The organism is Heyndrickxia vini (assembly GCF_016772275.1).
Taxonomy (GTDB): domain Bacteria; phylum Bacillota; class Bacilli; order Bacillales; family Bacillaceae_C; genus Heyndrickxia; species Heyndrickxia vini.
Genome location: NZ_CP065425.1, coordinates 575964 through 633634 on the forward strand (window position 1 = coordinate 575964; position 57671 = coordinate 633634).

General features: G+C 37.6%; 52 protein-coding genes (2 of these 52 cut by a window edge). 24 read left to right on the plus strand and 28 right to left on the minus strand.

From position 1 onward, the window contains the following. The 5 genes from I5776_RS03125 to I5776_RS03145 form a co-directional block, all read right to left on the minus strand. Positions 1-80, minus strand: the 5' end (the start) of a protein-coding gene (locus I5776_RS03125) for an ABC transporter permease (protein ID WP_202778928.1). Its footprint begins 991 nt before the window's first position; 80 of the gene's 1071 nt are visible here — the first part of the coding sequence; it begins with the start codon at positions 78-80; the stop codon falls past the left edge of the window. Between the two features lie 73 nt (positions 81-153). Further along, positions 154-1533 (minus strand): sensor histidine kinase, encoded by a 1380-nt coding sequence (locus tag I5776_RS03130; protein ID WP_202778929.1) that lies wholly within the window; start codon positions 1531-1533, stop codon positions 154-156. Continuing rightward, positions 1530-2207 (minus strand): response regulator transcription factor, encoded by a 678-nt coding sequence (locus tag I5776_RS03135; protein WP_202778930.1) that lies wholly within the window; start codon positions 2205-2207, stop codon positions 1530-1532. Before I5776_RS03135 ends, I5776_RS03130 begins: the two co-directional genes overlap by 4 nt. Before the next feature lie 113 nt (positions 2208-2320). Further along, the gene (locus I5776_RS03140; RefSeq protein ID WP_202778931.1) at positions 2321-3775 is read right to left on the minus strand and encodes an alanine/glycine:cation symporter family protein; all 1455 of its coding nucleotides are present in this window, start codon (positions 3773-3775) and stop codon (positions 2321-2323) included. Between the two features lie 1175 nt (positions 3776-4950). Further along, positions 4951-5139 carry a hypothetical protein gene (locus I5776_RS03145; protein ID WP_202778932.1) on the minus strand — a complete coding sequence of 63 codons (189 nt, stop codon included), beginning with the start codon at positions 5137-5139 and terminating at the stop codon, positions 4951-4953. A gap of 111 nt (positions 5140-5250) precedes the next feature. Between I5776_RS03145 and I5776_RS03150 the strand changes: the two genes are divergently transcribed. Further along, positions 5251-6387 carry a zinc-dependent alcohol dehydrogenase gene (locus I5776_RS03150; RefSeq protein ID WP_202780650.1) on the plus strand — a complete coding sequence of 379 codons (1137 nt, stop codon included), beginning with the start codon at positions 5251-5253 and terminating at the stop codon, positions 6385-6387. A gap of 200 nt (positions 6388-6587) precedes the next feature. Next, the gene (locus I5776_RS03155; RefSeq protein ID WP_246483893.1) at positions 6588-6788 is read left to right on the plus strand and encodes a PspC domain-containing protein; all 201 of its coding nucleotides are present in this window, start codon (positions 6588-6590) and stop codon (positions 6786-6788) included. 49 nt (positions 6789-6837) lie between these two features. Here the strand turns inward: I5776_RS03155 and I5776_RS03160 are convergent, their stop codons facing one another. Beyond that, positions 6838-7317: a hypothetical protein gene (locus I5776_RS03160; protein ID WP_202778933.1), complete on the minus strand. Its 480-nt coding sequence runs from the start codon at positions 7315-7317 to the stop codon at positions 6838-6840. A gap of 225 nt (positions 7318-7542) precedes the next feature. On the opposite strand from I5776_RS03160, the gene I5776_RS03165 reads away from it, so the two are divergent. After that, positions 7543-8052, plus strand: coding sequence for a DUF1697 domain-containing protein (locus tag I5776_RS03165; protein WP_246483894.1), 510 nt, complete (start codon positions 7543-7545; stop codon positions 8050-8052). Positions 8053-8199: 147 nt separating this feature from the next. Here the strand turns inward: I5776_RS03165 and tagU (I5776_RS03170) are convergent, their stop codons facing one another. After that, the gene (tagU, locus tag I5776_RS03170) at positions 8200-9123 is read right to left on the minus strand and encodes a polyisoprenyl-teichoic acid--peptidoglycan teichoic acid transferase TagU (protein ID WP_281397287.1); all 924 of its coding nucleotides are present in this window, start codon (positions 9121-9123) and stop codon (positions 8200-8202) included. A 343-nt stretch (positions 9124-9466) separates the two neighbouring features. Between tagU (I5776_RS03170) and nagA the strand changes: the two genes are divergently transcribed. From nagA to I5776_RS03190, 4 genes are read left to right on the plus strand one after another with little or no spacing between them, the layout of a single operon-like run. Beyond that, positions 9467-10621, plus strand: a complete 1155-nt coding sequence (nagA, locus tag I5776_RS03175; protein WP_202778934.1) for an N-acetylglucosamine-6-phosphate deacetylase — start codon at positions 9467-9469, stop codon at positions 10619-10621. Between the two features lie 2 nt (positions 10622-10623). After that, a complete protein-coding gene (gene nagB, locus I5776_RS03180; protein ID WP_202778935.1) occupies positions 10624-11349 on the plus strand; it encodes a glucosamine-6-phosphate deaminase in 726 nt (241 codons plus the stop codon). Beyond that, the gene (locus I5776_RS03185) at positions 11342-12052 is read left to right on the plus strand and encodes a GntR family transcriptional regulator (protein ID WP_202778936.1); all 711 of its coding nucleotides are present in this window, start codon (positions 11342-11344) and stop codon (positions 12050-12052) included. The genes nagB and I5776_RS03185 overlap by 8 nt, the downstream gene beginning before the upstream one ends. 41 nt (positions 12053-12093) lie before the next feature. Then, positions 12094-12285, plus strand: coding sequence for a hypothetical protein (locus tag I5776_RS03190; RefSeq protein WP_202778937.1), 192 nt, complete (start codon positions 12094-12096; stop codon positions 12283-12285). A 170-nt stretch (positions 12286-12455) separates the two neighbouring features. Here I5776_RS03190 and I5776_RS03195 read toward each other — a convergent pair whose 3' ends face one another. Genes I5776_RS03195 through I5776_RS03210 form a run of 4 tightly spaced genes read right to left on the minus strand, consistent with a single transcriptional unit; the run spans position 12456 to position 14940 of the window. Beyond that, complete coding sequence (locus tag I5776_RS03195; protein WP_202778938.1) at positions 12456-12866, minus strand: hypothetical protein; 411 nt, start codon at positions 12864-12866, stop codon at positions 12456-12458. Between the two features lie 9 nt (positions 12867-12875). Further along, complete coding sequence (locus tag I5776_RS03200; protein WP_202778939.1) at positions 12876-13676, minus strand: DUF2785 domain-containing protein; 801 nt, start codon at positions 13674-13676, stop codon at positions 12876-12878. A gap of 15 nt (positions 13677-13691) precedes the next feature. Next, on the minus strand, positions 13692-14492 hold the full coding sequence (locus I5776_RS03205) for a PP2C family serine/threonine-protein phosphatase (protein ID WP_202778940.1): 801 nt from the start codon (positions 14490-14492) through the stop codon (positions 13692-13694). Then, on the minus strand, positions 14479-14940 hold the full coding sequence (locus I5776_RS03210; RefSeq protein WP_202778941.1) for an HIT family protein: 462 nt from the start codon (positions 14938-14940) through the stop codon (positions 14479-14481). The genes I5776_RS03205 and I5776_RS03210 overlap by 14 nt, the downstream gene beginning before the upstream one ends. Before the next feature lie 348 nt (positions 14941-15288). Between I5776_RS03210 and pxpB the strand changes: the two genes are divergently transcribed. From pxpB to I5776_RS03230, 4 genes are read left to right on the plus strand one after another with little or no spacing between them, the layout of a single operon-like run. After that, entirely contained in the window at positions 15289-15984 is a 696-nt protein-coding gene (gene pxpB / locus I5776_RS03215) for a 5-oxoprolinase subunit PxpB (protein ID WP_246483895.1), read from the plus strand. After that, a complete protein-coding gene (locus tag I5776_RS03220; RefSeq protein WP_202778943.1) occupies positions 15969-16883 on the plus strand; it encodes a 5-oxoprolinase subunit C family protein in 915 nt (304 codons plus the stop codon). The genes pxpB and I5776_RS03220 overlap by 16 nt, the downstream gene beginning before the upstream one ends. Before the next feature lie 5 nt (positions 16884-16888). Further along, positions 16889-17647 (plus strand): LamB/YcsF family protein, encoded by a 759-nt coding sequence (locus I5776_RS03225; RefSeq protein WP_202778944.1) that lies wholly within the window; start codon positions 16889-16891, stop codon positions 17645-17647. 51 nt (positions 17648-17698) lie between these two features. Next, entirely contained in the window at positions 17699-18202 is a 504-nt protein-coding gene (locus I5776_RS03230) for a DinB family protein (protein ID WP_246483896.1), read from the plus strand. A 919-nt stretch (positions 18203-19121) separates the two neighbouring features. Here the strand turns inward: I5776_RS03230 and I5776_RS03235 are convergent. Beyond that, positions 19122-20195 (minus strand): C40 family peptidase, encoded by a 1074-nt coding sequence (locus I5776_RS03235; RefSeq protein WP_246483897.1) that lies wholly within the window; start codon positions 20193-20195, stop codon positions 19122-19124. Between the two features lie 257 nt (positions 20196-20452). Between I5776_RS03235 and I5776_RS03240 the strand changes: the two genes are divergently transcribed. Beyond that, the gene (locus tag I5776_RS03240; RefSeq protein WP_202778945.1) at positions 20453-22456 is read left to right on the plus strand and encodes a penicillin-binding transpeptidase domain-containing protein; all 2004 of its coding nucleotides are present in this window, start codon (positions 20453-20455) and stop codon (positions 22454-22456) included. A gap of 441 nt (positions 22457-22897) precedes the next feature. After that, positions 22898-24595: a serine hydrolase gene (locus I5776_RS03245; RefSeq protein ID WP_202778946.1), complete on the plus strand. Its 1698-nt coding sequence runs from the start codon at positions 22898-22900 to the stop codon at positions 24593-24595. Between the two features lie 65 nt (positions 24596-24660). Here the strand turns inward: I5776_RS03245 and tagU (I5776_RS03250) are convergent, their stop codons facing one another. Both tagU (I5776_RS03250) and I5776_RS03255 read right to left on the minus strand, forming a co-directional pair. Beyond that, positions 24661-25635 (minus strand): polyisoprenyl-teichoic acid--peptidoglycan teichoic acid transferase TagU, encoded by a 975-nt coding sequence (gene tagU / locus I5776_RS03250; protein WP_202778947.1) that lies wholly within the window; start codon positions 25633-25635, stop codon positions 24661-24663. A gap of 134 nt (positions 25636-25769) precedes the next feature. Next, positions 25770-26807 carry a M14 family metallopeptidase gene (locus I5776_RS03255; RefSeq protein WP_202778948.1) on the minus strand — a complete coding sequence of 346 codons (1038 nt, stop codon included), beginning with the start codon at positions 26805-26807 and terminating at the stop codon, positions 25770-25772. A 168-nt stretch (positions 26808-26975) separates the two neighbouring features. Here I5776_RS03255 and I5776_RS03260 point away from each other — a divergent pair, with 168 nt between their 5' ends. From I5776_RS03260 to I5776_RS03275, 4 genes are all read left to right on the plus strand, one after another. Continuing rightward, a complete protein-coding gene (locus tag I5776_RS03260; RefSeq protein ID WP_202778949.1) occupies positions 26976-28079 on the plus strand; it encodes a polysaccharide deacetylase family protein in 1104 nt (367 codons plus the stop codon). 808 nt (positions 28080-28887) lie between these two features. Continuing rightward, positions 28888-30390 (plus strand): N-acetylmuramoyl-L-alanine amidase family protein, encoded by a 1503-nt coding sequence (locus tag I5776_RS03265; protein WP_246483983.1) that lies wholly within the window; start codon positions 28888-28890, stop codon positions 30388-30390. 577 nt (positions 30391-30967) lie between these two features. Then, positions 30968-33862 carry a hypothetical protein gene (locus tag I5776_RS03270; protein ID WP_202778951.1) on the plus strand — a complete coding sequence of 965 codons (2895 nt, stop codon included), beginning with the start codon at positions 30968-30970 and terminating at the stop codon, positions 33860-33862. 1142 nt (positions 33863-35004) lie between these two features. After that, on the plus strand, positions 35005-35184 hold the full coding sequence (locus I5776_RS03275) for a hypothetical protein (protein WP_202778952.1): 180 nt from the start codon (positions 35005-35007) through the stop codon (positions 35182-35184). A 489-nt stretch (positions 35185-35673) separates the two neighbouring features. Here I5776_RS03275 and I5776_RS03280 read toward each other — a convergent pair whose 3' ends face one another. From I5776_RS03280 to I5776_RS03300, 5 genes are all read right to left on the minus strand, one after another. Further along, positions 35674-36072: a hypothetical protein gene (locus tag I5776_RS03280; RefSeq protein ID WP_202778953.1), complete on the minus strand. Its 399-nt coding sequence runs from the start codon at positions 36070-36072 to the stop codon at positions 35674-35676. Positions 36073-36477: 405 nt separating this feature from the next. Further along, a complete protein-coding gene (locus I5776_RS03285) occupies positions 36478-36777 on the minus strand; it encodes a hypothetical protein (RefSeq protein WP_202778954.1) in 300 nt (99 codons plus the stop codon). Positions 36778-37154: 377 nt separating this feature from the next. Continuing rightward, positions 37155-37544 (minus strand): hypothetical protein, encoded by a 390-nt coding sequence (locus I5776_RS03290; RefSeq protein ID WP_202778955.1) that lies wholly within the window; start codon positions 37542-37544, stop codon positions 37155-37157. Between the two features lie 364 nt (positions 37545-37908). Continuing rightward, positions 37909-38097, minus strand: coding sequence for a hypothetical protein (locus I5776_RS03295; RefSeq protein WP_202778956.1), 189 nt, complete (start codon positions 38095-38097; stop codon positions 37909-37911). Between the two features lie 904 nt (positions 38098-39001). Further along, positions 39002-39148: a hypothetical protein gene (locus I5776_RS03300; protein WP_202778957.1), complete on the minus strand. Its 147-nt coding sequence runs from the start codon at positions 39146-39148 to the stop codon at positions 39002-39004. A 612-nt stretch (positions 39149-39760) separates the two neighbouring features. On the opposite strand from I5776_RS03300, the gene I5776_RS03305 reads away from it, so the two are divergent. The 3 genes from I5776_RS03305 (at position 39761) to I5776_RS03315 (ending at position 42461) form a co-directional block, all read left to right on the plus strand. Beyond that, a complete protein-coding gene (locus tag I5776_RS03305; protein ID WP_202778958.1) occupies positions 39761-39979 on the plus strand; it encodes a hypothetical protein in 219 nt (72 codons plus the stop codon). A 97-nt stretch (positions 39980-40076) separates the two neighbouring features. After that, positions 40077-40814: an SH3 domain-containing protein gene (locus tag I5776_RS03310; protein WP_202778959.1), complete on the plus strand. Its 738-nt coding sequence runs from the start codon at positions 40077-40079 to the stop codon at positions 40812-40814. 462 nt (positions 40815-41276) lie between these two features. Then, positions 41277-42461: a MalY/PatB family protein gene (locus I5776_RS03315; RefSeq protein ID WP_202778960.1), complete on the plus strand. Its 1185-nt coding sequence runs from the start codon at positions 41277-41279 to the stop codon at positions 42459-42461. An 84-nt stretch (positions 42462-42545) separates the two neighbouring features. Here the strand turns inward: I5776_RS03315 and I5776_RS03320 are convergent, their stop codons facing one another. From I5776_RS03320 to I5776_RS03330, 3 genes are all read right to left on the minus strand, one after another. Beyond that, the gene (locus tag I5776_RS03320; RefSeq protein ID WP_202780656.1) at positions 42546-43043 is read right to left on the minus strand and encodes a DUF2798 domain-containing protein; all 498 of its coding nucleotides are present in this window, start codon (positions 43041-43043) and stop codon (positions 42546-42548) included. 850 nt (positions 43044-43893) lie between these two features. Then, a complete protein-coding gene (locus tag I5776_RS03325; protein WP_202778961.1) occupies positions 43894-44328 on the minus strand; it encodes a hypothetical protein in 435 nt (144 codons plus the stop codon). A gap of 497 nt (positions 44329-44825) precedes the next feature. Continuing rightward, entirely contained in the window at positions 44826-45725 is a 900-nt protein-coding gene (locus I5776_RS03330; RefSeq protein ID WP_202778962.1) for a LysR family transcriptional regulator, read from the minus strand. A gap of 145 nt (positions 45726-45870) precedes the next feature. On the opposite strand from I5776_RS03330, the gene I5776_RS03335 reads away from it, so the two are divergent. Then, entirely contained in the window at positions 45871-46890 is a 1020-nt protein-coding gene (locus I5776_RS03335) for an alpha/beta fold hydrolase (RefSeq protein ID WP_202778963.1), read from the plus strand. A 184-nt stretch (positions 46891-47074) separates the two neighbouring features. Here the strand turns inward: I5776_RS03335 and I5776_RS03340 are convergent, their stop codons facing one another. Beyond that, positions 47075-47944 carry a hypothetical protein gene (locus I5776_RS03340; protein WP_202778964.1) on the minus strand — a complete coding sequence of 290 codons (870 nt, stop codon included), beginning with the start codon at positions 47942-47944 and terminating at the stop codon, positions 47075-47077. 33 nt (positions 47945-47977) lie between these two features. Further along, complete coding sequence (locus tag I5776_RS03345; RefSeq protein WP_202778965.1) at positions 47978-48520, minus strand: hypothetical protein; 543 nt, start codon at positions 48518-48520, stop codon at positions 47978-47980. Between the two features lie 241 nt (positions 48521-48761). Here I5776_RS03345 and I5776_RS03350 point away from each other — a divergent pair, with 241 nt between their 5' ends. Then, entirely contained in the window at positions 48762-49970 is a 1209-nt protein-coding gene (locus I5776_RS03350) for a right-handed parallel beta-helix repeat-containing protein (RefSeq protein WP_202778966.1), read from the plus strand. A gap of 41 nt (positions 49971-50011) precedes the next feature. On the opposite strand, the gene I5776_RS03355 is transcribed toward I5776_RS03350, so the two are convergent. The 3 genes from I5776_RS03355 to I5776_RS03365 all read right to left on the minus strand — a co-directional run bounded on the left by I5776_RS03355 (position 50012) and on the right by I5776_RS03365 (position 54520). Next, positions 50012-51784, minus strand: a complete 1773-nt coding sequence (locus I5776_RS03355; RefSeq protein ID WP_202778967.1) for a pre-peptidase C-terminal domain-containing protein — start codon at positions 51782-51784, stop codon at positions 50012-50014. A 175-nt stretch (positions 51785-51959) separates the two neighbouring features. After that, a complete protein-coding gene (locus tag I5776_RS21345; RefSeq protein WP_246483898.1) occupies positions 51960-52472 on the minus strand; it encodes a hypothetical protein in 513 nt (170 codons plus the stop codon). A gap of 452 nt (positions 52473-52924) precedes the next feature. Beyond that, complete coding sequence (locus I5776_RS03365) at positions 52925-54520, minus strand: WG repeat-containing protein (protein WP_202778968.1); 1596 nt, start codon at positions 54518-54520, stop codon at positions 52925-52927. A 253-nt stretch (positions 54521-54773) separates the two neighbouring features. On the opposite strand from I5776_RS03365, the gene I5776_RS03370 reads away from it, so the two are divergent. Then, on the plus strand, positions 54774-54923 hold the full coding sequence (locus tag I5776_RS03370; RefSeq protein WP_202778969.1) for a hypothetical protein: 150 nt from the start codon (positions 54774-54776) through the stop codon (positions 54921-54923). A 130-nt stretch (positions 54924-55053) separates the two neighbouring features. Here the strand turns inward: I5776_RS03370 and I5776_RS03375 are convergent, their stop codons facing one another. After that, positions 55054-56604, minus strand: a complete 1551-nt coding sequence (locus I5776_RS03375) for a multicopper oxidase family protein (protein WP_246483899.1) — start codon at positions 56602-56604, stop codon at positions 55054-55056. Between the two features lie 168 nt (positions 56605-56772). Here I5776_RS03375 and I5776_RS03380 point away from each other — a divergent pair, with 168 nt between their 5' ends. Continuing rightward, positions 56773-57671: the 5' portion of an RpnC/YadD family protein gene (locus I5776_RS03380; RefSeq protein ID WP_202778971.1), read on the plus strand. It continues 82 nt past the right edge of the window; the window shows 899 of its 981 coding nt (coding positions 1-899); the start codon lies at positions 56773-56775; its stop codon lies beyond the right edge, outside the window.

Here is a 57671-nt window from a genome sequence, read left to right on the forward strand (position 1 = left end):
AACGAAATCAACACCATAATAAATCCAATTAATAAATAGCGCATTTTCGCATATTTCAATTCCCTTAACGCAAGAAACATCTTCTATTCATCTCCATTCCTTTAACTTACGTTAAGTATAGGAAGGGAATATGAACGGAAGATGAACAAGGGATTACACATTTGGTAATGTGATTATAAACGTCGTTCCTCTGCCTAATTGGCTATCAACTTGAATCTTTCCACCATGAAGCTCGATAATCTTTTGGGTAATCGCAAGTCCTAGACCACTGCTGCCTTCTTTGCGATTCCTTGCCTTATCGACTTTGTAAAAACGTTGAAAAATCCGGGATAAATCCTCTTCAGCGATGCCGATTCCGGTATCTTGTATTTTGACGATGCATGTTTCAGCATTTGCGTGAACCTCAAGTGAAATGGCTCCGCCTGGTTCTGTGTATTTTATGCTGTTCGTAATCAAATTTGTCCAAACTTGGTGAAGGAGTTTTTTGTCCGCTTCGATATAAGTGGAGGGAAGCTCCATATCAATCGCGATGTCTTTATCACGCCAACTCCATTCGGTCATAAATAGTACCTGTTTCACTTGATCAGCTACATCAAACCGCTCTTTTTCTAAAATTCCTTCCTCTTTATCTAAGGAGGCGAGTGTCAGTAATTGTTTGCTGAGCTGTGACATGCGTCTGCTTTCGTCCTCAATAATCGATAAATATTTTTCCTGTTGTTCGTCGGATAGCTTTTTAGAACGCAATGTTTGTGAAAATCCTTGAATCGATGCAAGCGGTGATTGTATTTCGTGTGATACGTTCGAAACGAATTCCTGTCGCATTTCTTCAAGCTGTTTTAAGCTTTTCGTCATCTCGGAAAAATGACTGGCTAACTGACCGATTTCATCCTTTCGTTTGACGTTTAATTGAATATTGTAATTTCCTTTTGTCAGTTTTTTCGTTGCATCTGTTAGTTTTACAATCGGTTTGACGATATAGCGGGTACTAATAATAACGAACACAATGCTTAATAAAATGGTAAAAACGAGGAGGACAGCAAAAAAGATGCGCATCTCTCCAAATTGAGCTTCAAGATTGGGCCTCATGAAAAGGGCGTGTGGCGTTCCTTTAATCGTAATCGGAACACCAATTGTATTTTTAACCGAGTTATCAAAGAAACCAGTCACAAATAATCGGGAGGGGAATTCCTTAATTCCATGATAGACATTTCCTTGTAGAACGTTTTGAATGACCGTTGGACTCAGTTTTTTTTCACGAAAATCTCCCCCGTAAAATTTCCCTTTCCCATTCGTATCAACAATATATAATTGATACCCAAGCCTTCCGACGTAATCAAGATAGGTATCCGAATCGGAGGAGGAATGTTTTTCAAAAAAGACGAGAACATCCTCTACCATATTCGTGACCTTTTGATCATTATGTGATTTTAAAAAATAATGGTAATACAAATTGGATATAAAAAAGGACAGCAAGGCACTAAATAGCATGACAAAGATTGTTGTCCAAACGATTCGTACATAAAGCGTCTTCACTTTTTCGTTACCTCCAGCTTATAGCCGACACCACGGACAGTACTAATGTGGAAATCATCAGTCCGTTTCGTAAAACGCTCCCGTAATCGTTTAATATGGACGTCCACCGTACGATCATCACCGTTAAAATCCGGACCCCAAATGAGTTGAATTAATTCTTCCCGGCTAAAAATCCGATCCGGATAACTGGCCAACTGTGCGAGCAGTTCAAATTCTTTCATCGGTAGCATGAGGAGTTTTCCGTTGCAATGAACTTCATAGCTTTTTCGATCAATAATGGTATCATTCAATGTCAGCTTTTCAGAATTGACCATTTGATAACGACGGAACAATGCTTTCATACGAAAAAGCAATTCCTGCGGCTCAAACGGCTTCGTTAAATAATCGTCTGTCCCGACAGAAAATCCTTTTTCTTTATCTGCGAGTTGATCTTTCGCAGTTAATAAAATTACAGGAAAGTCGTAGTACTTTCGAATTTCCTCACAAAGCTGCAGTCCATCCATGTTCGGCATCATGACATCAACAATGGCTAGATGGATTTGTTGTTTTGTAAGAAGTTCTGATGCCTCTTTGCCATCAGCAGCCTCGAATACGAGATAGCCATTTGCTTGCAGCGTATGTCTCAAAAGTTCTCGAATATGCGGGTCGTCGTCAGCAATTAATATATGTAGCATGAAATTTCACCTTCTATTTGCTAAATTCGTATCTTTATTGTGGCTTAATCGACCTGGAAATTCAAATAGAAAAGGCCCGCCCCTTTAGGGCAGACCTTTATGAGTCAAACTCGTTAACTAACTTCCTTTTTATCTCCCTTTTTCGCTTCCACCCAGTAGTCTGCATTTTTAATGCCAAGTGCTTCTGGGTCAAAAACAGGGTCGATTCCCGCTTTTTTCTGTCGCTCGTAATCTTTTAAGGCAACGAGGGCTGGTTTCATGAGAATCACGACGGCGATAATATTTAACCATACCATGATACCAAGTCCTGTATCACCGAAGGCCCACGCTACTTTGGAAGTTTTAACACATCCGTAGAAAACAGCGGCAATACTAACAACTTTGATTAGTAGAATTGCCCAACGATTATTTTTTCCACGTGTTAAATAAGCGACATTTGTTTCAGACATGTAGTAATAAGCCATGATTGTTGTGAAGGCGAAGAAGAATAAGGATATTGCGACGAATCCAGCTCCGAAACCAGGAAATACATGTTCAACCGCTGCCTGTGTATACTGTGGACCAGGTTCGTCAGTTCCCATGTTTTTAAATAAATATTCCCCAGCAGGAGTTTTTGTACTATACATTTTAGTGAAAAGAATCATAAATGCAGTGGCTGTACAAACGAACCATGTATCAATATAAACAGAGAATGCCTGCACTAAACCTTGTTTAGCAGGGTGTGATACTTCAGCGGCACCGGCTGCATGTGCACCAGTCCCTTGACCAGCTTCATTGGAGTAGATTCCGCGTTTTACCCCCCAAGCGATAGCGGAACCAACTAAGCCACCAAACGTTGCTTCTGCACCGAAGGCACTTTTAAAAATAAGAGCAAATACTGCAGGGACTTGATCGATATTTATAAAGACGATAATTAATGCAACAATAATGTAACCAAGTGCCATGAAAGGTACAACGAATTGGGCAACACCGGCAATTCTTTTTACCCCACCAAAAATAATAATTCCTAGTAAAACAGCAATGATTGCGGCCGTAAGCATTTTGTGCATTCCGAAGGCATTATCTAAACCTTCAGCAATCGCATTTGCCTGCACACCAGGCATAAGGAAAGTAAGGGAAATAATTGTGGCAATGGCAAAGACAATACCATACCATCTCATTCCAGTCCCTTTTTCAATGTAGTACGCAGGTCCCCCGCGGTACTCTCCGTCTTGCTTCACTTTGTAAATCTGTGCCAAAGTCGATTCAACATAAGCAGTTGCTGCACCAACGAAGGCGATGAGCCACATCCAGAAAACTGCTCCAGGTCCCCCTAAACCAATAGCAGTTGCAACCCCGGCAATATTTCCTGTTCCCACACGTCCTGATAAAGCGACTGATAATGCTTGGAACGAAGAAATCCCTGCGTCAGAGCTCTTTCCTTTAAACATTTGTGCAATCATGTCCTTAACGAGCCGTACTTGTAAAAAGCGAGTCGAAAGTGAGAAAAACAACCCGACTAAGATACAAATAATGATGAGCGGTGGACTCCATAGGACATCATTTAACCAACCGACAAACTTATCCATCCTTTACCCCCTGAAAGATTTGTAGGTGAAAAATTTCTCCCCTCGCCTAAATTATAGAATATTTCAAAAAATAGAACAATCCTAAAATTTAAATAATTTGTCACAAACGAAAAAGGTTTCGAGGAATAAAAACGGGAGATTCTTGGTGGGTAATCCGATTTTATTCTACTTTTTTACTGCCATTTCAAGTTTCATAGCCAGTCGAAGCGGCAAGACCGGTTTGGAAATTTGATTCAGATTTCCTACAAATTATAAATCCTTTTGCGGGTAGTAAAAGGCAAATGAGCCAGTTGAACCGGTATAGAAGGTCCCATGGAACAGGAAAGCGTGAGGCTATGGGTTCGGAAAGAAGAGAGGAGGTCCGATGGATCAAGAACGTGTGAAGTCATGGGTCCGGAAAGAAGAGAGGAGGTTCGATGGAACAGGAAAGCGTGAGGCTATGGGTCCGAAAAGAAGAGAGGAGGTGCGATGGAACAGGAAAGCGTGAGGCTATGGGTCCGGAAAGAAGAGAGGAGGTCCGATGGATTGGGAACACGTGAGGCTATGGGTCCGGAAAGAAGAGAGGAGGTCTGATGGATCAAGAACGTGTGAGGTCATGGGTCCGGAAAGAAGAGAGGAGGTCCGATAGATCAGGAACGTGTGAGGCTATGGGTCCGGAAAGAGGAGAGGAGGTCCGATAGATCAAGAATGCGTGAGGCTATGGGTCCGGAAAGAAGAAAGGAGGTGCGATGGAACAGGAAAGCGTGAGGCTATGGGTCCGGAAAGAAGAGAGGAGGTCCGATGGATAGGGAACGCGTGAGGCTATGGGTCCGGAAAGAAGAGAGGAGGTCCGATGGAACAGGAAAGCGTGAGGTCATGGGTCCGGAAAGAAGAGAGGAGGTCCGATGGATCAAGAAAGCGTGAGGCTATGAGTCCGGAAAGAAGAGAGGAGGTCCGATGGATCAAGAAAGCGTGAGGCCATGGGTCCGGAAAGAAGAGAGGAGGTCCGATGGAACAAGAACGCGTGAGGCTATGAGTCCGGAAAGAAGAGAGGAGGTTCGATGGATCAAGAACGTGTGAGGCTATGGGTCCTGAAAAAAGAGATCGTGTTCCTTTATCTCAGTCAAAGTCTTTCCAGTTTTTACGTCGATGAGCAAGGCCTTGGCTTTGTATTGAATAGTTGAAAAGTCATCCATTTAGAAATTATGCGGGTTTTTTACTTTGATGGAAGAGATTTCGCCGCAATTTTTGCAAAAGGTAAAAATAAGTGGAGAGCTTTTACCCAATATTTTATCTACTTCGGTTAAACTGGAATATCCATTCCCTAATTTACCTTGTACGAACTCTGTTTTTCCGCATGTTTTGCATGGTTGTTGGTTTTCCATTTTCCTCACCTCTTTGTTTATTTCCCTTTTATACGTTCCATTTTGAGAGAAGGTTTCATTCGTTTTTTGGGGCATGCTAACAATAAAAATTGCGAAGGGATGTTGATGCTTGTGAAAGCAGTGACGTATCAAGGAATTAAAGATGTAAAGGTAAAAGATGTGCCGGAGCCGACCATACATAAGGAAGATGATCTGATTGTGAAGATTACGAGTACCGCTATTTGCGGGTCCGATCTGCATCTTGTGCATGGAATGATTCCGAATTTGCCACATAATTATATTATTGGGCATGAGCCGATGGGAATTGTAGAAGAAGTGGGTCCAGGTGTGACAAATGTGAAGAAAGGGGATCGGGTCATTGTTCCGTTTACCGTTTCTTGCGGTCAATGCTGGTTTTGTCAGCATGAGTTAGAAAGTCAATGTGATCAATCGAATCCGCATGGGGAGGCCGGGGCTTATTTCGGGTATTCGGAAACTTTTGGCGGGTATCCAGGTGGGCAAGCGGAATATTTGCGCGTTCCATTTGGCAATTTCACACCTTTCGTCGTGCCGGAGAATTGCGAGTTAGAAGATGAGAAAATTCTGTTCCTTTCCGATATTATTCCAACTGCTTATTGGGGTGTTGATAATGCTGGGGTGAAGGAAGGCGATACAGTCATTGTTCTTGGCTGTGGACCTGTTGGACTTTTAACTCAAAAGTTTGCGTGGATGAAGGGTGCTAAACACGTGATTGCTGTGGACTATATTGGGTATCGTTTGGAACATGCGAAGAAAACCAATCATGTGGAGGTCGTGGATTTTAGTAAAATCGACCATACAGGTGACTATTTAAAGGAGCTTACAAAAGGCGGGGCAGATGTTGTCATTGATTGTGTCGGGTTAGATGGGAAAAAGTCAGCGATGGAAATGATTGGATCAGCATTGAAGCTTCATGGTGGAACGATGAGTGCGATTGTTATGGCTGCGCAATGTGTTAGAAAGGGTGGAACGATTCAACTAGTCGGTGTATATGGGGCGAGATATAATCAGTTCCCGCTAGGTGACTTATTCTCACGAAATATCACACTGAAAATGGGGCAAGCACCTGTCATCCATTATATCCCAGAGCTATACAAACAAATAATCGATGGCCGATTTGACCCAACCGACATCATCACCCATCACCTCCCACTCGACCAAGCCGAATACGGCTACTCCGTATTCGACGAAAAACAAGACAACTGCATCAAAGTCATCCTCAAACCTTAAAAAGGTGTCACATAAAGCGGTGCCAGGCACCATTTATGCAAAAAACAACATAAATATGCAAAAAAATGAATAAATGGTGCCTGGCACCATTTTTTTCGATGGAGGGGAATGGTAATACCGAATCTTGAATATATCAATAAATAAGTTTAATTTTTTGCAACAGGGAGTAGGGGAAAGGACATAAAAAAGGGGGAGATCATTTGAGTGCCAAAAGATTAACGAAATCGACGATGGATAAAAAAATCAGTGGTGTGCTAGCTGGGATAGCAAATTATTTTGAGGTAGATTCAAACTTGATTCGACTAGGTTTTGTCATCCTTTGCTTAGCCACAGCTATCGTACCATGTATTATTGCTTACTTAATTGCAGACTGGATGATTCCGAAGGATACGGAATTATAATGAAGTTTCCTCTGAATTTAATTCAGCGACAAAGACAAGATCACCGTTCTTACTCGACTTTAATCACAAATGCATAAAAGGCATCACCATTCGACACGTTCTCTTCCTTTTCATCCATCCACCATACACCGTAAGAATAATAATAAATGCCTTTTTCGTTCGGTGCGTAAAAGCTGTTGTCTGTAACAGGAATTTCTATTGAATTGTTTTCAGTCATTTGCTCAACATGAATTTCATTAGGCTTTGGTTCATAATTCATCTTGAAGGTAATTTTTTCACCAGGATGTACGCTGATTGGCGTTTGATCTTTCAAAAGTTCAACAGGTCCAGCAGTATCCACACATTCGCCTTTTCCTTCATGGTTCCAGCAATATGTACCTAAAATTGTTTCGTAAGATTTATTGCCAACCTCAATCTTCGTTTTTGGAGGCTTATTTCCTGTCATGCCGTTGTTGTTCGAATTGTTCGAGTGATTCGAACAGCCCACTACATTAATTACTAACAATAGTAAACCAAACCATTTTAACATTCCCATTCACTCCTTTTTATTATAGACGTTTTATTTTATATAAGGTTACAATTACGTTAATTTCGACTGGCCCTGTGTATGTGGGAGAAGGAAAAGGGCAAAAAATTTAGAGAAAGAAGCATGACTAAACAGGGAAAAAAGCCGAGGGAAAGTAGGTGAAACAAAGTAACTATATATATCGCTTTATTGAGAGGAATCAATGTAGGCGGACATAACAAGATTAAAATGGCGGACTTAAGAAAGATGTTTGAAAAAATGAACATGCCGCATGTTCAAACCTATATTCAAAGCGGAAATGTTTTGTTTGAATCGAACGAAACAGAAGAGCAGCTAGTTGAAAAAGTTGAACATCAAATCTTGGCAGAGTTTGGTTTGACTATATCCGTTATTATAAGAACGGCCACGGAAATGGAGGACATTGTATTAATCTGTCCTTTTTCAAAAAACGCAATCCAGGAAGCGGAAGCGGAAGCGGATACACAATGGGAGAGGCTTTATGTGGCAATGTTGCTGGGGGCGCCTCAACAAGAAAACATCGACCGAATTCATATGTATAAAAATGATCGGGAAGACTATCAGGTTGCGGGACGAGATATCTACTTTCTGTTTCATGACAGCGTACGAAATTCCAAACTAGCAACAAACCTACATAAATTAGAAGTTCCCACCACAATGCGAAACTTGAGAACAATGAATAAACTCGTTTCAATGGCAAAGGCAATGGAAACAAAATAAAAAACATCACTAAAAAATTGAAGCGCATCCAGTGATATATACAAAAGGAACGCATAAATACACAAAAAATGCATAAAAGGTGCCTGGCACCTTTTATGCAAAATGTTGAATACTTATTAAGGAATTTGTATATTTGGTGCCAGGCACCTAGAGTTCTAGGTGTTGTTTGAGGCGGTTGTGTGCTTTTTGTCTTTCGTCATCTGGGACAATGTAGTAGTAGATTCCGCCGATTTTTGTTCCTTGGCCTTTGAGCTGGAATTGTTCGATTTTTTGTCGTGCGTCTTTATAGTATTTTTGAATGGATATCATTTCATCAAAGGTTAGATTTGTTTCCACGTTTTTGCCGAGTGCTTCAAATACATCGTTATATTTTGTTAATGCGGAAACACTAGCCCCTTTACTAATGACGCCTTGAATCACCTGACGTTGACGTTCATTTCGCCCGAAATCACCGCGTGGGTCTTCTTTTCTCATACGGACGAAGGCGAGGGCTTTCTTCCCATCTAAATTCACTTCACCTTTAGGAAAATGATAGCCTCCATAACTGAAATCCAACGTATTATTCGCCGTCACGCCACCTACTGCATCAACAATATCTTCGAAGCCTTCCATATTTACTTTAATATAATAATCAATCGGAATATCAAGGAATTTCTCAACTGTATTCATTGACATGGCCACTCCACCAAAGGCATAGGCATGGTTGATTTTATCCTCTGTTCCTTTACCAACAATTTCAACTCGCGTATCACGTGGGATACTTAACATTTGTACGGATTTAACAGTCGGATTAACGGTTAAAACAATCATTGTATCCGATCGACCGCGATCCCCTTTTCGTTCATCAACCCCAAGCATTAAGATAGAAATTGGATCTTTATCTTTAAATCGGATTTCCTTATCCCTAGAACTTTTACGATCAACAGGGTTATGCATCGTATTAACAGCTTTTGTTAAAGAATGATAGATCGAATAAACATAAGCACCTGCCCCTAAAATGATCACAAGCAGGATAATCCCAATAATTTTCCGTTTTTTCATCTTCTTCTTTTTTAAATTATTTGACCGCATAAATATGCCTCCAAAGGGATTTTTCAATTCTATACCGTTAGATTATCAAATTACCGATGAATTGTGTACCATTATTTGCAAATACTTAATATATATGGATGTATTTTTAAAAAAAGGCTGTTTTCGTAATCAACAATGCTCGTTCCTTTCCGCTGCAGGAATCAAGCTCCTTCCGCTCCAATCCACTCTACTAGTGTTTAATTTTAGAAAACAGTTAAAAAATAACTAAAAATCATATTTGACAATCGGTGAAATAAGCATCATAATAATTGGTATAGACAACTATATCAAAAGAAAATAAGCATACTACTATTATTTCCATTAATAATAAAAAAATGAGGTGATGGCATTGGGACAAAATGTAGTAATCAATGCAAATCTATTTACAGGTGACGAAAATATCGCCAATGGCTTTTTACGATTTGAAGGAAAAAAAATCACAGAAATCGGTGATATGAATCAATATCAACCTGAACAAGATGAAAAAGTAATCGATGCTGGCGGTAACATTGTCATTCCGGGAATGATTGATGTACATATTCATGGAGGGTACGGTGTCGACGTAATGGATGCGGATCCTGAAAAGCTCGTCTTTTTAAGTGAACAGCTCCTTCAAGAAGGTGTCACTACTTTTTTTGCAACGACAATTACCCAAGACTATCCTGCCATAGAAGCGGCACTGGCATCCGTTAAAAAAGCAACAGAAACGGGTAAAACAACGATAAAAGGTGTCCATTTAGAAGGGCCATTTATTTCAGAAAAAAGAGCAGGTGCACAGCCATTAGAATTTATTTCAGCACCGGATATTGATTTATTTTTACAATGGCACGAAGCTTCTGGGAAGCAAATCAAGTTGGTAACTTATGCACCGGAGAAAAAAGGGGCACGTGAGTTCGAAGATGTCATGATTAAGAACGGCATTGTACCTTCAATGGGACATTCCGATGCAGTTCGCGCCGAACTTCTCGAAAGCAAAACAACACATGCCACACATCTTTATAACGGAATGCGCGGCTTGCACCACCGGGAAGCTGGGGTTGCTGGACATGCCTTATTATCACCGCATATCCAAGCGGAAATTATTGCAGACGGAATCCATGTACATCCTGATATGGTCAACCTTACGTATAAGTTAAAAGGTGCAAACGGAATCGTTCTTATTTCAGATGCGATGCGAGCAAAAGGTCTTCCAGATGGAGAATCTGAGCTTGGCGGCCAGAAAGTATTTGTGAAAAATGGCGAATGCCGTCTCGAAAATGGATCACTTGCGGGAAGTATTTTAACAATGGACCAAGCGTTCCGAAATATTATCCAATTTACCGGTTGTTCCATTGCGGAAGCAGTCCAAATGACATCCGGAAACCAAGCAAAAGAATTCGGCTTAACATCAAAAGGATTTTTGAAAAAAGACATGGATGCCGATTTTGCCATCATGAATCAAAATCTCGAAGTCATTGAAACGTATCATTTAGGAAATTCATATAGAAAAGGGGAATAACCATGCAATTACACACTTATTCAACAGTAACTGATGCATCTGCAAAAGCTTTTGATATAATAAAAACAGGAATCGAAAATGGCAGTATTCGTACTTTAGGCCTTGCTACAGGTGGAACGCCATTGAAGTTTTATGAAAAATTCCGCGCATCAAATTTGGATGTTTCAAACGTATCAACGGTCAATCTAGACGAGTATGTCGGATTAAATGCAAAAGATGAAAATAGCTACCGTTATTACATGGAAAAAGAATTATTTTCTCATATGAATTTCAAAGAAACATTCTTGCCAAATGGAATGGCAGCCGATCTAGATGAAGAATGCTTGCATTATGAAGGAATTCTTCAAGACCACCCTGTTGATGTACAAATTCTTGGAATTGGTGAAAACGGCCATATTGGCTTTAATGAACCCGGCACATCTTTCGAATCGCTAACACATGTCGTTGAATTAACAGAGTCAACACGTGAAGCGAATAAACGCTATTTTGACAAAGAAGAGGATGTACCGACACATGCGATTTCTATGGGAATCAAGTCGATTTTATCTGCAAAAAAAATTATCCTACTAGCTTTTGGTGCTAACAAAGCGGAAGCAGTGAAACAAATGTTAGAAGGAGAAGTCAGTGAAGGTTGTCCAGCATCTGTTCTGCAAAAGCATTCTGATGTCATTGTTCTTGCTGATCAGGAGGCAGCCTCATTATTAAAAGAGGGGATTGCACGTGATTAATAAGGAATCGCCGATTCCAATTTATTATCAAATTCAAGAACATATTCGCGAAAACATTAACCAGCAAAAATGGGTCAAAGGGGAAGCGATCCCTTCAGAGCGCATCTTAACCGAACAATTTGGCGTCAGTCGAATGACGATTCGTCAAGCGGTTCAAGGACTTGTCGATGAAGGAATTCTCATGCGCAAACGGGGCAGCGGAACCTTTGTCAGCAATGAAAAGGTAGAACAACCATTAAAAGAAATTACGAGCTTTACCAAACTTATGGAACAACGCGGAATGAAGGCAAGCAGCAAGATTACTGTGTTCAGCATTCGAAAACCGAATGACGGTGAAGCGGAAAAGCTGCAAATCAATCTGGATGCAGACGTCTATCATATTGAACGAATTCGTTTAGGTGACGATATCCCAATTGCAATTGAAACATCTATTGTCCCGTGTTCCATTGCAGAAGGGCTGAAAGAGGAAGATATTCAACATTCTCTTTATGAATTCATCGAGGTAAAAAAAGGCTATCAATTGGGAGATGCCAAACAATCCATCGAAGCGATCGGTGCGACAGAACGCATCTCCAAGCTGCTCGATATTCCCGTCGATTCGCCTATTCTTCAAATCGAACGCGTCGCTAATCTGCGATCGGGCACTCCGTTAGAATACGTCCGATCACAATATGCCGGCAGCCGATTTAAATTTTATTTATAAATAGTAGGGTAAGAACATGCGACCGCATTTGGGAGGGTTGCATGTTTTTTACATTTATTGGGATAATCTATCAATATCGTGCGGCAGGTAATTCGTTACCTACCCGAATCCCGCTGATACGAGCAGGAAGGAAGCGAAAAGTGATGCGAAGTGCTCGAATCTGTTGGATGCGGGAACTTGGTAGTAGGAAAGGCGATGCGAAGTGCTCGAATCCGCTGGAAGCGGGAACTTGATATTCGAAAAGGCGATCCGAAGTATTCGAATCAGAAAAATACGTGAACATGATAACCGAAAAAGTGAGATGAAGTCCCCGAATCCCCATTAAGGAAGAACTTGATTCCAATGCAAAAATCTAAAAAAGAAGTAAAAGAGGTATTGTCCATCAAGGAGGGCGATACCTATTTTACCTTCGTAAGATCTTCACGATTGCATCCTCTGGTGTAAGATATTCGTTATTCAACGAAAAATCCACATGCTGCCGATTGATTTCTGCGTATTGAACAACTTTCCCTTTTTGAAGAAAAACGAGTAAATAAATATCATCCCGCTTGTCGATATTACTTGGGTCTTTAAATTTAGTGCCCAGTTGCTTATTTATACTTTCTTGCACCGTGTAGGGTGGGAAAATAAATGCCTTGTCCCAAGTGAAATCAGTTAATGAATTCAAATCGATTTCATGACTTTTCCCTTTTTTTATCACCTGTGCAATGGAGGATTCTGCTTTTTTATTGTGTTTGACACTGCTGCACCCTGCTAACAGTATGAGCGAACATAGTAGAATCATCGCCTTTTTCAATGAATAACCTTCTTTCATATTTAAAAGTTACGTGTTAAAAGGGTTGAATTTTCTTTCAATTTCCAGTAATTGATCATCCTTTTTTCCGTTTAATCGAATGAAAAGGGATCGGATGAAATGTTTCATATTTATTTTTTTATACATTGAGTAAAGGTCCTTTTTTTCTGGAACATCACCTTGCTCTATCCAGTCCAGCAAGGTTGTAAGAGGAACCTTCTCGCTTTTAATCATTGATGTGACCGCTGTGGCAATTCGCTCATCTTCCTCGGCATCGAATACATGTGTGGCACTTTCAATCAAGTTCAATAGACTCTTCCATAGTTTTTGACATTCGTTTAGTCCAGTAAATCGATTGAGTACACATTCATCAATTGCGTCAGAAATATGTGCGGGTGCATGAGCCCAGCCTTTTTTATCAACAAACGACCGAAAATCTTTTTCTAAAAAACAGTAAGAGATAATCTTATCCTGCACACGCCGATAAATCGACTCATGTAAAAATTCATCCTGATTGTCGCGAATCAGAATAAGAGCAATTAAAAGTGCGGAAAAGCTTCGTAAAAATATGCTATCTGTATCTTCTTCTCCGATTTTGTGAAAAAGCATGTCATTAGAAACGGCATACTCCAAAATTTCCTCTAACTGTTCTCCCGTTAAAAAACGTTCCACAAGCAACCAATGAGAGAGAATAGAATAGGCTAAATCATCCCGCAGCTCCGAATCGATTGACCCCAAAACATTAATCACATTTTGAACGGCTGTGAATTCATCCCAATCATGTGGTAGTTTATAATCATTTTCTTTTACTTGTCTCAATACATCTTTCATCAAACCAATCCACCCCTATAAATCACTTGGCATACTCGCCTCTTTTTCTATATTCACATCCCATGAAACAATGGTCGTACTATCTCTGACATGATTTTTTTGAATTTCTTTTAATAGGAAAAAAACTGCTGAATCTCCAGAATGCTCAGCAAAAACGTCAATAATTTTTTCCGGCTCAGAAAAAGGGTATCCGGGACATTCGACTAATCCGTCCGTTGTCAAAAAGAGATGGTTACGCCCCTTCCGTAACTCGCGTGTGCCAGTACTATAACAGGGAACAGCCTGTTCAAAAGTATTGACGCGACCGACCCACTCATAAAATTGACGTTGATTAAGCTGATATTGACCAAGTGCGGCCAGTTCAGGATGAAAGCAATAAAGCAAACAATCCCCAATCGATAACCACCAAACATACTGATCCTTGCGAACTGTAATTAAGCAGGCAGTTTCCCCTTGAATGTTCCGGCAGGCATGAAGAAAGGATTCTTCTTGGAAAATTCCTAACATAAGCTGTTCAAGCTCACGATTAAATCCATTCCGAATCGGTTGTGCCAAATATTCTTCAATTATTGATTGCTTCTGCTCAAATGCATCAAGAACGAGTTCCGCACTCTGCGCAGAATAATGGGCATCAAGTATCATGACGAACTCCCAATCCTCGTCATCATTGATCCAGACAAGACATCCATCTTCATTTTTGTACGAACCAGATGCAGAATTTCCGCCAAAAAGTCCAACTGTTACATGTTGAATCCGCTGAATAAAGGGTTCGTCCACATAATTTTTTTCACTTCCAACCCACTTAAATGCCGTCATTCTGATTCTCCTCAAGATGGGCTTTTATCCGTTGACAAAGAGCAATCACTTCATTATTATCACCAAACGGAGCATCCGACCAATCATACACGGACATTGGACCCCAATGCTCTTTCGGTGTGTTTGGATAGCGGGGAACGATATGCATATGAAGATGGGGCACCGAATTCCCGGATACGAGAGAATAGATATGTTCCGCCTTTTCGGATTCAATCAACGTCTTACTCACTTTTGCCATAATCATCCCAAAGGACTTCGCTTCGTCCATATTTAAATCCCCAAGGGTCGGCGCATGCCTTTTTAAATCAATCATTAGGTGACCTAGATAACACGGCTCCCCATTTTGATCGATATGCCCAACATACACAAACTCGTCTTCATAAATTGCAATTCCGGCTGATTGTATGTTCCCCCGATGCTTGTCACAGATAAAACATTCCATCCCCATCATCCACCCATTCTTTTTAAAATATTTTGAGAATTACAACACATTTCCAAATTCTTTCCTATAAAAAAATTCCTCGAAATCTGCCTCAATCATTTTAGACATTTTCCCTCGTATTCTGACCCGATTTTTATTTTAGACATTTCCCGGGAAAGTACGATGTATTTTGACAGCAAACTTCCTTTAGGTATTTTTGCTCTCGTTTTGAAGCCGAAGATTCCAATTTGAACCGGTACTTGGGCATCTATCTAATGCCTTTGCTATAAGCAGGAATTGCAATCATAAATATCTTCCTTTTTATGTTACAATTTTAAAAAAACCGAAAACTTAATCGAAAGGGAGGAGATGTTGATGTATCCATTAGGAGATTCTGCGGTTATTCTTGAATTTGGCAATAAAATCAATCACGAAACAAATGAAAAGGTGCTTGCGGCTGCACAACTGCTTAGAAATGATCCTTTTCAAGGTATGATTGAAGTCGTTCCAGCTTACACGACGTTAACGGTTCACTATGATCCGCTTCAAGTACGATCATCATTTCCATATGAAACGATTTGCCGGGAAGTCACTTTAAGGCTTGAAAAAGCTCCGTTTAGACGGCCATCTAAAGGGCGGATCATACGAATTCCAGTATGCTATGACAAAAAGTTTGCCGTCGATTTATCATTTGTTGCGGAGTTTAATGGTTTGTCAGAAAAGGATGTTATCGACATCCATTCTTCGACAACCTATGATGTCTATTTTCTCGGTTTTTCACCGGGGTTTCCGTTTCTTGGCGGTATGAACGAGAAAATTGCGACTCATCGAAAAGACTCACCGCGTGCGAAAATTTTAAAAGGATCAGTCGGGATTGCGGGCGGACAAACGGGGATTTATCCACTTGAAACACCTGGTGGTTGGCAAATCATTGGTCGAACGCCGATGCCGTTGTTGTACCTAGACCAAACTCATCCAACATTATTACAGCCGGGAGATCAAGTCGAGTTTTATCCGATTACCTGTGAGGAATTTGCCGAAATGGAGGGAATGAGATGGGGGTCCGAATAATTAAAGGAGGATTATTGTCGACTATTCAAGATGGTGGGCGGCATGGCTATCAGGCATATGGGTTTGTTGTCGGAGGTGCGATGGATTCATGGGCGATGAAGCTCGCAAATCGTATCGTTAACAACGACCTAAATGCTGCGGTTATCGAAATGACGATGATTGGTGCCACATTTGAATTCGACGAAAATACCTATATTTCTATTTGTGGTGCCGACATGTCACCAACAATAAACGACATCCCGGTGCGAAATGGCAAAGCGATTTTTGTAAAAATAGGAGATGTTCTTTCCTTTAAACAAGCAAGGGAAGGGTGTCGAACCTATCTTGCTGTAAGTGGGGGATTCAATGTTGCGGAAGTTTTACATAGCAAGAGTACCTATTTAAATGCCAATATTGGCAAAAGGCTCGAATCCGGCGATGTCCTATCTATTTATCAAGCTAGCAACATTCCAAACCTCAAACAACGACTATCACCATCCGTATTTACCTATATGAACCAAACGACTATTCGCTATGTGGAAGGCAGGCATGCTCATTGGTTCAGCAGTGAACTTGAAGGGGAGACATATAAAATAAATATCCAATCCAATCGGATGGGGTATCGATTGAATGGACCAATCTTGCGAACGACTGTAGATGACCAGGTCATCACCGAAGGAACAACATTCGGTACGATCCAAGTTCCGCCAAATGGTCAACCAATCATTCTGATGGCCGATCGCCAACCAACCGGCGGATACCCGAAAATTGGGGAAGTCATCACTGCCGATTTACGAATCCTCGCACAAAGAAAGCCAGGGGATGAAATTGAATTTAAGAAAGTCACTCTCCAAGAGGCACAGAAAATCTATCGAGAACAGGCAAAAACAATTCAAATCCTGGAAAAAATGAAAGGATGATATCCATGCATCAAATCGATCTCAATTGTGATCTAGGAGAAAGCTTCGGTCGATATACGATTGGCAATGATATTGAAATCATGAAATACATATCTTCCGCAAATATTGCATGCGGTTTTCACGCAGGTGACCCAAATGTAATGAGGGAGACAGTGAAGCAGGCAGTTCAAAGGGGGGTGAAAATTGGTGCACATCCGGGTTTTGCGGATCTTCAAGGGTTTGGGAGAAGGGAAATGTCCATCCAGCCATCTGAAGCTTACAATCTGATAATCTATCAAATCGGCGCACTTCAAGCTTTTGCAAAAATTTATGGCGCAACCATTCACCATGTAAAGCCGCATGGAGCTCTTTACAATATGGCAGCTGTCGATTCAGAACTTGCAGAAGCATTGGCTCTAGCAATATTTGATCTAGATTCACAACTTATCTTATATGGATTATCCGGTAGTGCCTTGACCAACGCAGGGGAAAAGATTGGGTTGCAAGTGGCACATGAAGTGTTTGCTGACCGCACCTATCAACCAAACGGAACATTAACACCGAGGAGTCAACCGAATGCGCTGATCGCCACTACAGAAGAATCCCTCAATCAAATTTTACAAATGATTAAAGAAAAAAGGGTGAAAACAGTCGGTGGAGGGTACATTCCTATAAAGGCTGATACCATTTGTATCCACGGCGACGGACAACATGCCGTAGCCATCGCAAAAAAGATTGTTCAAACATTGCAACAAGAAAACATTGAAATTCGTTCGTTGGGGTAGGAATGGTTTACATGGTAATTGAATACATATCAAAAGATTGGAGGGGAAAGAATGCAACCTATACAAGAAATGTACAACTATCATGCATGGGCAAATGGGGTCATTATTAATCGGTTAAAAGAACTCCCAACGGAAGTTTATTTCCAGGAATGCCAAAGTGGCTTTTCCACCATTTCAAAGGTAATCGCACATATTTATACAGTGGACTTAATTTGGTATGACATTTTGACTGGTAAGAGCATGAAGGATGCATTTTCATTTGCAAATCAGGAACGTGAGTATTTAGAAGCAATAGGTATTGATGAAATGGAAACCAATTTTGCTGAACTAACTGAGAAGTACACGTCGCTGCTTTGTGAAGAAGATCCGGATCGGGTTATTGTCGTGGATAACCCATATGCTGGATTGCTCGAAACGTCTGTAGCTGAAAGTGTCCTGCATGTTGTCACACACGGCTCCTATCATCGCGGGAATATTGCAACAATGCTGCGCCAATTGGGACACACATCTGTAATGCAAGACTATGGGTTGTATTTATACGATAAGCAGAAATAAGAGTTTAATTTTTAGTTTGAACCAGTGTATCCCGCTATCTCCTGCATGCGACAAGAGGATTCATGCAGGAGACAAGGGAAAATCGCCCTTCCCCTGCATGCAAAGCTAACATGCATGCAGGAGACAAGAGAAAATCGATCTTCCCCTGCATGCAAAGCTAACATTCGAGCAGGAAACAAGGGAAAATCGCCCTTCCCCTGCATGAAAAGCTAACATACATGCAGGAGACAAGGGAAAATCGCCCTTCCCCTGCATGAAAAGCTAACATTCGAGCAGGAAACAAGGGAAAATCGCCTTTCCCCTGCATGCAAAGCTAACATTCGAGCAGGAAACAAGGGAAAATCGCCCTTCCCCTGCATGAAAAGCTAACATTCGAGCAGGAGACAAGGGAAAATCGATCTTCCCCTGCATGCAAAGCTAACATTCGAGCAGGAGACAAAAGAAAATCGCCCTTCCCCTGCATGCAAAGCTAACATTCAAGCAGGAGACAAAAGAAAATCGATCTTCCCCTGCATGCAAAGCTAACATTCGAGCAGGAAACAAGGGAAAATCGCCCTTCCCCTGCATGCAAAGCTAACATTCGAGCAGGAGACAAGAGAAAATCGCCTAATACCTGCATGCATCGTAAGCATTCGTATACACCGAACAAACAAACACGCCTTTTCATACTGGCATCCACACCACACTTAGGAAAATTAATACGGCAATAGAACAGTGCGCCTCAATATTCCAAAAAAAATGCGCAATTATATGATGTATAAATATCAGTTATTGGATTCAAATAAAAAAAACCGGGCTCAGATTTTCTTTTGCCCGGTTCTCTTATATGGTAACAAATTGTATGTTTTTGTAATAGTTGGTCCTAAATAGTAACTGAATAATCTAGCTCCAACTCCTATCGAAGAAAATCGCTAGATGATCATTCGGCTTCATACAACCGTTTAAATCCATCAAAATGCGATTTCCAGTAGGAGTTATCCAGTGAGGAAAGTTGTACTCCGTCTGAACTCGCATGAATAAATTGGTTGTTTCCGATATAGATTCCTAGATGAGAGATTCCGCTTTTATATGTATCTGTAAAGAACACAAAATCGCCTTGTTGTGGTGATTTTGTTACATAATAGGAACGACTGTAATACCCTTCACTTGATGTGCGAGGTAAAGATAATCCTGCATTGTTATATACATAATAAATGAATCCGCTGCAATCGAATCCGTTCAGAGTGGATCCACCCCATACATATGGAATCCCAACTAATTTTTTTGCTTCATCAATTACTTTTTTTGCAGAAAACGATGTATCTAATCCTGCTGGTGTATCTACCTTTGGAGGAGGAGTCGTCGTTTGTCCGGCTTGTTGTTTAATGATGAGCTTTTGACCAACGTAAATCATGTCGGATGTTAGTTTGTTTAGTTTTTTCAATTCAGCGATAGATACGCCGAAATCTTTGCTAATTTTACTTAAAGAATCCCCAGATTTAACTGTATAGGTCGTCCCAGCAACAGGTGGTGTTGGTGATTTTGCCGGTGTTGATGGCTTTGGTGAAGCCGGTTTGGCAGCAGGTGTTTTCGGCTGAGTCGTGGTTGAATTTGGTTTTGAAACTTTTAATTTATCTCCGGGATAAATAATATTGGATTTTAAATGATTCCAACTTTTTAAATTAGCGACCGTAACCTTGTATGTGTTAGCAATTTTACTTAGAGAATCCCCTTTTTTCACGGTATATGTTTTTGTGGTTGAGGTATTTTTTGCTGTAGATACGCTTGAAACCGTTTTAGTAGATTTGGAAACGGTTAACACTTGATTCGGTTTAATCGTGTCACTTTTTAAATTGTTTAGCTTTTTTAAATTAGTTACGGATGTGTCATATTTATTAGCAATTTTCCACAAAGAATCGCCTTTTTTAACCTTGTAAGTGGCGGCCATGGATGGTGCAGCGACGGCTGTGGTAATTATCGTGGTTGCAGCAACCGACACGATCGTCTTTTTCAAAACGCTTTTCCCCCCATTATTACTATTTTGTCTATTATTCTATCAAATTTTTCGACAATTGTACCCCCTTTTTAGCATAAAAAGATTGTTTTCTTACAGATTGAGAAATAAGTAGGGGTTTCTTTCTAAAAACTAGTAATGTTTAAAAATTTCCGATTCAAAACAAGAGGATTTTTTGAAAAGAAGAACAAGTTCTTAGAATAGATGTCCATATCTTTTGTATAATAGGTATGAAGTCAAATTTGAGGAGGCTAATTGTGAAGAAGATATTCTTTATGTTTGCCATGTTACTATTTGTTTTAGCAGCCTGTGAAAAAGAACCTTCACCTAATGATCGATTAGATGAATACGTGAAGCTTTGGAATAAAAATAATTTTGGAGAAATGTACAAAGATTATTTAACATCGGGCGCTAAAAAAGAGTATACATCTAAGGACTTTGTTGATCGTTATCCAAAAGTGTATAAGGATCTTGAAATTAGCGATTTACAAGTCTCCTATAAAAAGTTAGCAGAAGATGATTTTAAAAAGAAAGATAAAGTATCAGTTCCAGTACAAATTTCATTTAAAACGATGGCTGGTGATGTGAAATATAAAGAGAATGTGACGCTGAAAAAAGAAGAGAAAAATGATAAATCGAATTGGTATATTGATTGGAAGCCGGATTTACTTTTACCAGGACTTGAAAAAGGCGATAAAATTAAGCCTGTTACGGTAAGTCCGAAACGAGGCGAAATCCGTGATCGCAATGGCAGTGAACTTGCGGTAAACGGTGAAGTATTTCAAATCGGTATTATTCCGGAAAAAATGGATGGACATGATGAAGAGGTGAAGACGCAATTAGCATCTTTACTAGATATGTCTGTGAAAGAAATTGATCAGAAATTAAATGCTTCATGGGTAAAGCCGGATTTATTCGTACCGATCAAAAAAATCCCATCTACAAAAGAAGAACTAGTTCAGAAACTGTACGCGCTTCCTGGTGTGGATAAACAAGATACAGAAGGAAGGGTTTATCCTTTCGGTGAAGCGACTGCCCATTTAGTCGGATATGTCGGTCCGATTACAGCGGAAGAATTAGAGAAGCAAAAGGGAAAAGGCTATACAGCAAGCAGTGTGATTGGAAAACGCGGCCTTGAGCAAGTATTTGATGAGCAATTGCGCGGGAAAGCAGGGGAAACGATTTCCATCGAGAAGTCTGACGGTACAGAAAAAGTGGTCGCTGAAACGCCCGTACAAAACGGAAAAAATGTGGCAGTGACAATCGATGCCGATTTACAGACGAAAATATATAACGAAATGAAAGGAAATGCTGGAACGGCTTCAGCTATCCATCCGATTACCGGAGAAGTACTTTCATTGGTCAGTTCGCCATCATTTGACCCGAATGATTTTTCTTTAGGGGTATCGAGTAAAGAATATGCGAAGCTTGAAAAAGACCCGCTTCAACCATTGATTAATCGTTTTGCTTTGTCATATGCTCCAGGTTCAGCGATTAAACCAATTACTGGTGCGATTGCGTTGGAAAATGGCACATTGAAAACAAGCAGTACGAAAACAATAAACGGAAAAACATGGGGAAAAGGCGGCGGCTGGGGAGATTATACCATTACCCGCGTGCATGAAACATCCGGACCAATCAATATGGAAACAGCCATGATGTATTCAGACAACATCTTTTTCGCCCAAACGGCTCTTGACATGGGTGGCGACAAATTTGTTAAAGGCTTAAAGAATTTTGGCTTTGCCGAAGAAATTCCATTCACGTATCCGTTGAAAAAATCGCAAGTTTCTTCGGACGGAACATTGAAAGACGGCAGCATTCTGTTAGGTGATACAGGGTATGGCCAAGGGCAAATGCTAACGAATATTTTGCAATTAGCTACCGCCTACACGCCATTCCTAAACAACGGAAATATGATCAAGCCATACTTACTGCTTGATGAAAAGAAAACAGGAATATGGAAGGAACATGTGATTAGTGCTGATAACGCCAAATCCATCGCAGGCATGCTTCGTCAAGTCGTTGCCGACCCACGAGGCACTGGACATGGAGCGGACCTTCCAAACGTAGAACTTGCCGGCAAAACCGGTACAGCCGAACTAAAAAGTTCAAAAGACGAGAAAGGCAAAGAAAACGGAGTCTTCGTCGCCTACGACGCCAAAAAGAAAAACCTTCTCATCTCCATCCTCATCGAAGGAGTCCAAAAAGGAGGCGGCAGCAAACTCGTCGTCCAAAAAGTCGCCAACATCTTTAAATAAGTGCCATTAAATAGATGTCATTGGTGTCAGGCACCAAATATACAAAAAAGCTAATAAATATGTGGAAAAATGCATAAATGGTGCCAGGCACCGTTTATGCATTTTTTTCCTTTTGTTAGGAATGTTGATGAATAGTTTTGAAGCCAAAGTTAATAGAAGGTTGAGGAACTTGGTAGTTAAAGAGAGGTTATGAAGCCCAAGACAGCCGAAATCAGAGGAACTTGGTAATCAAAGCACTGCTTTGTAGCCCAAGAAGAGAAATTCCACCCAAACTTGGTCAACAAAGCACCATATCACACCCAAAACTTCATCGTCAATCCCCACCCTAAAGCACATGTAACCCATCAACAAACACATAAACTACCATTTATCGACACAAACCGACACAACTTCCCGTCCCAACCTCTTATAATAGTAAAAAAGGACCAGGAGGTTAGTTAGGTGAGAACGACAAAAAAGGCATTTATTACTCTTATTCTATTATTCTTGCTATTTTCCATAAAAGGACCCGATACCCAAGCAACAACTATCGAAACATCCTATCAAACATTTACAAAAAACCTATCCCATGAGCTAAAACAATACATAAAGAAATCCGGTGGGGACATTACGCTTGAATATCAAGACCTGACAACCGGAGAGACGTTTGCCATCAATAGTAAGAAATCACATCGAGCAGCAAGTACCATTAAGCTTCCGCTCGCATTGTATGTAATGGAGCTGGCCGATGCCAAAAAAATCAATCTAAACGAAAAATTAACGTACAAACGCTATCATTACTACGGCGGAAGCGGCGTTATCCAAAACGACAAGATTGGAACAAAGTACAAAATTAAAGACCTTGTTAAAAAAGCAATGATCTATAGCGACAACATTGCCTTCATCATGCTTAAAGAAAAAGTCGGACAAGCCAATTTTATTAAGTACATAAAGAAGCTTGGCGGAACATACGCCTATCCTAAGGGCGAAAACAAAACTTCATCACACGATTTAGCCATTTACGCGAAGCATCTATATGACTATGCCCAAACAAGCAAAAATGGAAAAGAACTGTTGAACTACCTGCAACATACGATTTACAATGAAACGATTCCAAAAGGTATAAAAGGCGTGAAAATCGCCCATAAAGTCGGAATGATCCCAGATAGTAAAGTATCGAATGACGTCGGAGTCATTTACGATAAAAATCCATTCGTCCTCGCAATCATGACGAATAAGTTATCGTATGAAAAATCAAAAACAGTCATTTCTAAACTGGCAGCCATCGTATACAAACATCATAAAGTGAAAAACGATGTCGCTTATTTTAAAACAAAAACAGATGTTTCCGTCTACAAATCTACTGATAAGAAAAAGAAAATCGGCCAACTTAAGAAAAATGAAACATTCGCAGTAATAACAAACGAAGGTCCATGGTTAGCCATTCAATTCGGCACAAGCAAAGGCTATATTCAAAAAAAATCTGTAACGAGCTATGCTAAAGCACCTATTACCGGATTTTCAAAACCGAGCGAAATATATCAGGTGAAGCTTTTAAAAACAGCACCCGTCTTAAAAACAGCTTCATCAAAAGGAAAAGTACTTGCAACAATCAACAAAGATATCCAACTTCAAGCAACATCAATGAGTAATGACTATTACAAAGTAACGGTTGGAAACCGTTCTGCTTTTATTCATCAAAAAAATGTGAGTTTACAGTTCACAAAGGCGATAACATACATTCAAATCAACAAAGAAGGAACACCGATTTACACAACAACATCAAACGATAAACAAAAAATCGGCACCTTAAAAAAGGGGATTATTTTTCCGCGGATAAAAGAAGTAGGGGGCTACAGTGAACTTCAATTAGGAACGACAAAAGTATATGTATTAAAATCAGCGACAACACCTATTTACCAAGCAACAATTCGTAAACCGAAAAATCAAACCGCCGGAACAATCAAATTGATAGAAAGCACGACGATCAACGAAGATCCATCCAGGCAACAAACACTCGGAACGATTGATAAAGACCAATCAATAAGCTATATCGAAACCATTCAAGATTGGTACGTCATCAATTATCTCGGTCGAATCGGGTATATTCCAATGGACGCAGCAGAAAATCCCGATGCAAAAACAGAAAACGAATCGTAAAAAAAGGAATCCGGAAGTCAAATTCTCGACTTCCGGATTCCCCTTTTTCTGTCTTCAATTTTCCCTTATTGTCCCGCAGAAACTGTTTCCTGTCCCAGCTCCAAATGCTTCCTTAATTGATCAGAAATCTTTTGTCGCTCCTCATTGGTAACAGCATAATAGTAGATGTTGTCTCCTGCTGCATTAGGAATCCATTCGTTTTCCCCTTTAATTTTATACTCTTCGATATTATTTCGAATATCTTTATACTTCGATTGAATACCAAGCATTTCATCAAAGGTAAAGTTTGTTTTCACATTTTTAGCAAGTGCATCAAAAATATTGTCATAGTTCCATAGAGAGGAGATGCTTGCTCCTTCATCTAGGATGGCTTCAATAATTTCACGCTGACGTTTTTGACGGCCGAAATCTCCTTCCGGATCATCATGACGCATTCTTGAAAATTTCAATGCTTTGCTGCCATTAAGTGTTAAATCCCCAACAGGGAAGTCCACACCGCCGGCGGAAAAGGCTAAATCATTATGGACCTTGACGCCGCCTACTGCATCAACAACATCTTCAAATCCTTCCATATTCACCTTTACATAATAATCAATCGGAATATTTAGAAACTGTTCCACTGTATCCATCGACATTTCCACATCGCCGTAAGCATAAGCATGGTTGATTTTATCAACGGTTCCGTGACCAACAAGCTCTGTCCGTGTATCACGGGGAATACTTAACATCTTAATTGATTTAGTATGTGGATTCACGGTCATAACAATCATCGTATCTGAACGACCTTTATCATTTTTTCGTTCATCCACACCGAGAAGAAGAACGGAAAATGGATCGCCATTTTTCACGGTTACCTCTTCATGTCTTTTGACAGGCTGCTTACGTTCAACCGGTGTATGAATCGTTTTCACTGCGCTATTAAAGGAATGCCAAACCGAATAGGCATAGGCACCTCCACCTAATACAAAGACCCCTACAATAATAAGTAAGACGGTTAGCCATCTTTTCTTTTTCTTTGTTTTTTTCTTCTCGTTCCTCATTTTCCTTTTCCCTTCTATAAGTATATCAATCAAGTAAAATATGTTTTGTCATAAGAAAATTTGCTTCATTCGATATAAGGAGTTAAATCCCCATATTCTTTAGAAGCACATTCGGCTTAAAAAGATTCAGCTTTTTAATGTTTTTTTGCATATAGGGCATAGCCGCTTTTCGCAACATATAGCCCGACTAATTTATTTTCTTTCCAAGTTTGCTTAAATTGTGAGACGTTGAGATTCGTATTTCCAGGATAGTTTCCAATCTCAGGAGTGAAGCTTGGTCGTTTGTACTTAGAAACGAACCAATCCGTAAAGCCGCCGCCTGATGGATTTTTCCCCGGATAAACAAGTTTGTACTTCGTTAATTTGCCAATCGCCTTCGCATAAGCAAGATCGCGTTTATACAATGTTTTCGACTGGTGGAAATTCCAATAAAGAATTTTTCCCGCTGTGTGATAGGCAACTGCCATTTCAGGATTAATTTCTTTTACAAAAGCGACCATTGCCTTCGTTTCCTTTGCAGTTACAGGGGCTTTCCCTTTGTATAGGCTCCATTTAGGCTTTCCAGGATCCAACTTAATATGTTTCCAATCAGCATCGTACTGGCGGTTTAGGTCGACGCCTTTTCCGTTCGCTTTCCAGCGCTTGAAACTTTTACTGCCTTCATTCATTTTAATGAGCTTCGCATGATCCTTTTTTGGAAAAGCTTTTAAGCCGGATTGCTGAAGCGTAACCCCATCCGGATTGACCATTGGGACAAACCACATCGTTGTTCGATCTAGTACTTTTCTCACATCGTAGCCATCGAGTTTTTTCTTCGACAGATAGTATTGGGCATATTGATCGAGCATATACATATTGAGATTTGTCGTCAGCCATTCTCTCGCATGGTGGGAGCCATTGATGAAAACCGTCGCTTTCCCGGTACCTAAAGATACAGCATACAATGGTTTTCCATATTCACTTTTTCCGATGATCTTGTAATGGATGATGTCGGGATATTGTTTCGCCAATTTTTTAATATCACGAACCATTTCTTTATATGTATATGTTTGATTTGGATTGACGATGTCTTTACTAGCCGCATGAACGGAATTTATACCGTGTGACGAGTTTATTTGAAAGAAGAAACAGGTAAAGAAGAGCAAGCAGAAAGAATAGATTCCCTTTTTCATAATTTAGGAAGTACCTCCAACAAAATAATTTGACAGATTTCGAGAATATCCTTCATTAAATATACTATAGATGGTGAAAATTTTGACAAAATTTTTCGCCATTTTGATTTAAAATAGATTACAATTATGTTACAAAAGTACTACAACATCTTACGAGGGGGAAGAATAGTGAGGAAAAAACCGATTATATCCTTCATCATTGCCTGTTTTCTGTCTATTCTAGTATTCAATCAATCTGCCAGTGCAAGTGAGCAAAAGAAAGTATTTGTTGCTGTGAATGACCAAGTCATTACGTTTAAGACAGATAAACCGTATATTTATAAAAAAGTTACTTATGCCCCAGTTCAATTTTATACAAAACTAGGAATCAAGATATCTACGAACAAGGCAAAGCATGTAGTGTATTTAACAAAAGGGAAGAAACAAATCACACTGAACACGAAAACTAATACTCTACAAACCGTCGAGGGAAAAAAGAGAACCTATTCACTAACAAGTTCGGCAAAGAAAACGGTGGCACCATTTAATTATGTAGGAACGTATTTCGGATATAAAATTACTCATTATTCAAAAGGTCCGATTATCCGGGCAGCGAATTCAAGTGCAAAGTTAACAATCGCACAGGTATATAAAAAATATGAGTATACGATTAAACCGAAGAAGCCGGCGTACATCACATTTGATGATGGTCCGAATACAAGTGTTGATCGCATTCTTTCTATATTAGATAAATACAAGGCTAAGGCGACATTTTTCATGCTAGATAACAATATGAAGCAACATACAAAGGCTGTAAAGAAGATGAAGAAAGATGGTCATGGGCTTGCCTGTCATGGTGTTACCCACGACAAGAATAAATTTTATCATTCTCCGACGTCGGCATCGAATGAAATGAAAACATGTCTCGCAACTTTGAAAAAGGTTAGTGGTGTAAAATCAGTGATGATTCGTGTCCCATATGGAAGTGTACCTTATATGACAAAACCATATCGTGATAAAATGGATCAAAATGGCTATAAGATGTGGGATTGGAATATTGATAGTCTTGATTGGAAATGGTTAAATGGACCTAAAACGGCGGATTATACGATTAGTCAAATTAAGGATTTGAAAAGGAATGGGGTTACACCATTAATTTTAATGCATGATAAGCCAACTACGGCAGATGCTTTGCCCAAAATATTGAAGTTTTTAAAAGATAACGGTTATGAGTTAAGGCCGCTTACTAATGAAATGAAGCCGTATAATTTTTATCACAAAATTAAATTGTAATAAGGGGAAGGCATGGGTGATTTGGTCCATGTCTTTTTTATGGTGTTTTGGTTGTGGTCAAGCCCGTTCCTTTCCGCTGCAGGTGCTCGCTTTCCGCGGGGAGGAAGTCGAGCCTCCTCGACGCTTCGCGACTGTGGGGTCTCGACTTTTCCTCTGCATCCCGCAGGAGTCTCGCACCTTCCGCTCCAATCCACTCAGTGGTCCTGATAGTGTTTGTGGCAAGACTCGTTTAGGAAAATTGTAATAGGTGAAGAAGTGGCCGTTTCTTTCCACTGCAGGTGCTCGCTTTTTCGCGGTGAGAAGTCGAGCCTCCTCACATCGCTGCGCTCTTGCGGGGTCTCGACTTTTCCTCTGCATCCCGCAGGAGTCTTGCACCTTCCGCTCCAATCCACTCAGTGGTCCTGATAGTGTTTGAGGCAAGACTCGTTTAGGAAAATTGTAATAGGTGAATAAGGGGCAGTTTCTTTCCGCTGCAGGTACTCGCTTTTTCGCGGTGAGAAGTCGAGCCTCCTCATTGCTGCGCTCTTGCGGGGTTTCGACATTTCCTCTGTGTCCCGCAGGAGTCTCGCACTTTCCGCTTCAATCCACTCAGTGTTTCAAAATGTTGGAGCAGTAATGTTACATAGTTTCTAGAATTCCTATCTTAGGTTTCTACAATTTTTTTAATAAAAATTTACATTTACTAGTATAAAAGTACCAAATGCATGCAACTAGTCCAATATTTCTATTAAAATACCAATTTATTCTGCAAAATATGATAAACTATGACATGATGAGACTATGAAAGGGGAACATTTTGGTGAAAATAATGCGAAAAGTCATATTTTTTGTTTTGGCAATTTTCCTAATGTTTACATCGGCTGGAAACATTGGTTATGCCGCAACTGTTAAGCCACCGGATATTAAGAAAGTGAAGCCGATCGGCGAGCGGGTGGTTACGGCAACTAGCCTTTATATTCGGACAGGACCAAGCACGAAATATAAATCGGTCGGTTATGTAAAGAAGAATAAAAAGGTGAAAGTTTACGAGATTAAGAAAGGCTGGGCGTATATTACTTACGGAAGTAAAAAAGGATATGCGAGTGCCACTTACTTAAAAGTCGTAAAGAAAAAGGCAGCTCCAGCTAAGCAGAAACCAACTCCAGCTAAGAAAAAACCTGCTGCAGTTAAGAAAAAAATCGGTGAACGCATCGTTACTGCAACAACCTTAAATGTTCGTTCAGGACCAGGAACAAAATATAAAACTGTTGGTCAATTAAAAAAGAACAAAAAAGTAAACATCTATGAAATAAAAGGCAACTGGGTATACATAATAGATGGGAAACTAAAAGGATATGTAAGCAAAACATATTTAAAGGCAGTCCCGGCAAAAAAACCAACGACAACAAAACCAAAGCCAAAACCAGATCCAAAACCAACTCCGCCAAAGGACAACACGAATAAACCAGAAAAACCAACGACTCCACCAAAAGACACGGATAAACCAACTGAACCAGAAAAACCGGTGACTCCGCCAAAAGACGATAAGCCTGATGTATCAGGTCACGGCAAATCGAATGGCCAACGGATCGTCAATGTTGCTGGATTAAATATCCGTCAAGGACCGAGCACTTCGTACAAATCTATCGGCGTCTTAAAGAAAGATGCCAAAGTAACCATGTATGATATTAACGCAGGCTGGGCATTTGTAACGTCTGGAAAATTAGCAGGATATGTGCGCACAACATACCTTCAATCCACAACGCCAGTGAACAAACGAATCATCGCCCTCGATGCAGGACATGGTGGAAAAGACCCAGGTGCAAGTGCCAATCAACTTGTTGAAAAAGATGTGACACTGAATATTGCTTTACGTGTTCAGAAATTATTAAAGAAAGCCGGCATCGAAGTAGCTATGACGCGTACGGGTGATACATACCCAACACTACAAGATCGAATCGACGTTGGTGTAAAAGCAAATGCCGATGCATTTATTAGTATTCACTGCAATACGTTCTCTAAAGAAAGCGCAAATGGAACGGAAACCTACTATAATAATGGCGGTCCGAAGGATCGTGCAAATGACAGTAAGAAATTAGCTTCATTTATCCAAACTCGTCTTGTAAAAGCGATTGAAACAACGAACCGTGGTGTGAAGCAACAAGAATATCAAGTAGTGAAATATAATCCACTAGCAGCTGTTCTTATTGAGCTTGGCTTCCTTTCGAACAAAGAGGATGCATCTAAGCTTGCTTCAGATGAATATAGCGACCTAGCAGCACAATCCATTTATCAAGGAGTATTGGATTACTACAATTATATAGGTAAATAAAAAACGAGCATTTGCTCGTTTTTTTAATAACTGAATAATGAAATAATATTAAAAAAATATTACAAATATCTCATCCGATTAACAAAAATATTACGAGTTATTTCATATTATATATAGATTTTTTACGAATATATTTCCTACCTATTGAATATAGTCAAATTATGTGAAAAAGTTAGTTTCTAAGTATTAAACATTCACAGATTCTGTCGATAATACAAGTAGAGTGTGGTTGAATATTATCGTTTTTTGTAAAATTGGTAAAAAATACTTCACCTAGAATACTTGTAATTTGTGTCAAGTACGGTAAAATAAATGTAACAAGTAAATTTATCCTCTACATAAATAATGTAGCAATCTATGAATAATATAGTTGACCTGGTAATTTATACTGGTTTATACTAATGTTTATGGAATGATTAAATTTGCTTAATCGTATTTTACTAGTCCTTCGAGACGACATGATTAGATACATAGAATAAGATTGTTCGACATTTTGTCGATGATCAATCATCTAAGAAATGTCTCAAACTAGTTTAATAACAAATTAAGAGAGAAGAAAAGGGAGGAACAATCGGAAATGACATACCAACCAAAGTCTTACCGTAAATTTCTAGCTGCAACTGCAACAGCTGCAGTAGTAGCAACATCTGTAGTACCAGCAATTGGTGCTAGCGCAGCAGTGAAAAAAGATACGACACCACCTTCAATCAAATATTCTGGATTAGAAAACGGTGATCGTCTAAGCAAAGCTGACCAAAAATTAGATGTTAGAGCAAGCACAGATACTGCTAACATCAAAGTTTACCAAAATGGTAAATTAATCAAAACAATCAAAGCTGTTTCTGGTTCAGTAGCTGTAAAATTAAATAAAGATATTAAAAAAGGTAAAGATTACGCAAACACATTTAATATCGTTGCGACTGACAAATCTGGAAACAAAGCTAATAAAGTAGTTCGTGTAACTTACGATACAACTGCACCTGATATCAAAGTTGAAGGTGGACTTGAAAACGGTAAAGAATACGATAAAGCTGAACAATCATTTACTGTAAGAGCAAGCTCTGACGTAACAAAAGTTCAAGTATTCCAAAACGGTAAATTAATCAAAGAAGCTGAATACAAAGCTGGCGATAAAGTTGCAGTTGACGCTGTACTTAACAACGACAACGAAGCTAACCCTGGCCTAAACACATTCAACGTTGTTGCTTTTGACAAAGCTGGTAACAAAAATAACGAAGTTGTACGTGTAACATATGCTTCTGTTGCTAAAGTTGAAAGTGTAAGTGCGATTAACACTAAAACTATTAAGGTAGAATTCAATAAAGCTATTGATGATACTAAAGCGAAATTTGAAGTTAAAAAAGGTTCGGTAGCTGTTAATGTTGCAAAAACAACAGTTTCTGCTGATAAAAAATCAGTTGAACTTGAGTTAGCTAGCAAGTTCTATGAAGGTGAGTATACTGTTAATGTTACTGGTTTATCTGAACAAGCATTAACTGGATCTGTAAAGGTAGAAAATGAAAAAGTAGCTAAAATTGAAGTATTAAGTGAAACTGCTCCACTTTTATCTGGTGATACTAAAGCTTCAGTAGGCTACCGTGTATTAAACCAATACGGAGAAAACATTACTGATTCCGCATTAGCAAGTAACATAAATTGGAATGCAACTAGTGGCACTGATGCAGATGATGACAATAAAGGTGTTGTAACTTTCAGTGTTAACGGTAAAAAAGCGGGAGATAAAGTTGTTCTTACTGGTATCAATCAAGCTACAAACACTGTAGTTTCAACTACTGTTACTATTAGCGATAAGTCTGTTGTTGATACTTTAAGTTTCAAAGGTATTTACAATGAAGATAGTAAAGAATTGAACAGTAATTCTACATTATCAGACTTCTCTCTATTGGTAGAAGTTAAAGATCAATATGGTAAAGCTTTAAAAGCTTCTTCTTTAGATGATGTTTTATTTACTTCATCGAATGAAGGTTTACTTAAAGTAAAAACAGCTAAAGATGGTCAAGGGAAAGATAAAAATGAAGTTGGTCTTGAATTAGAAGCTGGAGCTAATTTTGGATTAGGTGGTAAAGCAATTATCACTGCTATTACTAAATCCACAGGTAAAGTAACACAGTTTGAAGTAAATGTTAAAGCTGCTCCTTCATTGGATACTTTTTCAATTACTGCTCCAAATGAACTTGTAGCGGCTAACGATACTGTGAAAATTCCTTTCACTGCAGCAGACCAATACGGTAATGCATTAACTAAATTCAAAGATTTAAAAGGTTTAGTTGATTTCTCTGCAACAGGAGATGCAAAACCAGTACTTAAAGAAGATACTACAAATGGTAATGCTTATCTTGAATATAAACCTGACAGTAAAGGTCTGAAAGTTATCTTTGCAACAACAAAAACAGGTAAAGTTTCTCAATTGACCCTTGATGTAAAGGAAGCTGCTGAAGGTGTTACAATTGAATCATTAAAAGATGTAACAACTACAGTTGCTGTAGGTGGAGAATCAGAAGTTTCAGCAAAGAATTTTGTAGTAAAAGATCAGTATGGTCGTACTTTTAAACTAGCTGATAACTTTGCAAACTACAAAGTGGTTGCTACACAAGATGATAAAAGCGATGTAGTTACATTAACAGGTACTGACATTGCTAAAGATACCGATAAAGTAGTTGTAAATGGTGGTGCTAAAGGTAGCGAGGAAGTTACATTTACTCTTTATAAGAAAGATGAAAAAGGTACTTTCCAAGAAGTGAAAACTAGCCCAATCAAAGTTGCATTTAATGTTACTGAAAAGTCTGCTTTCTCTTCTTATGAAGTAGGAGATGTCGATACAGTATACGCTGATGCGAAAACTGGTGAATATACTAGAACTTTAAAAGTTTACGGTGTAACTGCTAAAGGTGACAAAGTATTACTTCCAAAAGGAAATTATACTGTAACTTCAAGCAATAAAGCATTATCTTATGATAATGGTACATTAGATGTTAAAGATGGCGTAGATGTTGCTGCAGTATTTGGCACAAATAATGAAATTAAAGTTAACTTAACTATTATTGTTGATGGTGCTGAAAAACCAGTAACTTTAACAAAAGAAGTTACTGTTTCAAAAGTTGCTCCAAAAACTTCTAAAGTAGAATTTGATGCAGATCAATTAGTTGGCGGATTAGGAACTGTTGCAACAACTTCTTTAAATGCTAAAGATACAGATGCGTCTGCTCTTAATGCAGTTTTAAAATTAGTTGATCAATATGGTGAAGATTATACTCCAGAAGAAGTTAAAATTACTATTACTAATGTAAAAGATAATGATAAGTCCGGTGCTATTGAAGTAACAAATAATGGTAAGAACAATGTTAACATAGAAGGTGTTACTGAAGGTGATACTTTTGTTGCAACTTACTTAGTAGACGGACAAGTGAATTCTTTGAATTTCAAAGTAGTTGCTGGTGAAGTTACTCCTTAATAAAACTAAACGAAACGTTACTTTATAAGCTAGTATGCTAGCGAAAAAAGTCAAAAACACCTCATGCTTTGACTTCGTGGTTAATACCATGAGGTGTTTTTTTGAACTATTGATATACCATATTGTGGGTGAAATACCCACACTTGCTAAATAGTTAGGAGCAAGTGCCTAATCCTCCTGCATCCAGTGAAGCACTAACGCAGCCAAAGGGATGAAGTCAGGTGAAGTCGTACTCATAAAGTTGAGGCGGGGTTCCATAAAAGGTGACTATGGTTAGGAGACGAATCCATGTTTAGGCAGGATGAGGTAGTGAATATTAAGGATAGCTAGGAGTTTAGTATTCATCCTTAAATCCGTAATGATTTAATGGAGATCAGCACAATTAACTATTAAACTGGTCTTTCTCATTTCTGAATAGTGGAGGCCTACGGTCATCAAAAAGAGGGATGGTAGCAATGGAACGTTTGAAGTCTTACTAGAAGAGGTGGGTTAGCACCTGTGAGGCTAGTAGGATGGCGGCGGGTTCATAGTAGTGTAGATAGCTAGCCGATTGAACCTGTATGGTAACATGCGGGGAGGAGAAAACTAGCTGGAGCGAAGGAACCCAGTCAGTAGTAGAATTAAAACTTATTTCCCCAAATAAGTGATATAACATCATAATGGCGACCAATCAATTTCCGATTGGTCCTCATTTTAGAAAAAATATAGGTATATTGACATGCGTATAAATACATACAAGAATTCGGAATTCTACAATTGATAGCACGCCGTGTGCGCTGAAAGGCGCCCGCACGGTGTAGGCCCGAAGCGAAAGCCATAAATATATGGTATAAGTCGGGAATAGCGACACAGTAGCACCAACTATTCAAAATGCTAGTTTAGCTTTAGATGGTCAAGCATTATTAGCATCATTCTCACTTAGTGAAGAAATTGATTTAACAACTAAAGCAGATGTTGAACTTAGTTATTTTACAAAAGATGAAAATGGTAAACTAACTGCAATCACTAATACTATTGAAGGTGCTCCACTTGTAAAGAATAAAACCTGGGACGGATACCTTGCAAATGTAAATCCACCTGAAAAAAATTATTCCACAGGAACAGCTAAAAACTCAGCATATTCTGATGTTATAGCTAAAGATGTGGTAATTGGTTCAAAAGTTCAAAAAGGATATCAATTAAATGGAGATATGGACTATGTTCAAGTTACCGATTATTCTACTACTCCAGGAACATATGTTGTAAAAATCAAAGTTATTGATAATGCAGGTAATATTTCTGAAATTGTTACAAAAGAATTAGTAGTACCTTCTGTTGATTAATAAAATATAAACGGAAAGATTAAGGTACTTATCGATCTAAGGAGTCTTTTGAAAGATTAGTAGATGTAGAATACTATGGATGGAAAGCTCTTTGGAAAATAATCTCCGGAGGGCTTTTCATTTAAGGTTTCAGAAATTAATGCTAATTTGAAGACTAAAAAGTTGGAACGGGAAAAAATTCAATAAATCTATTCTTCATAAAAAAAACTTTAGTTTTTACGAAAGTTCAACAAATTTGGAAAGTGGAATGCAATCCCAACAACTCTTACGATATTAATTGAAATTCTTTTCTATCGTATTCACAAACTCATTTTTGACAAAAAATAAAAGAAAAACTCTGTAAAGAATTCTCCACAGAGCTATTCACAAACTACTTTCCTTAATCTCCACAAAAATGTAGAGTGACAGGCACTGTTCTCAATAAAAAAACTCAATAGAAGTTTTTCTAAAGGGTATTCCCTTTTCCTTCCTTTCAAAGAATGCTTTTCCTCAGAACGTACCTACAATTAAAGCCTCATTCTTGATACCGGAAAGTGAATTACCTGCTATGTCTTCTAAAATGTTTAAAGCAGCATCTATATTTTCAATTGTCAAAATATCCCCTTCTAGCACACCATATGTTTGGCCAAATATATCAGGAACCTCTTTTATTGTTAATAGCAATGATGTTGGGCTATCAAATTTTATTTCTACATTTTTTGAAGCAAAGTTTTGATTACTATCAAAATCTTTTATTTTGAAGAGTTGATCAATAGAAGCTACTGTAATCGAAGACTGCTTTGATATATTCATAGGTTCAGAAAATGTAATTCGCACTGTATCGTTTATATTGCTAAAATAATGTGCAGGACTATTGTTTCCCCCATCTCTAATATCAATAGAAATCACTTGTGGTGCTAATGTATCACTATTCTCGTCTTATACCAACTTTTGGCTTTATAACGAGCCTTCACCGTGCAGGCGACTTTCATCGCACACGGCGATCCGTCAGTGGTAGTTCATTTCTCTTACTTCCCCATCTTTATTTTACAAAATAAAGTTAGAATTTGTTCAAGTTTTTTATTTAAATTAAAAATAAGAAATGACTGTTTTTGTGAATGAGAAATAGAGAGGGGAATAATGGATATTTATTATTTGCTTTTTAATTTATTAATCTTTCGTATTTATTCAAGAATGACATGCAACGTATAATATAAATATAAAAAATAAATCTACTTTGAAGTTAAAGCAGTGTTGCATAATGCTCCGAATGTATAAGAAAAAACCTCACCCTTAGGTAAGGTCAAATGGTTACTATACTCTATAGTTTCTTTCAACTACTACATACTCTCTTAATGTTCCATCCTCTGCTTTTACAACTACTTTAACTAATCCCACAGTTAAACCTGAGTTAAGAACAGGATCGGAATTAAATGATTCTGGAACACTATTAAATTGTTCTTCATTATCAATAGTTGATTCTGCAGGAAATACTTTAAGATCCGCCTTTGAATCGCTAAGTCTTAAGCTGTTTATAAGTTGTGTCACAGTACCTTGAGTTTCGCTGTAACTAACATATAATACTGATTCATCAGGATATTTCCAGGAATTCAAACCATCAACATATATATTTGTATCACTACTTAAACTTGTTTCAGGTATGCTATTCTCGTCTTATACTTACTAGTTTTATAACGAGCCTTCACCGTACAGGCGACTTTCATCGCATACGGCGATCCGTCAATAGTAGTACTTTTTTTCTTATTTCCCCAATCAGTAGAATAATCGAAGATTGTCGAAATGTAAATATAAATTTGCTTTACTTTTTACATAGTGTAAATTGTAAATTAACGTAGAAACATGTATTAGTTAATTAGACCTAATAGAAATATGCTTTTGTAGAGAAATTTGTAATAGAGTATAGTCGCTTAAAGTGCTAAACGTGCAAAAAAACCCCACCTAAAAAGGTGAGGTCATATACATACTTCTCTTTATTTAACTAAAGTAGGTGGTGTTTGAGTTTTATTCCAACTTTCGCCAATTTTATTTCCATTTTCGTCATACCATATCGGAAAGCAACCATCCTCATTATCGTGGGCTCCGGCATTAGGCATATATTCAATTTTTACTACCACTTTTCCATCGGAATCGGTAAGACCAATATGATTTGTTAATACTTCAACCAGCTGATGTGTAGTTGGATGCATTGTACTACCTTTATATTGATTATCATTTACTTCGTATAGTTCAGTAGTAGTAGAAGTTTTGTCCATAATAGCTAATTTCAAGTTAAATTGGTAATTTGGTATTGGCTGACCTTCTTGATCTATAGCAGTTAAGGTGTAATTTGCTGTTCCACCAACACTTTGACTTCCACTCATTGAAATAGTTGAATTTACATAACTAAATACTTGTTCGCTATTCTCGTCTTATACCTTATCTATCTTTTAGTTTTATAACGAGCCTTCACCGTACAGGCGATTTTCATCGCATACGGCGATCCGTCAGCAGTAGTTCTTTTTTCTTATTTCCCCATAAAGTAGAATAATCGAATTTTGTCGAATTGTAAATATAAATTATTTCCTTTTTTTACTTGGTTTTAGTTAGTTTGAAAATCCTCGTCGATAAGCTAAATTGCAACTAAAGGAATGTGCAGTTTTAGAAAATAACGCGATGTTTTTTTGTTGCTTGATGTTCCTGATGAGTAAGAAAAAACCCCACCTAATGGTGAGGTAAAATCTTAACTTAAGGAGCTATAACAGTTACTTTTTGAACTGTTTTAGAACCATCCTTCATGACAGAATATAAAGCATAAGATACTCTTGTACCTGTTGGATACCTATCACCAAATCCGTCGTTTCCTTTGTATGTAATATCAGCATACTTTGGAATTGTATCATTTGCTTCCCCAGATTCAGAAACTAATATATACATCTCATAATGAGACCAATTGGGATCATTATTTCCGTTCCAATATACACTTATCTCTCCTGAGCCGGGATCTCCCTGTATTGCTCGTAAGTTTATAGCTGTATCAATTGGCCAAACTTCTTTTGACCCTTCTGGTTCACTATTCTCGTCTTATACTTTTCAGCTTTATAACGAGCCTTCACCGTACAGGCGACTTTCATCGCATACGGCGATCCGTCAGCAATAGTACTTTTTTCTTATTTCCCCATAGAGTAGAATAATCGAATTTTGTCGAATTGTAAATAAAAATTATTTTATTTCATACACGGTATTAGTTAGTGTGGAAATACTCGTCGATAAGCTAAATAAAATTGGATATGAAATTAAAAAAAGACAACCATCTGTAAATAGAAAAGTCACCTTTCTTGTTGTAATATTATTTAACTACTTTAATTACTAATTCCTTACTGGTATATTTATATACCCCATCTATAGCATCGATATAAAATACTGATCTGGTTTTAAAATGTTTTATTATTTAATCTTCTAATTACTATTATGATCTGCAAAAGCAAAACCATATATAGTGTCACCTTTTTTTTACTTTTCCCTGAAAAATCTGCACCTTTAGTTTTATATGCATAAACACAACCATAAGGAGCTGTTTTTCCTGTGATAAATTAGTACTTTTTACTTTTTTCACTGACAATGCTATTTTTTTTATGTTAACTTTCACTGTAAAAGTCCTAGTATTACCAGAAAAATCCTCTACAACGAATTTTTGATTACCGTTTTTTTTAGTTTAAACACATCATTATATATTCTAGTAATCCTACCATTTATATTTTCATACTTAACATTAGGGAGTAATTTTCCTTATGTAACATTAAACCTACATAAAAGACCCCACCATACGGTGAGGTAAGAACTAAAATACAAAATCTTCCCAACTAGTAGTTATTCTATCCATCTCTTCATAAGGATTTAATTGACCTATAAATGTGAGTAGACCATTTTCTTTGTCAATTAATATTTCATTAATATAGCGAACACTAGGATACTCCCAAGTTTTCACTAAAGTGCCAGTAGGGTTATAGGCAGCGACAGAAAATCGATTACTATTTTCGTTACCTGTAAAAACCCAATAATCATATTTTCCTAAATGAAAACCAATGATATTTTGAGTTGGTTGTATACGATAATGTCTATATCCATTAGGAGGCTTTATCGTAGATATTATATTATTATTACGTTCGGAAATTAATTCGATGTCGTCTACTGTTATTACGCTATTCTCGTCTTATACTTTATTTATCTCTCAGTTTTATAACGAGCCTTCACCGTGCAGGCGACTTTCATCGCACACGGCGATCCGCCAGCATTGTTTCATTTAAACTTATTTCCCCCTATTAATTATATATTACTCATTAGTAATATAACAACAAACATATTAAATTTTATGCAAAAGAACTGTTAAAATAGGCAGATCCCTTTAGTAATGTCGAATACTTCACCGCATTCTCGGGTTTCAAAATGATATAAAATGTTTATTATAAGTTTCGTAAACATCATTTTTAAATGGCAAATGAGGATATGTTGTCATATAAAGTGGGGACAATAAAGGTTATTCCTGGCAGGAATAGTCAAATAAAAATTAATATAATATGTAAAGGAAAAAGTCATGATAATGAGAGCCATCGGTTTTTTAATGGTCCTAACAGGAATCGGTATATTAGGACGGCTAATGATAACAGCATACAAAAATAATAAGAATGAAAGCATATGGGTGAAAATGCTGTTATTAGTTTCTGTGTTGGTAGACTTTGCATTAGATACAACGGGATTAATCCTTATTTTTATTTATGCTTTAATCTTGATTGGTGTAAGTTTAATTATTTATTTTTAAATTTATATCCTTTAAGTTTTTCTCCAAAAAATAAATACAATTCAGGTAGATTTTGCTATGATGAAATAGTAAATATTACCCAGAAGGGGAGAAAGACTTGAAGATTAAGAATCTATTAAGACTAGTATTAGCATTTTTATTAGTTATTAGCGTATTTGTTCCCTATTCGAATAGTACTATATTTGCTAAAACTAATACTGCTTATGTAAATGCAGATGTTTTGAATGTAAGAGCCAAAGCTTCAACATCATCTAAAAAACTTGGAACATTGAAATACGGTACTAAAGTGATTGTTTATGTAAAAAATAAAAGTGGATGGGCAACGATTAAATACAAAGGTAAAAAGGCATATGTTAAGGCTGAGTTCTTAAGTTCAACAAAAAAGAAAAGCTTTTTAATGGATCGGACAATGATTTACACAGTTCAATATAGCGGTGGGGAACGAATCAACTTTAAATTTGATCATAAAAATACGTATAATGGGATGAACGAATATTATTGGTTTAGCAATGATGGGGCAGAGTTGAGTGAAACACAAACAGCAACGGAATATCGAGTTGGTGGCGGATTCGGCGGTGCTATTGTAATGAAGCGAAATGCGAAAGTAGGAGACAAAATATATTCGTACGGTTCTGCTGAAAAGTTTTATGATGGGAAAATTATTAGCGTAAATGCTAAAGTGAAAACTCATGCAAGGACCTTTACGAACTGTACGGTCATTAAGGAAAATGGCGGAGGAAAGAGGTACTACGCACCTGGGCATGGGATGGTAAAAAAGGTCGATAAAAACGGTAAAATTTTAACACAGCTTTATTTGATAAAAAAAAGGAAATAAAACACGCATTTGTATTATGTGAAACCCCGTAGATAATTAAAATTCTACGGGGTTATTATTATTAAGGTATCATTGTTGTTTTCTTTTTTTGTACTGTTATTTGTGGTGTTCGATGAATCTTTTGAACACCTGACCAATGTAGTTTTAGTCCTCTTTTGGAAGAACAATTCCTTTATACAGTTGAACTGTAATGAAGTAATAAATTTAGTAAATGTAAATTGGGATAGCCCTGTTTATCTAGATAAGGAGCGAGGGTTGGGAACACAAAAATTGCTAATTCATTTTTCCTAGTGGAAAATGGTTGTTATGAATATGTGTATTAAAAAATGTATGGTACAGTGAATGGTATAAGAAAGACGATAGAATGTGTATAAATAGAAAAAGGGATTAATTGGAAAAGGTATTAAAAGCTGAGGCAATAGCATTAATCTCAAAATTATAATGTAAAGGAGCGATAATAGTATGTATGATTTTGAAACGGTTGTTAATCGAACAAATACCGGATCTTCAAAATGGGAACAAATGAAAGGGTGGAATCCGAATGTATCTGAAGAGGCGATTCCTTTTTCAGTTGCGGATATGGAATTTAAAAATCCACCTGAAATTATAGAGGGATTAAAGGAATATCTAGATTCCAGCATTTTAGGGTATACGCAGCCAACTGAAAATTATCTGAAAGCCGTATGCGGATGGATGGAAAAGAGGCATAATTGGAAAATCAATTCCGAATGGATTGTTGGTTCGGCTGGTGTCGTAGGTGCATTTTATTCGGCGATTCGGGCCTTTTCGAATCCTGGTGACGGAATCATTATCATGAGCCCTGTCTATTATCCTTTCTACAGTGCAATAGAGTTAAATAATAGGAAGGTCGTGAAAAATCCACTAATCAATACGGGAAGCTCGTATGAAATAGATTTCAACGATCTTGAAATGAAAGCAAAGGAACATACTAATAAAATATTACTATTCTGCAGCCCCCATAATCCTACCGGAAGAGTGTGGACGAAAGAAGAATTAGAAAAAGTAGGAGAAATTTGTTTAAAAAATAATATTTTACTTATTTCTGATGAAATCCATTTCGACCTCATCATGCCTGACCATAAGCATACAGTATTTGCCTCACTATCAGATGAACTGGCAGACAACACGATTGTATGCACTGCACCTAGTAAAACGTTTAATTTAGCAGGGATGCAGACTTCTAATATTATCATCCCTAATGAGGATTTAAGAGAGACATATGTAAAAGAAATTCAGTCACAAGGGGTTTTTTCGCTAAACATTCTAGGATATAAAGCTTGTGAAATTGCTTATACAAAATGTGAAAAGTGGTTAGACGAGCTTCTAGGTCTCATTTATCACAACCATCTGGAGCTGAAAAAATACATGGAAGAAAATATTCCAGAGATAAAAGTGCATGACTTGCAAGGAACTTACTTACAGTGGATGGACTTTAATGGACTTGGTTTGGACAAAGACGAGCTTGAAAAACTAATGCACGAAAATGAATTATTCTTTGATGAAGGTTATGTATTTGGTGAAGAGGGCAACGGATTTGAACGTATGAATTTAGCGTGCCCGACGAAAACCATGATGGTAGGTTTAGAAAGATTAAAGAAAACAACAGATCGAATTTTAAATAGATAAAAGTATCTAAAAAAAGTGATTTACACAATCTAATACAACTATTAGGTTGTGTAAATTCGCTTCTTATTTATTTCAGTTCTCGAATTAAATTTCTTCTAAGTTCCTGAATTCATTTTTATTAGATTTGATATATTTGGTGAATAGATAGCGGACTACCGGCCCCATAATAATGATTTGTAAAGGTAATGCCAATATGAAGTTTCTACCAAACACAGATAAATAATCTGTTACTATCGAATTGTAATCAAATCCGCTGTTTAAATTGGACATGATAAAACCATAAATTGACATGAAAAATGCCATTCCAATCACCATACAGGTGGAAATTGCTAGCACAGTATAGAGCTTATTATTTGTATTGGCAGTTAATTTTAAGGCAACTTTTTTAGCAATTGGCCCCACAATAAACCAATCTAGAATAAATGCAACGATAAATCCAGTAATCAAATCCACTATTCCTTCTATGAAAGTCATTTCCCCGAACATTCCGTTCAGGTAAAAATTATACATGGTCATAACTAAAACCATTCCAAAACACATCATTAACCCAAATTGTAAACTTTCTTTCTTCGTTGTTGGCAACTCCATCATCCCTTCTTTTGATCTACCTTTGTATTATAGGGATAGTAAAAGCCGCTTCGTAAGTGAACGTTTTGTGAACGAAGGTTTTGGAAAAACAGCTAGTTTGATATGGAATCAGTGGGCATGATGTTCATCGGGGAAACTATTTCAATAATAAACCGATCATTCCATTATTGCATATTATGGATTCTATGCGCCGCAAACTTAAAATTGGCAGTCAATACCGGCGGCTATGATGCACAAATGAGAAAGTATGAGTCACAAACCTAAATTGATGCATCACAAATTGGATTCTATGCGGCACAAACTGAAAACTGGCAGTCCGCACCGGCGGCTATGATGCACAAATGAGAGAGTATGAGTCACAAACCAAAATTGATGCGTCACAAATTATAAAGGAAATGAAATCGGTCTTATCGAATTAATTAGGTAATTCATTTTCTTGAATGGCTGACTGAATGTTTGAATTGATTTATCATGTTGCAGTTTCACTAGTGGGAATAAACGGACTTCCTTATTTCTTTATAAAGGGGCACTCTTATAATATGAATAATAAACAAAGGAAAGAAGAGATTCAAAGGAGATACAGAGAAAAGGCTCAACTAAAAAGAGAAGCAAAAAGAAACAGGATAATAACGTTCATTCTTATAATTTACTTAATTGGCATGCTTATTTATAATTATTTTTTCGATATGTAGACAACTTTATTAAATCAAAAAGAAGTTAAACTTTTGCAAAAGAACTGTTAAAAAGGTGGCTAATAAAATATCGAGTGATCCACAGATTTCTCGGTTCACATACAAAAAGCCAGCAAATTTTGTGCTGACTTCTTTTCATTTGAAAACATAGGCTATTCACTTGTCACTAGTAACTTCCGTGTTTTTGCATCATATATTTTATAACTAATTTCAAATTTATGGTCTTTTGTAACGGTTACCTTACAATAATAGGGGATCGCCTTTCCGTAAGCATCGAGATCGGGTACATCATTGAACGTAAACAAATCATCTGTATCGGGCATGGTAAAATCCGCTTCAGAAGTGCGTCCTGCTGAAGTTATTTCGATTACACACTTCCCGGAAACTACATCGTATTCTTTATGCACAATGTATTTTAAACTTGGGAGAGTAATTACTAGTGATGATACACCGATTAGTAAAGCTAAAATGGCCTTAACTAAATTAAAAAATGTAAATTCTTGATCAACATACATGTAAACAAAGTAAAATATAGAATAGAGAATAAGCACTATTCCAACGATGAGCATAATATAATAAATGGACATGTTTCACTTCCTATAAAACAATTAATTACGTTAGTTTTTAATGAGTGACCTCTTCAGTATTTCAATAACTGCCATTGAAAGTATAAAACTAAGAATATTAATGGTAGAAGACGGTTCAATATAAGTTTCGTAAAAACCAATTATTGGGAGGTAAATGACGAATCCTATGAAGTAAATGAGTATAATTTTTTTCATGAATTGAGTTCGTTTGCAAGTTTATCCACATTGAATTTTAACAGAATGAATGACTGCTTTCATTGGAATAATTTGCTTAGTACTCACTAAGTTGGGAAGGTACTAAAAGGTTAAAGAAAACCATATTGGTACTTGTCATAGCCTGTATGTATTTTACTCATTCCACAATTCTCGATGTAAATCTATTTATACATAATAAAACTGTAAGGCAACAGGATGCCTTACAGTTTATTAACTATTAAATTTCCTGATAGACAGTACCAATAGAAGTTTGGAAAATATCGCTGAATAGTCTAGTCGGTTTAATTCTCCTCCTCTTTAGCTATAATCTCTCTTACTGTTTCAATGAAAGATAGAATGATTGGTGAAAGCCACTTGTCTTTATGCCATAACATTTGTGTATATACGTCCAAGTCAGGAATTTTCCATGGAAGGGCAACAAGTTCGCCTCGCACAACTTCGGCATTTACTGTCATTTCAGGAAGGAAAGCAATACCGATTCCCGTAATTGCACATTGTTTAATGGCTTCGGCACTTTGAAACTCTAAATACGTAATATTATCAATACCCTTTTTCTCAAAGGACCTGTCAAACATGGTTCGATAGGGACAGCCTTTTTCATTAGTAAGGAACACTTCTCCGTGAAAATCTTCCAGTTGTAGGGCAGTTTGTTTCGCGAGTGGATGATCTGGAGCGGTGTAAAAGCGGAAAGTTTCTTCCAGTAATGGTTCCACTTCAAGTCCTGTTGAGAGTATGGGTTCATCCAGTATAAATACGACATCCGCAGTTCCATCAAAGAGCGTTTGCTTGAGTTGCAGATTTGGAACAGAACGGAAAATGAGACGAACTCCCGGATGGCGCGCACGAAATCGTTGAAAGACAACTGGAAGCCGATAGGCGCAAAGAACCTCGTTGGCACTTATCGTTAGGGTGCCACTTAGATGTTCATTGTCATGAACGACACTTCGAGCCTCATCTAATTTGTCTAGAACACTTTGGATATGAGTTAAAAAGCGTTTTCCCGCAGTTGTGAGAACGAGCTGCTTCCCCAAGCGGTCAAACAGACGAACACCAAGCTCTTCCTCCAAAGCTTTTATTTGCATCGTTACGTTTGAAGGGACGTAGTTCAGTGCTTCTGCAGCGCGGCTGAAATTTAAGGTTGAAGCAACCGTGCGGAACGTATGGAGTTGACGCAATTCCATCATATAACCCCCATTTTTTCTTTCAATATTTTTGAAAGCTACATTGAATTTTGTTCACTTTTATTGAGGGTACCACAGGTTTATACTAACAACAAGAAATACATTCTAGATGTTTGTGTTTCAATTTGAAGGGGGCGACAATACAATGGATTATGAGATTTTTGATTTAGGTGACGTGACCTTGCAATCGGGAGTGACCTTACCGAACGCTTTTCTTGCTTATAAAACGTATGGAAAATTAAATGAAAAGAAAGATAATGTCATCGTCTATCCAACTGCTTTTGGCGATCAGCATGTACAGAATGAATGGTTGATTGGTGATGGCATGGCGCTAGATCCGCGAGAATATTTCATTATTGTTCCAAATCTGCTGGGAAACGGATTATCCTCGTCCCCTAGTAACACGCCTGCTCCATTCGACAAAGCGAATTTCCCTCAGATAACGATCTATGACAATGTTCAATTACAATATCGGTTGGTAACTGAAAAGTTCGGCATTCAAAAAATTGCTCTCGTAGTAGGATGGTCAATGGGAGGGGTTCAATCATTCCAATGGGGGGCAAGCTATCCTGATATGGTGGAACGAATTGCACCTTTCTGCGGTGGGGCAAAAACTTGGCCGCAAACGTATGTGGTTCTAGACGGAATGAAAGCCTCGCTCATGGCTTCAGTGGGCTTCGATTCAAGTAAACAAAACCAATTGACTTCTGCAGATATGCGTGCCGTTGGCCGTGTATATGCGGGATGGGGTTTATCACAGACGTATTACAAAGAGGAACTTTATCGAGAGATGGGATTTGACTCATTGGAAGATTTTGTGGTTGGCGTCTGGGAAGATAGCTTTATGAAGATGGACCCACACAATGTTCTGGCCATGTTATGGACAGGACAAAATGCAGATATTAGTGCGAACCCATCCTATAATGGTGATTTCGACGAGGCGCTCAAAAGCATTAAAGCACATGCCTGCGTCATGCCGGGGAGCACGGATCTTTTCTGTACTGCGGACGATAACGAATACGAGGCTAGTCTTATACCTAATGCTGTTTTTACTCCGATCGAATCGATTTGGGGACATTTTGCCGGTCGCGGAATCAACCGAGTCGATAATACATTTATTGATGATAACCTAAAACGCTTGTTGGCGATTAGTATAAACGGATAGCTAATCATTAGTTATTGTCGTGGAAAAATGAAAAAGTAGGCAACAAAAATATGAAATTATATTTCATCAAAAGGTGATTCTTAGTGAGTTTGATTGATAGATAGAGTAGACATGGATTTTAGTTCCGGAAAAGATATAAAAAACTGCACCCCCAACTGTTAGATGGTTTGGGGTGCAGTTTACATTACCTTTTGCCTTTTTTTCCTATAGAAAGTGAAAAACCAAAATTTACCCACCTTCCATCTACTTTATAGTAATTTCCACTTTTCCATAATTTATCCGCCTCTTTGTAATCCTGTTTAACATATAATTCTGCTAATTTTTTGTATGACTTAGGAAAATAAGGTTTTAATAATTGTCCTAAAACTATTTTTGAATCTTTATTAATCTTATTACTTAATGAATTACTTTGCTGGCCATTATTATATAAGGTAAATGAAAGTAGGTCTTTGGTAAAATTAATATTTATACATCCTTCATCTTGAAAACTATAGAAAACAGTATTATTTTCATCTAAAAAATGAAGAGAATTATCGTAGTATGATAAATTTGTATTCTTCGCTAATTTTAAGATTTCCTTTATTTTTTTGTTTTTATTAAAAGTGGAAGTTAATTTCACCTTTGTAATTTTAGTTGTACTTATTGGCCTAATGAGCGATTTATTAGGGGTTAATTTGTATTCTTTTGGATTCTTTAACGGTAAATATACAAAAAATGAATCTATCAAACCTACTCTACCATCAGTAGTTTTAATTTTATAATATGTATCCATTAACCCTTTTATTTTCATTTGTTTTAGTACTGTAACTTTATCGCCTTCCTCTAATTTTCCTAAGGTGTAACATACTCTATTTTTTATTTCTTGACACAAATTCGGATGGCCGTGATGAACTTCCCATCCTTTAAACTTTTGAGGATTTTTGTCTACATCTTTCCAATCTACATTTGGATTATCCCATTCTATTTTTGTTTTAGCTGAGGATACAGAATAAGGGTATATTATCCCAAAAATAAAAACACCTACAAAACAAATTTTTAATAAAGTATATTTCATTATTTTTAGCCTCATTTAATAATTTTTATTTTTCTATTTACTTTTCAACTTAACTAATTCCTTCACATACCCACTTTTCGTTTTACTGTAAACAAATCCTATTCCTTTGACATAGTACTCTGTAGAGGCTCCATCTATATCTACCATAATACTATTTTTGAAAGTGCCAGCTTTCGTCTTGATTGTTTTGTTGGTAGAAACGATTTTAAAGGTTACTCCATCGTATTTCCACTTCTTGCCTTTCTTAAGGGGATAGGATAAGCAAGAGTCCCAAATAACGGCATCATAGTCGGGATCTTTACTTCCTAATTTTAAGCCTTTTTTATCCTCCTTCCATACTTCATACCAATTTGACACTTTCCACAAATCGCCGCCTTTGTATTTCTTCACATACTTTTCTGTGTATGTAGTTTTGCTTCCATTCGGTTCATAATAGGTATAAGTATAGATTTTTTTCGTATTCAATTTGTAACTAGTTTTACTTGCCGCATTTGCTGTTGAAATCGAATAGGGCATGAATGTGCCCAACATACATACAAATACTAGAAAAATTATTAATGTTCTCTTATTCTTCAAAAATCTCTCTCCCTTTAGGTAATATTCCCCATATATATTAATGTAGCGAAAGGAATCAAGCATGTAAATATATTTAAATATGAACAAAGTGGAAGAAAATAATAAAACGATTGAGGAATTATTTTCCGTAATATAGTAAAATAGGTAAAAAGTCGTATCGAAACGAAGTGGGTAAAAATGATGATAAATAAGATACGTATTTTTTATCTAAGTTAATTTTATATAAAAGGAGTCTTTTAAATTGTTAAAAAAAACAGCTAGAATCATTGTTATCATCATGTTTATGCTTTGCTTTTTAACGCCGGCAATTACAGATGCAGCTAGTCGACCTACGTATACGATTACAACGAAAAGTGTTCCAATCGACAAACAGATGCTGAAATACAGTACATATAATAAGTATACAAAGCAGTATTATGTTATCCGTTCATACTTGGAAAAGCTGGAGAAACAGGGGGGAGGAACCCTTGTTTTAAAAAAAGGAACGTACTCGATCCCTTCGACACTTTATGTTCCTTCCAATGTCACCATTCGCTTTCAAAACGGGGTAAAAATAGTAAAAGGAAATAAAACGAACACGAAGAAACTCAAAACAACGAAAACATTGTTCCAATTCATTCGTCCTTCTCGGTCTTTAAAGAAGAACGTATATGACAAGTATAGGGGTGAGAAAAATATATCATTCATAGGGGAAGGGACAGTCAGTTTCGATTTAAAATATGAAAAAGATGCGATAGCGATTGTTGCCGGTCACAACCAAAATCTTACCATTGAAAACATTCGCTTCTACCATGTGAACTCCGGGCACTTTCTTGAAATCGATGCGACCAATAAAGCAATGATAAAAAACAATCAATTTATTGATGCCTCTCCTTCAGCAAATAAATTAAAAGAAGGAATAAATTTAGATACACCCGATCGAACGACGAAAGGATTCGGTCATCCATGGAGTAAATTTGATAAAACCCCTAATCGAAATATTACGATTGAACATAATGTTTTTCAAAATCTAGGCCGGGCAATCGGGACCCATAAATATTCCGAAGGCAAATACCATGAAAACGTGGTGCTAAGAAATAATAAAATAAGCAAAACCAAATCCGATGCCATTCGGGTAATGAACTGGTCGAATCCGACCATCGAAAATAATACGATTGAAAATGTCGATTCCGGAAAGGGCACGTTAAGGGGAATCCTTGCGAGCGGTGTAATCAATCCAACAATCAAAGGGAATACCTTTAAGCAGGTTTCTCGTACGATGCAATTCATGCCATGGAAAAATGAGGGACCTGGTTCCCAATACGCAATCACTGACAATCAAATCACACCCGAGAATATTGACGTATTTAAAACGAATCATTTAATTCAAGTGAAAGAGGATTTTGTTCGGATTAATCATCAATATAATGTGTTTGATAAGTTTACGGATAAGATTTGGATTACGGAATAAAAAACAAGGGGACGAATATACGAATCGTCCCCTTGTTTTTCTTACTTAACAGTCGTTTTAACTGCGGAACTGTAGTTTCCGGCTTCGTCTCTTGCGACGATGGTTAAAACGGTTTTCTTTTTTTGCTTTGGAATTTTTACTGCATATTTCCCTTTTGCTACTGTAGATGTTCCTAATACTTTACTTCCCTTTTTTACATAAACCCGTAATCCAGAGGCTGCAGTTCCGGTTACTTTTGTTGTTTTTGTCGTAATTTTATTTACTTTTGGCGCTGGAACCGGTCCATACACCACTTTCAGGTTGTATTTTTTTGAAGTTGAATAGTTTTCACCTGATGGACGCACAAGAACGTAGTAATACGCCGTTTTTGAAATGGCGAAATCAATGTACTCACTTGTCGTGCCGCCACTAGTTGAGCTTGAAATTTCCGTCCCATATCGATCATAAAGATAAAGCTCATAATCGAAAGGTAAGGAAGTTAATGAAATTCTTGCTTTTTTCCCGGCCGTACCTTTAAATGCATACCAATCAATATCCACAGGTGAATCGATTAATTGTGCATAATTCGTTCTTGATTTTACTATATAAGCTGATTCTAATGTATCATTTGGTTCAAAATTGCTTGCATGAGTGACTTTTTTCGTTGGGTATGTCACTTGTAAATTATAAGAAAATGTTGATGAATACGCACCATTATATGGATAAACGAGTAAGTAGTAAACTCCCGGTTCTCTCACATAATACGAGATCTTTTCAGATGTTGAACTGCCCCTTGTAGAGTAGGCCACTTCATCTCCGTTTCGGTCGAGTAATTGAATCTCATAATCGTATGGAAGACGTTCCAGACGAGCATAAATGGTACCTTCTTTTTCAGCAGTGATTTTATAATAATCAACATCCGTCATTGTTTCAATTTTTGCAGAGTATTTTTTCCCTGATGCAACCGGAAACGCCTGTTCTTTAATGTCATTTGGTTCCATTGCTGCTCCAAATTGAACATTGGATGGAAAGAAAGCTTTAAGCGTATAAGATGATGAAGTTGAGTAATTTTCTCCACTTGGTATTACCGCAACATAAAAAGTACCAGATTCCCTTGTGTAGAAATTGATTACTTCCGGATCTGTGCCTCCATGCCTAGAGGAACTTACCTCTTCACCTGCTGCATCGTATAAATAAAGCTCATAATCAAAAGGCAGGTTTTCAAGTGTAACTCTTATCTGTCCTTCTGTTTTTGCTTGGATTTTATAAAAATCGCGATCAACGGAAGTTTCAATTTTTGCTCTGTAAGGTGTTCCAGATCGTATAGGATAGGCATTTTCTTTCGTATCATTTGGTTCGAAAGCTGCATTAAATTGTGGTTGCTCGGATGGATAGGTAACCTTAATTTTATACGATCGGGTAGTAGAGTAGTCACCATATGATCCTACTACTTTTAAAAAGTACTTGCCTGGTTCCCTAGCTATGAAATTAATTACTTCAGAGTTCGTTCCGCTTCTAGTAGAAGAAGTAATTTCGTTTCCATTTTGATCGTAAAGCTGCAATTCATAGTCCAATGGTAATTCTTCGAGAGTTGCACGAATATCTCCTTCCTCAAGAACATTAATACCGTACCAATCCACATCTGTGTCAGAAGAGATTTTTCCGTATTTGTACGTTCCATTCATTAATTCATTTGCATACTCGAGTGTATCATTTGGTTCAGACTCTTGATTTCCTGTGTCCGCACTTGCCTTCATTGCTAATGATGGTACGATTCCTAGAAGCATGATAAAGGAAAAGACAACAGCAATTAATTGACGACATCTTTTATTCATGATAATCCTCCTGTGTAAAAAGTTCTAACAGTTAGATTATATTGGAAATTTCATTGTAAATAAATACTATTTTTATAGAATAATTTAGAAAGAGATTATCTTAAATTACGAATCAATCAAAAATGAGGGAAGACTCCAATCAAAGAAAGGACTACAGATTCTGTAGCCCATTTTTTTAAAAAGTTATGCTGTCCCCGACCATTGAAATCGTAGCGAAAAAGACAATGAGTGTAATAATGATTCCAAGAACACCGTAAAGTAATGTCGCTCTGGAATAGTTCTTTCTAGGATTATCAGCACCGAATGCCCAAACAAGGAGCAATATTAAGTTGACTAGCGGGATAGCTAGTAGGATTAACGTACCAAACCAGCTCAATACAGATAATTCTTGTCTCTCCACATGCTCGAAACGATCGCCGTTTGCAATAGATTCTGACAGTTTGAACGCGTTTCTCTGCATGAGAAGATATAATGCGATGCATACGAGGACGACTCCCAAATGCATTCCCCATCCCATTCTGCCGAAGATCCCGGCGATAAGATAAGTAAAAATAGAGCTATAAATCTTTCCGATAAAGTAAGCTCCACCTTGAATAAATGTAATCAATGATGATACAAAAATCATTAAGCCGATAACAAAAAGGATAATAGCAACCGCTACCGTTTTCTTACTTTTACCCTGAAACAAATCATTCATCTCCAGCCATCATAAAATAGTATTATAACTAAAATAGTTTACCATGGGCTAAAGAAAAAGGATGTGGGTAATTATTTCCACTGATTTCGGTAGAAGTTTCATCGGTCATGTTGGCTTTCGTTAGTGTCTTGGTGCGTAGGAAATCTCCCAAAAGAAAGTAAAACCTTAAATTTGGTAGATAAGTGCGCGTGAAAACCCCCAAAAGAAAGCAAATCTAGAAATTTGGTAGAAAAGAAAGCCGTAAATCTCCCAAAAGAAGGTAAAACCGAAATTTTGGTAGAAAAGTGCGCGTGAAAACTCCCAAAAGAAAGCAAAACTGAAATTTTGGTAGAAAAGTGCATTTAATAGCACCCAAAGAAAGGAAAACGACGTCCACCAAGAAAGCCCTAAACAACATGACTAAGACCAAATCGAAAAATGCGATTTGGTCTAGTCGATCCATTTTAATAATAGCTCAATTTTATAACTACTTTACCTTTTTTATCAACGAAGCCTGTTTTTCCGTTTTTCTTCACGTAAACTAGCCCTTCATTGAAAGCTCCCACTTGATCATACTTAGGGGTTACAACAACTTTCCCTTTATCATTGATAAATCCATATTTTCCTTTGTAGGAAATATAGGTTAAATAATCTTCAGACTTGTAAAACATGCCGATATCATCATATTTAGGTGTTACTAGTACTTTCCCCGACGAAGTGGCTATTCCAAATTTAGAACCTTTTGTGATTCGAATCAGCCCTTTATGCTGAAATGGATCGATTCGGTCATAGATTGGTTTAATGATAACTTTCCCTTTACTATTAAGAGCCCCTTCTTTGTTATTTTTCTTAAAAATAACAAAATTACCTGTAAACTCACCATCTCCATAGGTTGCAGCTCTTAAATAGTCATACGTTGGCTTTACAATGATCTCGCCTTTATCATTAATCAAACCGTATTTATTATTTTGCCTAATAGTGGCTAATCCGTTTTTGTCAAATAAACTAATCGCTTCATAATTAAAATTGAGAATGACCTGGCCCTTTTTATTAATTACACCATACTTGCCGTCTTTCATGACGACTGCAGCATTTTGCCAAAATTCATAAAGTGAACTTCCGTCAGAATCGTAAGCTTCCTCATACTGGGGTTCAACAATCACTTTTCCATTTGTATCGATGTAACCTAGTTTCTCATCGACGATTACTGGAGCAAGCCCTTTTCTAAATACATCGACAGAATCATAAAGCGGCTCAGTAATAATTTTTCCCGTGGAACTAATGAAACCATATTTATCTTTAATTGTTGTTTGGGCATATCCGTTAAACAACGTGGAAATGCGATCGTATTTAGGTTCAACTGAAATTTTTCCGCACGCATTTATAATTCCGTATTTGCCATCCATTTTTATTTTATATGTTCCATTACCAAAATGGCTGATGGAATCATAAGCTGGTTTGATGGTGACTTTCCCTTGTTTATTAAGTAAACCGACCTTTTTATTTTGAGAAAAAGTAAAGACTCCGCCAGTAATATCGGTGATTTTGTCATAGGTTGGTTTGAGGACAACCTTCCCAGTTTTATCGATGATTCCATACTTTCCTTTGCTTTTAAAGTAGGCAACACCATTTCTAAATCTTCCAATTTCATCATATTTGGGCTTAGCAATCGTTTTCCCGCTAGTGCTAATCAATCCATATTTATTCTTTTTCATCACGATGATCGGATTGTTCAAACCAATTTCGGTAAAATCATATTGGGGTGTGACAATCACTTTTCCCTTTTGATTAATGAACCCGTATTTTTTGTTCTTTTTAACTCGTATTAAATTTGCCCGATCAGATTGATCGATTTCTTCATATAGCGGTTTAATGGCAACTTTTCCTTTTTTATCTAACATTCCGTATTTCCCATTTTGCTTAAACATGACTAGACCATTTTTGAATTCAGTGCTTAGAATTTTTTTACTGCTTGCAGCACGCGTGCTGGATTGCGATGTACCTAATAGCATGCCAAACAGAATAACACCAATGAGCCAAATCTTTAAGATTTTTTTCATATGCTCCTCCTCTTTAAGAGTTTGTTATACGTTTATTTTAGCGCAAAACCCTGTTTTAGTTTATGAAAATTAGCATAAAAAAGATATAGGAGTTTTCTACAAATTACTACCTATTTCTGCATCATAATTCCCGAATTTTGTCGAGGAGTGTTAAGCTAAAAGGTCAATATAGTATGATAAAATAAGGTTGCAACTGAATATTGTGAGGGTGGTTGGTTGTCACTTCTTCCGTTAAAGGAAGGAGGTGATGATCATGGAAACATTTCTTGAATTCATTCGTGAAATTTCGAAGGGGATTGTGCGAGAAATTGCAGCACATGTCTTTCGAAAAAACGTACTAGATAACAAGAAAACCACCCGACGCCGTCGAAAGCAGGGTGGTTCTCGAAACTCAAATAAGTAATTTTGACAACCACCACCCTGACGGTAGAGGTTGCGAGGAGAAGTGTTAGGTGCACTTCTCTTTTTTTAGTATATTCCCATTATACACAAAATAAACCATAAAATAAAGTGAGATTGAACCCGCTGCCCTATTACTCTATCACCTTAATCGGCCGCATCATATCATGATCTTCATGCTCTAAAATATGACAATGCCAAACATAATCACCTGTAAAATCTTCAAATCGCATGATGATGCTTGTGACCATCCCGGGATCTGCTCTTACTGTGTCTTTCCAACCCTTTTCACTGTCATCCGGCTCTATCGCTGGCCCTGTATATTGAATATGCCCGTCTTCGAGGAAGCGATCCAAATTGAATGGTCTTCGATGCAAAATTTTGAACTGGACAAGATGAACATGGATTGGATGGGCAAAAGGAGTGGTATTGATAAACTTCCACGTCTCTACACAATTAAGTGTAGGAATTTCAGTGACTGGATCATCCCACATACGATGGTCAAGCAGCAGCATTGGCCGGTTATATTGATCGGTGGTTGCTCCAACTGTCAATAATCTCGTTTTTGTGGACATTTCCTCCGTTAATGGCTCAACTGTACAAAGTGATGAAGGAATTTCACTTGTATCTTTTTCTAAAAGCGGCAAAACGACCTGAAATTGCATGATAAAGCTAAGATCTCCTTCATCATTTGTATTTTTAAGAATCAATGATTGCCCATTAAAGGTTGAAAAATCGATAATAATATCTGCCCGCTCCGCCGGTTCTAAAGAAAGTGAGTTAAGTTTAACAGGTTCCGGCAAAAGCCCTCCATCTGTACCAATTTGATAAAAGGGGTCGCCATTTTCAAAGCTAAACGTATAACCGTTCGTATTCGATGCATTTAACATTCTAAAACGATATTTGCGGGGCTCTACTTTTAAATTAGGCCAAAGCTTCCCATTGACAACAATCGTATTGCCGAGAAATGCCGGAACCACCGATGGATTTACCTCTGCAGGCGGATTGGTATTTTCGGGATAAAATAAAGAACCATCTGCATTAAATGATTTATCTTGAATCATTAAAGGAATCTCGTATTTTCCCATCGGAAGTTGCAGCTCCTTCTCTAAAGGATCCCGAACGAGGTAAAAGCCGGCAAGCCCTGCATAGACATTTAATCTAGTAATCCCGAGGGAATGATCATGGTACCAAAGGGTCGACCCCATTTGATGATTGGTATATTCATATACTTTTTGTTTAAACGTTTCTCCTGTTATTTTAAAGTTCGGCGTAAACCAAGCATCTGGGTGCCCATCACTATCGGATGCGACATGGGCCCCGTGTACATGCACAACTGTTCGAACATCCGGTGCATGGGAAGCCCCGTGAAGCGAGTGATCGATTGGCAACAGATGTTTACTTGGTAGATGATTCATCCATTTTACTTTAATCGTTTCATCCTTGTTCACATGAAAGGTGGGACCGGGATACAAACCGTCATATCCCCAAACTGTCGTTGCCGGAAAGTATTTATGAAATCGATGCATAGCTTCCTTCATTTCAATTTCATAATAAGGATGTTTTTCCTTCACATGTCGATTCGGCCTTGCAATAGGGGGAATCGGTAGTTCATCGACGAATTTCGGAATTGTTTCCGGCACAGAAGGATCGACCCTCGTTTTTTCTGATGTAGGCTTTTGCAATGAAAACACTCCCTTATTAAAATTTCCATATAGACAGTTTATGTAGGTCATTTGTTTATGGAAGGGGCAAAAGCGGAGATAGTGACACTTTTGATTGAAACATATGTTCCTGTTTTGTTATAATATTTGTAAACATTATTATTTTTTTAAAAAGGTTGTGGTAAAATAATGTCAAACTTTCTTGTCCTAGAAGAAACAGAGGAGTATCGTCAAGACCTAGTAGATTATGATGGTCTTTGGAAAAAGCTGATAATGGATTTATTTGAAGAATTTGTTTTGTACTTTTCTCCAGATTTGTATGAAGCGATTGATTTTACACGCACTCCGAACTTCTTAGAACAAGAGCTTTACAATGAAATTATTAAAGAAAAGAAAGGAAAGAAAATTGCAGATAAGATTGTCAAAGTGTTTTTAAAAGATGGAAAGGAAAAATGTATTTTCATTCATATTGAAATCCAGGGTCATCCGGATTCTCATTTTTCCAAACGAATGTTTCAGTATTATTATCGTATTTATGACCGCTTTGATTGTGATGTATATGCGATTGCTCTATTAACAGACCTTTCGAAAAGCTTCCAACAAAGTTCCTTTCAGTATTCTTTTTTTGGAACAGAGGTTACGTATAAATATCAAGTGTACAAATTTCTCGATCAGGATGTGAATGATTTAAAACAATCGAGCAATCCCTTTGCTTTGGCAGTTCTGGCTGGGATCTATCTTAATCAAACGAAACAAGACAACGAGGAACGTTCCCGTTTAAAACTCCAATTATTATTAGACGTTCTGGAAAAAGGACATTACCCACATAAAGAAAACCACTCAACGATCTCAGCATTATTTTTTTCCATAGACTATTTAATGAAAATCCCAGAGAATTTAACAAAAAAATTAAGAGACGAAATTATGCCCATCATTACAAAGGAGGGAAAATACATGATCCATTCCGAAAAAGTGCCATCACCAACTCTTGCAGAAGTATTGGAACTATACAGGAATGAAGGGATAGAAAAAGGAATAGAAAAAGGCCGTTTAGAAGAACGTAGAAATTTAGCATGTGAGCTCATTCG

What these genes read in the sequence shown, in the direction of transcription:
- nagB (WP_202778935.1), top strand. Translation starts at nt 10,624, where the DNA reads ATGCAATTACACACTTATTCAACAGTAACTGATGCATCTGCAAAAGCT.
- I5776_RS03370 (WP_202778969.1), top strand. Translation starts at nt 54,774, where the DNA reads ATGGAAACATTTCTTGAATTCATTCGTGAAATTTCGAAGGGGATTGTG.
- I5776_RS03340 (WP_202778964.1), bottom strand. Translation starts at nt 47,944, where the DNA reads ATGAAATATACTTTATTAAAAATTTGTTTTGTAGGTGTTTTTATTTTT.
- I5776_RS03315 (WP_202778960.1), top strand. Translation starts at nt 41,277, where the DNA reads ATGTATGATTTTGAAACGGTTGTTAATCGAACAAATACCGGATCTTCA.
- I5776_RS03135 (WP_202778930.1), bottom strand. Translation starts at nt 2,207, where the DNA reads ATGCTACATATATTAATTGCTGACGACGACCCGCATATTCGAGAACTT.
- I5776_RS03160 (WP_202778933.1), bottom strand. Translation starts at nt 7,317, where the DNA reads ATGTTAAAATGGTTTGGTTTACTATTGTTAGTAATTAATGTAGTGGGC.
- tagU (WP_281397287.1), bottom strand. Translation starts at nt 9,123, where the DNA reads ATGCGGTCAAATAATTTAAAAAAGAAGAAGATGAAAAAACGGAAAATT.
- I5776_RS03305 (WP_202778958.1), top strand. Translation starts at nt 39,761, where the DNA reads ATGAGAGCCATCGGTTTTTTAATGGTCCTAACAGGAATCGGTATATTA.
- I5776_RS03145 (WP_202778932.1), bottom strand. Translation starts at nt 5,139, where the DNA reads ATGGAAAACCAACAACCATGCAAAACATGCGGAAAAACAGAGTTCGTA.
- I5776_RS03355 (WP_202778967.1), bottom strand. Translation starts at nt 51,784, where the DNA reads ATGAATAAAAGATGTCGTCAATTAATTGCTGTTGTCTTTTCCTTTATC.
- I5776_RS03265 (WP_246483983.1), top strand. Translation starts at nt 28,888, where the DNA reads ATGCGAAAAGTCATATTTTTTGTTTTGGCAATTTTCCTAATGTTTACA.
- I5776_RS03140 (WP_202778931.1), bottom strand. Translation starts at nt 3,775, where the DNA reads ATGGATAAGTTTGTCGGTTGGTTAAATGATGTCCTATGGAGTCCACCG.
- I5776_RS03255 (WP_202778948.1), bottom strand. Translation starts at nt 26,807, where the DNA reads ATGAAAAAGGGAATCTATTCTTTCTGCTTGCTCTTCTTTACCTGTTTC.
- I5776_RS03165 (WP_246483894.1), top strand. Translation starts at nt 7,543, where the DNA reads ATGGCGGACTTAAGAAAGATGTTTGAAAAAATGAACATGCCGCATGTT.
- I5776_RS03220 (WP_202778943.1), top strand. Translation starts at nt 15,969, where the DNA reads ATGGGGGTCCGAATAATTAAAGGAGGATTATTGTCGACTATTCAAGAT.
- I5776_RS03290 (WP_202778955.1), bottom strand. Translation starts at nt 37,544, where the DNA reads ATGAGTGGAAGTCAAAGTGTTGGTGGAACAGCAAATTACACCTTAACT.
- I5776_RS03295 (WP_202778956.1), bottom strand. Translation starts at nt 38,097, where the DNA reads ATGTATATATTAGTTTCTGAATCTGGGGAAGCAAATGATACAATTCCA.
- I5776_RS03190 (WP_202778937.1), top strand. Translation starts at nt 12,094, where the DNA reads ATGTTTTTTACATTTATTGGGATAATCTATCAATATCGTGCGGCAGGT.
- I5776_RS03195 (WP_202778938.1), bottom strand. Translation starts at nt 12,866, where the DNA reads ATGAAAGAAGGTTATTCATTGAAAAAGGCGATGATTCTACTATGTTCG.
- tagU (WP_202778947.1), bottom strand. Translation starts at nt 25,635, where the DNA reads ATGAGGAACGAGAAGAAAAAAACAAAGAAAAAGAAAAGATGGCTAACC.
- I5776_RS03365 (WP_202778968.1), bottom strand. Translation starts at nt 54,520, where the DNA reads ATGAAAAAAATCTTAAAGATTTGGCTCATTGGTGTTATTCTGTTTGGC.
- I5776_RS03330 (WP_202778962.1), bottom strand. Translation starts at nt 45,725, where the DNA reads ATGGAATTGCGTCAACTCCATACGTTCCGCACGGTTGCTTCAACCTTA.
- I5776_RS03225 (WP_202778944.1), top strand. Translation starts at nt 16,889, where the DNA reads ATGCATCAAATCGATCTCAATTGTGATCTAGGAGAAAGCTTCGGTCGA.
- I5776_RS03335 (WP_202778963.1), top strand. Translation starts at nt 45,871, where the DNA reads ATGGATTATGAGATTTTTGATTTAGGTGACGTGACCTTGCAATCGGGA.
- pxpB (WP_246483895.1), top strand. Translation starts at nt 15,289, where the DNA reads ATGTATCCATTAGGAGATTCTGCGGTTATTCTTGAATTTGGCAATAAA.
- I5776_RS03325 (WP_202778961.1), bottom strand. Translation starts at nt 44,328, where the DNA reads ATGTCCATTTATTATATTATGCTCATCGTTGGAATAGTGCTTATTCTC.
- I5776_RS03230 (WP_246483896.1), top strand. Translation starts at nt 17,699, where the DNA reads ATGCAACCTATACAAGAAATGTACAACTATCATGCATGGGCAAATGGG.
- I5776_RS03200 (WP_202778939.1), bottom strand. Translation starts at nt 13,676, where the DNA reads ATGAAAGATGTATTGAGACAAGTAAAAGAAAATGATTATAAACTACCA.
- I5776_RS03205 (WP_202778940.1), bottom strand. Translation starts at nt 14,492, where the DNA reads ATGACGGCATTTAAGTGGGTTGGAAGTGAAAAAAATTATGTGGACGAA.
- nagA (WP_202778934.1), top strand. Translation starts at nt 9,467, where the DNA reads ATGGCATTGGGACAAAATGTAGTAATCAATGCAAATCTATTTACAGGT.
- I5776_RS03210 (WP_202778941.1), bottom strand. Translation starts at nt 14,940, where the DNA reads ATGGGGATGGAATGTTTTATCTGTGACAAGCATCGGGGGAACATACAA.
- I5776_RS03270 (WP_202778951.1), top strand. Translation starts at nt 30,968, where the DNA reads ATGACATACCAACCAAAGTCTTACCGTAAATTTCTAGCTGCAACTGCA.